Origin of the sequence: Streptomyces sp. ID05-39B, from assembly GCF_033794725.1 — a bacterium.
In the GTDB taxonomy this organism is placed as follows: Bacteria; Actinomycetota; Actinomycetes; order Streptomycetales; family Streptomycetaceae; genus Streptomyces; species Streptomyces bobili.
On the sequence record NZ_JARGEF010000044.1, the window covers coordinates 1 to 41,917 of the forward strand.

Sequence of the window (41,917 nt, forward strand, 5' to 3'; positions counted from 1 at the left end):
GCCCTCCGCCCCGCTTCCCGCCTTGCTCTCCTCCCCGTACGGCAGCATCCCCGCGATCCGGAAGCCGCCGTCCTCGGTGGGCCCGGTGTGCACCATGCCGCCGACCCGGCCGACCCGCTCGTGCAGCCCTTTCAGCCCTTGGCCGCCGCTGATCTCCGGCGGCACCTCGGGCGCTCCGCCCGGCACGGGCCCGTTGGTGACCTCCACGACCAGGCTGTCCGGTTCGTACCGCAGGGCAAGGCGTATCGGGGCACCCGGCGCGTGCTTGTGAGCGTTGGTCAGCCCCTCCTGGACGATGCGGTACACCTCGTGGTCAGCGGCGGGCGCCAACGGCCTCCGGACACCGCTCCGGTCCAGCGACACCGCCGTGCCCGCGCCCCTGGACGACTCGACCAGGCCGTCGATGGCGGCGGTGGTACGGGGCGCGTACGGCACCGAGGCGCCGTCGCCCACCGGCTGCCGCTGGCGCCCCTGGTGTTCCCGGTGCTCCCCGTACTCCCGGTAGGAAATCTCCCCCTGGTTCCCCTGGTGAGACTGATGCCCCTGGTACTGCTGCTCGTTCTGTTGCTCCCAATACTCCGCCTCGTCGTGGAGCACCCCCACCGCCGCCCGCAACTCCGCCATCGCGGTGACGGAGGCGCCCCGGAGGATCCGTACGGCCTCCCGCTGGCTCCCGGTGAGCTCCGGGTCGACCTGGAGGGCGCCCGCGTGCACGGAGATCAGGGCGAGCTGATGGCCGAGGCTGTCGTGCATGTCATGGGCGATGCGGTTGCGCTCCAGCAACCGCGCCTCACGGGCCACCATCGCCTGCTCGCGCCTGAGTTGCTGATTGTTCTGCCACAACGCGCTGAGCAGTCGCCGCCGTTGGTCCCGGTAGCGGCCGACGAGGGCCGGCACCACGGCCAGGGTCAGGAATGTCACGACGTTCCACCCGAGGGTGACGGGCAGCACGGGCGCGGCCCCCGAGGTGATGTCGTGGTACAGGCCCGGGACGGTGTGGAGCACACACGCGGCCCCGAAGGCGGCGGCCACCCGCCAGGGTTCCGTGATCCGCCGCCCCGCCGACCAGGCGGCGCAGACCAGCAGCACGGAGGCCATGACGCTCCACCCCCCGGCCAGCGGGGCGGAGAGGATGAGGACGGTCGCGGGCAGCGCGTGGCGCGCGGGCGCCAGCAGGGCCATCGCCCCGGCGAGGAGGACGGTCCGCGCGTCGAGCGTGTCCACCCACGCGCCGATGCCCGTGGCGAGCCCGGCGAGGGTGACGGCGAGCACCGCCTCCCCGACGATACGGGCGGGGCTCCAGAGCACACCGCCGCTCAACCGCCGCCGGAGGCCCCGAACGGCGAGCCCGGCGGAACGTACCCGTCGATCTCCCACATCCGTACCTGCCCTCACATCCACATCCACTTCCCTGTCCGCATACACCGGACCGACGGTAGGACCCCCGGAAGAACGCGTGCATCGGCCGAGCGTCGTGCCACCGTACGACGAAAGTTGACACCTTTCGTCGCCCAGGATCGCGACTTCCGGAGACTGCGCCGGGCCGGTCGTGCGGCCGACGATGGACGGACCGAATCGGGGCCACGCGGACAACGGGAGATGCCACATGGACAGCACGGGCACGGAGTCGAGTGCAGGAACGGGCGCGGAGAAGGACAGGGCCGCCGTCAGCCTCACCAAGGTCACCCCCGCCCCAGTCCCGGCCCCCACCACTGCGGAAGCACCGGACATCCAGTCCCACGACACCTTCGTCATCAAGAAGACACTGAGCCTCACGGCCGGCGAGTACGTGGTGAGCGTGGCCCGGCCGGACGGCTCCGAGGGCCAGCCCGTCGCATACGCACGCGAGAAGCAGCTGTCGCTCAGGGGACAGGTGACCGTCTATACGGACGCGTCCAGGAAATCCGTTCTCGCCGCCTTCAAGGGCCGCGACCACGAAGTGGGCTACATGTACGACGTGCGGGACGCTTCGGGCCAGTCCTTGGGGTCGTTCTACGAGGACGCGGGCGCGTCTTTCCTCCGCAGGACATGGCAGGTGCGCCAGCCGGGGACGATGAAACTGACCGGCCGCGAGCACAGCCGGGTGGTGGCCTTCGTCCGGTTCATCTGGGAGTTCGTGCCGTATCTCGAATACGTACCGTTCATCTGGCCGTACCGCTTCGAGTACACCGAGAGCGGCAAGCCGCTGATGACCGTCACCAAGAAGCTGGGGCTGCACACCCGGTACGTACTTGAGATCCTCGCGCCCGACATCGACCGCCGCCTCGCCATAGCCCACACGCTGGCTCTGGACGCCCTGGAAGTGGACTGACACGTACATCACTCCCGCTACGGCGATACAAGTCAGGTACGCCACGGACAGCCGTTGCGCGTCGTGTTGCCGACACGCCACAGGCTCGGCGGTCTTGTCGTAGCGGGTCGCGATGCCGCGCCACTGCTTGAGCCGGTTGAAGCACCGTTCCACGACGTCGCGCCGCTTGTAGAGCTGCTTGTCGAAGCTTGGCGGGCGTCCGCCCCGGCTGCCGCGCCGGAGCCGGTTGCGGACCTGGTCGGCCCGCTCGGGGATGGTATGGCCGATGCAGCGACGCCTGAGCCAGGTTCGTATCGCACGGGAGCTGTAGCCCTTGTCGCCCAGCACGTGAGCCGGCCGCACCCGGGGCCGCCCCGGCCCGGGGCGGGGCACCCGGATCGCTTCCATCACGGCGGTGAACTGCGTGCAGTCGTTGGTGTTCCCGCCCGTGAGAGCGAAGGCGAGCGGACGCCCGAAAGCGTCACAGGCCAGGTGAATCTTGCTGGTCAGGCCACCCCGCGAGCGTCCGAGGCATGGGCTGCGGCGTCCCCGACCGCGTCCACCCGGGCCTGCGCGGCCCGGAGCATCCGCTCGAAGGTGCCGTCCAGGGCCCACCGGCGAAACCGGGTGTGCAGCGTCTACCACGGCCCATACCGCTCAGGCACGTCCGGCCAGGCCGTGCCGGTGCGGAACTTGCACACGATCCCGTTGAGCACCCTTCGATCGTCCCACCGCTTCCGCCCCCGCAAGGACGCAGGCAGCAGCGGCCGGACGAACTCCTCTTCCTCATCGGACAGTTCATGGCGACGTATCACCCGCCCATGAACCACCACTCAAGCTCAATCGAAGACACGACTAGCGCCAAGGTCTCGGCGACTGCGCTCCGCCCGACGCCGAGTAGAGCCGAAAGGGCACCGTTAGCCGAGGGAGTCCCCTGGGACTTCCAGCCCCACCAACCAGCATGGGCGTGAAACAACTGAAAGACTATTTGCGCAGGTCAGCGATCGAGGACTTCTCATCGTGGCAGGTCACCGCTGGCTGGTCTCTTCCGGGACATCTGACCGGCGCGGTGTCGTGCCCCGTGAGGGCAAGGGCCACGACACCTCAACATGCCAGTTGACCTGTGCATACCTACCTTCACAGCCCTCCACTGATCACTGTTGTTTTCAGTACCTTGCGCAATGCATGTGCAAGATGCTCTCGACTAAATGACGGCACATCAGAGAAGCCTGAGTGCGCGTCCGTCTTTACGGAGGGTTGTCGCCGAAGCGGCCTCGCAGCGCCCGATGTCCTTCGTGTCACCTCGGGCCGACGAGCTGAACCGCGATCGGCATCGGCTGGTCGTGCTGAAGTTCCCGGTACGCGACTACCAGTTGGTGGCCGGGCCAGTACGAATCGACCGGCAGGTTCACCTGCCGTCCGGTGGCTCCGGGATCTCCCAGCAGCCAATCGAACCGATGCCCCTGCTGGCCGGTTCCTCCGAGAACCTCGTCACACATGTCGAGTACGTACGCCTCAAGTACGTACGCCTCGTCGCTGTCTTGTCTGCTCATGACTTCGGATGCTGCCACCCTTAGTGACAGCAGGCCCAGGGTCGCCCAGCAGCGACCCATCCCCGACGGGGAAGCAGCTCACGTTGCCCTCCTCCCGGGCGAACATCACCGCTACTGAGTTGCCCCGGTAAGCCCGAGGGCGGCGGGCCGACCCGCATGGAGGCCCTGGAAGGCGGAAACCTCAGACCTCCGGCACCTCTTGTGGACGATCGCGTGCGAGGTGGGTCAGGCGGGGTTGGACTCCTCCAGCGCCACCACGACCATCACCGGAAGGTCAGCGTCCTGCTGGATCACACCGGCGGTCAGGATCCGGCCGTCGAGGGTCCACTTCTTCACCTTGATGAACTCGTCCTTGTCCGCCGCCGTCTGCTCTGCCTCGACGAGGTGGCCGGCGAGAGGAGATTCCTCGATCTCGGGGAGGAAGCCGGCCAGTGCCTGCTCCCCTTGCTCGTAGACGGCTTCCACGTCGTCGAAGTAGCCCGACTCGTCGACGTCGCGGATCCAGACGGCGAACGAGACGCAGACCACCCCGCCGCCGAACGTCTGGATCCAGCCCCCGACGCCGTCCTTGTCCCACGACGTCTCCACGCCGTCACGGGGCTTGCCCCCGGGCGTCCACTCCTGGGCCGAGAACCGCGCCGCCGCACCCTCGGCGGTCAGCGGGGTGAGGCCCCTGAGCTCTTCCAGCATTGCGATCACTGCAGCCATGAACTCATTCCACTCATGCCGTTGCCGGGCACGTGATACGCCTTCAGCTGCCCGCTGGCATAGGCCTCGGGAAAGGCCTTGGACAGCACTTCGTTCACATGCGCGGCACCCCATTCATTGGACACCATATAGCGGACCCCTTTGCCTCCGAGATCCTCGTTGAGGGCGAGCAGCTTGTCGGTCTGTGCGGTAAGCCGGCCCTCGTTGTAATACTTGAAATCGGGATTATATGGGGACTTCTGCCATTCGCCGAGGTTGTCACCGCCGGTCCACTTCGCCTCCGTGATCCAGCCGTCCCGCGGGCCGCCGTCGACGTGGACCTCCCGGCCGTCCGGCAGGATCCACTGCTGCTCGTAGCTCTGGTCGGTGACGAGCCGCTGGTACCGGTACGACGGGCGTTCGAGCAGCTTGTCAGTCAGCCAGCCCAACCCTTTGAACTGCGAGTACGGCGACAGACCGAGGGGGTCGCAGACGGTGAACGGGTTGTGCACGTAGGCGACCGGATTCGGCGCGGGGCCGAGGCCGAGAGGGTCCGGGGAGGTATAGCGACCGGTCTCCGGGTCGTAGTGGCGGAAGAGGTTGTAGTGGAGGCCGGTTTCCGGGTCGTAGTACTGGCCGGGGAAACGCAGCGGGGTGTAAGCCGTGCTGGAGCGGGCCCAGGCAGTGGTACCCCAGAGGGTGCTCCTGGCGCGCCAGGCGATCTCGCCGGACTCGTCGACCAGTTCGGTGGGCGTTCCCACGAGGTCGGTGGCGATGGCGAAGAACCGGCGGTCGATTTCCTCCTGCCGGCTGTCCGGGGTGAGGAGGCGTTCCGTCTGGGACAGCGCCACCAGGCCGCGGTGGTCCCAGGTGAGGGCGACCACGTGTGGCAGGCCTGGGGTGTGGACCGTCTGTTCGCACAGGGTTGTGCCGTCCCAGGAGAAACGGACCTCCTCTGCGACGCTTTCTCCGTCGTCGGCAAGGCGCTGCTTTGCGGTGCGGCGGCCCAAAGGGTCGTAGAGATAGCGCCAGCGGGTGCCGTCGGGGGTGACCACGGCCGCGAGACGGTCCTCCGCGTCCCACTCGTAGCGCCAGGTGTCGGGCTTGCGCGACAGGCGGGTCTTCTGGCGCAGGGTCACGCGGCCGAGGGCGTCGTGTTCGAAGCGGACGTTGCCGGCCCTGGTGACGGAGGTTCCGGCGTACGAGCGGGGGCCGGTGGCGTCGTGGCCGGGGTGGGAGCCAGGCCAGGAGGCCACCGTCTGATTGCCGGCGGCGTCGTAGGCGTAGCGCTCGGTCCACCCCTCTGCATGGACCGCGTTGACCCGGCCGGCCGCGTCAAGATCGAAGGTGCGGGTGCCCGACAGATCGTCGGTCACGGAGGTGAGATGGCCGTCGGCGCGGTGCGCGTAGTGACGGTGGTTGAGGGAACGGCCCCCAATCGTCAGGTGCTGGTCGCGGATCCTTCCAGCCTCGTCCCAGGCGGAGGCCAGGGTGAGGGATCCGCCGAAGACGCGCTCGAGTTCCCGGCCGGCCGCATCGTGGGTGAAGGCGATCTCGCGGCCGCCGCTGGTTATCCGGTCGGCACGGCCGGCGGCGTCGTAGCCGTACTCGGTGATCGCTCCGGTGGGGGTGATGCGGCGGGCCCGGCGGCCCAGGGTGTCGTAGGCGTAGTTCATGGCGCGGCCGTCGACGAGTTCGGTCTTGGTCCGGCCACGCCGGTCGTACGCGTAGAGGATCTCGCTGTCCGGTCCGGCCGCGTGCAGCAGGCGTCCGGCCCGGTCGTACGCGTAGGTGGTCACCTTGCCCGCCACCTCCTTGCGGACGGCTTGGCCGAGCTGGTCGTAGGTGTAGGACACGGTCCGGCCGAGTGCGTCGGACCGGGCGGTGAGCTGCCCGGCGGCGTCGTACCGGTAGGTGAGGGTGCGGCCGTCGAAGTCCGTCTCGGAAGCGAGCCGGCCGGCGGCATCGTACGTGTAGGACCAGGTGCCGTGCGGGCCGGTGACCCGGATCAGCCGCAGGTCCGCGTCGTGCTCGAACGTGTGGCGGACGCCGTCGGGCCCGGTGCGGGTGGTGAGCAGGTCGAAGTGCGTGTACTCGAAGCGGGACATCCCGTCGGCCAGGCCGATATGGCTGAGGGGGTTCCCCTCTCCGTCGTACGTCCACGACTCGGTGGCCCCGTCCGGGGCGACACGGCGGGCGAGATTGCCGTCCTCGTCCAGACTGACCCGGGTGACGTTGCCCACCGGGTCGACGGTACGCACGACCCGGCCCAGGGCGTCGCGTTCCAGGCGGGTGGTGCCGCCGGCCGGGTCGGTCACTGCCACCGGCAGCCCCGCGGCGTCGCAGCGCACGATGGTGGTGGCGCCGAGGGCGTCGGTGACGGTGGCCAGCCTGCCTCGGCCGTCGTAGGCGTACCGGGTGGTTACGCCGGCCGGGTCGGTGACGGCGGTGCGGTTGCCGTACTCGTCGAATTCCTGGAGCCAGTGGGCTCCGTCCGGCCCACGGAATTCCGTGGACAACCCCGAGGGGTCGCGCACGGTGCGCAGTTCGCTCCCGTCGGGGCGGGTGACAGCGAGGAGGCGGCCGTTTTCGTCGTGGGTGAAGGCGGTGGTGCGGCCCAGCGGATCGGTGCGGGTCAGGGTGTTGCCGCGGGCGTCGTAGGTGAACCGGGTGGTGTGGCCGAGCGGGTCGGTGGTGGCCACCACCCGGCAGTGGCGATCGATCCGGTGCCGGGTCGTGTGTCCGCCGGCCGTGGTGAGGGTGGTGGTGCGGAGGCCGGTCTCCGGGTCGGGTTCGGTGTAGGTGAGGGTGATCTGGATGTGGCCTGCCTGACCACCCTCGGCGATGACACGGTCGCGGTCGTCGTAGGTGTAGTCGTAGCGGCTGTTGTTGGAGTCGATCCAGGCGGTGACACGTCGGCGGTCGTCGTGGACGAAGGCGGTGGTGGCACCGGACGGTTTGACGACGGCGCTGAGGTTGCCGTCCTCGTAGCCGTAGCGCATCAGCGGCAGGTCCGCCCCGTTCTCTCCAGCGCCCGCCAGGGACAGGGCCGTGATCCGGCCGTCGCTCACGGCGACGACCACCCGCCGACCCGCCGAACAGACCAGGGCGAGCGGGGTGCCGCTTTCGATACGTTCCACCGCCCACCAGTTGCCGTGGCGGTCTTCGACCCGGTCCAGCCAGGCGTCACCGTCGCCGCCGGGTTCGCAGTCGGCCGGGGCGGTGAAGTGCCGGACCAGGCCGGTGCCGGGATCGGTGACGGTGTAGTCGCCGCCCGTGTCACGGGCCAGCAGTGTGCGGGCGGTGCCGGACTCCGGACGGGTCGGGGTGCCTGGGACGGGGTGCGGATAGGGGATCAGGAGGCCGTCGGCGGTGACGTGGACGACGCCGACCACGTCGATCTCCAGGCGCTCGTCAACGGTGGAGGTCCAGGACGGGCCGAGGAATCGGCCTGCCACCAGGCCGGACTCGGTACGGCGGGTGAAGACCAGAGGCAGGGTGCCCGGCAGTACCAGATCGGTCTGGGGCAGGAACATCCGGCCCGAGGCGAGGTCGACCGGGTCGGTGCCGGAGACGACGCGGTGCCCGTCGGGGCGGTTGTGGGTGCCGTCCGGTGCGTCGTCGACCAGCCTGCGGGCCCGGGAGGCCTTGGCCATGTCCGCAGCGAGGCGGACACCCTTGACTGCGGCCCCGCCCCCGCCGGTGGCCACGGTCAGTGCGGCGTCGGGCAGCAGCCGACCGAACCCTTCCGCGGGGTCCTTCATGAAATCGCTGATCATCTGCTTGCCGGTGCCGACCGGGTCGTTGGCGGCAACCACCAGGCCGGCGGCAAGACTGTTGAGGCTGGTGGCGTACTCGGCGGGGTGGGTGATGTTGTACGGGTCCAGCGGGTTGACGCTGCGGACGAAGTTGAGCAGCCCCGCGGTGCCCTTGATGATGCCGCCGCCGACGTGGTCGCCCATGATCTGCAGTTCTTGCAGCCCGTCTCCGAGCTGATCGGCGTACGACGGCTTCTCCGGAGCCGCGTCGCGGGCGGCGCGGACCGCGCTACGGGCGGTCTCCGCGGCGGTGTTCCGCTGTTCGCGGGCCTGGGCAAGGAGTTCCTGTGCGTCCTGCATCAGCGATTTACCCGGGTCGTCGAACGTGGGCGCGGGGCAGGGCGGCAGAGTGCCGGGGTTGCGTTGCTCGGGGGCCTGCGCGTTGTAGCGGTCGACGGCTTTGTTGTAGTCGTCGACCCTCTTGCGGTGGGCGTCGGCCGCGTCCTGGGAGGCCTTGACGCCCGCCTTCCACACGTCGATCGCCGTCTGCGCCTGGTTCTGCGCCCAAGTAACGGTGCCGGCGAACGCCTCCAGCGCGCCGACGGCCTTGGTGCAGGCGTCGGCGGCGTTGTACCACTTGGGCGGCTGAGTGCTCACCGCGGTGCGCAGCGCCTCGGCCGTCTCACCCTTGAGCCGGGCCGGGTCCATGCCCTTGAGACCGTCGCCGGTGCTGTCGAAGGCCTTCTGGAAGGCCTTCAGTCTGGTGGCGGTCGCGGTGATCTCGCTGGGGCTGCCGTAGATCAGCTTGGTCTTGTCCTCGGTCTGCCCGAGGTCCATCTCGTCGACCTCGGCGCCCATCCGGTTGGCGACCGAACGGGACTGCTCGCGCACCCAGTCCGCGCCGGACTCCCAGCCGACGTCGTCCAGCCGGTCCGCGGTCCAGTTGCCCGCGTCCTCGACCCGGTTGCCGACCCACTCGGTGCCGTCCTCGACGAAGTCCTCGACCGAGTCCGGCGTGATGTCGCTGATGAAGTCGCCGATACCCACAGTCAGTTCCCCCCGGACTCACCCTGCTGCTGTTCCTGCTGTTCCTGCTGTGCGCGTTCCTCCGGCGACGGGCCGAAGGTGTCGTCCAGCGCCTGGTCCCACTGGTCGTCGGAGATGCCCAACGCGTCGTTGAGCATCTCCGACTGCCGGCCGCCCCGGCCCTCGGTCAGGACGGTACGGCCGGTGTCCTTCCACGTCTGTTCCATCTCCTCGCCGGCCTTGTCGAACGACTCGGCACTCCAAGAGGACTTCTGCGAACGCTGGGAGTGGGGTGTGCGGGCCCTGGTGCACGACGCCGGCGAGCTGGCGAACCGCCTCGGTCTCGCGGCGGGCACCCTGTGGGAGCACGACCAGTACGTCGCGGGCACCCTCAAGGTGGGCGCCAACTCCCTGTTCGGCGGAAACCCGCACGCCAGCGAGGAGGACATCGCCAAGCAGGGAAGTCGACCGAGAGACCGTGGTGCCCGGCCTCCATCCCGGTCATCGCCAGCTCCGAGAAGCCCTTGCCCATGACCGAGCCGGTCGCGCCGCCGAGTTCACCCAGCTCGTCGATCGTCGCGCCCACGCCCTGCGTGAACTTGGCGACGGACGCCTTGTCGAGATTGATGTCCGTACCGTCACCGCTCACGACCGCGTCCCCTCTCCCGCCTCACCGGCATCGACGGCGACCGCCTCCGCAACGATGCCGACGACCGGCGGGAAGAACATCGAACCGTCCTCCGTGGCGATGTCGACGGCCAGACCGGCCGGCTCGCCCAGCGCGGGCACGATCTCGTCCACGATGCGCGCCCCGAGCAACGCCGCGTACTCCATCGGCTGGTCACCGGGCCCGTGATGCAGGGCGAACCCGGCCAGCGCGGCCTCGTCGGTGAACCCGCAGACCCACCGCACCCCGCCCGAACGCACCGACCACAACCCCCCGTCGGCCACCGGCACCAGCAGCACCGAACGCCGCATCTCACCGACCAGGGCACGGGGATCATCGCCTCCCCATCTCCGCTCGGCGATGCGCTCGGCCAGCGCGGCCTTGGGCTGCTGCACGGTTCCTCCCTGGACGTGAGTCTGGTCGTCAGTCTTTCGTGAGTGACTGATGGCACCGTAGAACAGGACGCCCGGGAGGGTGGGGGCGGTTCTCGTGAGGGTCTGCTCGGGGCCGACTGGTCTCGCGGCGGGCTGACCACCAAGGTCATCTCGCTTGCGCCGGCCGGGGCCTGCCTCTGGCCTTCGTCGTCACGCCGGGGAACGTGCTTCGCCCGTCTCAGGCAGTTCAGGGCGATCGCGACCCGCTTCGACGAACTCGCCGCCCGCTACCGAGCCGGCCTCCACGTCGCCTCACTCGTCCTCTGGCTCCGCAAACCTCTCCTCGGCCGAGCGCGCCGCCGGTGTGGATGACGCCTCGGCCGCCGAGCGGATCGCCCGGGTGTCGGCGCGTTCGGCCCGGACGTGGCTGCGGGTGGCGCGTTCGAAGGAGCGAGCGGCGGCACCAAGTTCGGCGCGGGTGGCGGCCGGAGAGGTCTGGGCGACCGCGTCCAGGAGTTCGCCGACTCCGACGAGTTGGGCTGCGGCATCGTCGTCGTCGCTGTCCAGGTGGATCGCGGCGCGCTCGGCGATCCCGGTCGCATGATCGGCGAACGCCGCCGCACCCTTCCTGAACGGCTGTTCAGCTGGTCAGGAAGGAGGTCACACGGGTTCGCAGAGCCCGACGCCAGTCCCACCCCGCAGTGCGGTGAACGGGAGAACACAGCCACCCTCAAAGTCGAGGAGCCTACGGCTACACCGGTGCCGGAAGGTGTGTGCAGTGCCGCTACGGCGCAGGCAACGACAACCGGTGGCGTCACGTCGGCTGAAGAAGCGGCTGACACGAGACGCTGTCGACGTGGTCGGATAGCTTGTCACTGAACCAGTACGGCACATCTCGCCCGGCGGCCCGATCTAAGGAATGACGTGCAGGCTACGCCACTCAGCCCCGAAGATCCGGCACAGATCGGCGGTTTCGAACTGTTGGGCCGGATCGGGCAGGGTGGGATGGGGCAGGTGTACCTGGGCGAATCGCCCGGTGGCGAGCCCGCCGCGGTGAAGGTCATCAAGCCGTCGGTCGTTGATTCGACCTCCCGACTGCGCTTCTCGCAGGAGATCGAGATCCTGAAGACCGTCTGGGGGGCGCGGGTCGCACAGCTCCTCGACGCGGACGCGGACGCCGAGCAGCCGTGGCTGGCGACCGCGACACCCACCAGCGCATCTACAAGAACCAGGTGACACTCGGCAGCCTCGGCATCAGCATCCGCGGCCGGTCCGCGAAGCTCAGCCTCAGCTACCGGACGACACGGCAGATCCTCCGTTCCGCGCTGGAGGTGCTGGGCGAGGAGACCTACGACGACCTCGACGGCAGCTCGGAGACCCTTGCCGGGTACCGTTCCGTGCTCAGCGGCGGCGCGCCCGGAATGCACTCGTACCCCGACTGGCAGTCGGAGCGTGAGGCGATCGCCGCACACATCCTGGCCTGGGACGCCCATCCGGACGAGCGGATCGCGCACGAGCAGGTCGCCATCTGCGTCCCCACCAACCACATGGCGAGAGAACTGGGGATCACGCTCGGGGAACACGGCGTCCGGGCCTTGGAGATCGGCGCCGACGGCGCCCGGGGCGAGCCCGGCATCCACATCGGGACGATGTTCCGGTTCAAAGGGCTGGAGTACCAGCGGATGATCATCGCTGGGGTCAGCGACGGTCTGGTCCCCCGCGAACACGTGAACCAGCTGTTGCGGACTGACCCGGCCCGCTACCGCAGGGATGCTCAGCGGGCGCGATCCCTGCTGTTCGTGGCGGCGACGCGGGCGCGTGACAGCCTCGACATCTTCTGGCACGGTACGCCGAGCCCGTTCCTGCGCCGCCTTCTCTCCTGACGCGGGATGCGGGCCCCCTCCTGCTGGAGCCAACGCGTAGCTCGCCGGTCACCGGCCGACCTCGGAGTCGAAACAAGTCGGAACAGCGCCGCGCGATCTACCAGGTCGGAGCGGGCCGCCATGGGTGGGCGGTTCCCGTGACTCGGCGCGGGGCGACCCCGCTGTCACAGTTCGGCGCCGACCGTGATGGGGCAATCCTCGCCGGCCCGCTGGATCGCCGCCTCGACGGCCGCCCCGACCCGGTCGGCGAGCAGTCCGAGGGTGGTGACGGCGTCGGTGAGGGCCGCGAGGTGGGGGTCGGCGGACGAGGCGCCCAGAGGCTGGGTGCGGGCGTGTGCCGCCTTCACCTCGGTCCAGCGGGTGGTCTGTTCGGGGGTGAGGGTGCCTCGGAGTTCGGCCAGTTTCAGGAGGTTGGCCTCGGCGCCGGTGGTGAGGGTCTGGGCCTCGGCCGTGTAGTGGTCGTCGATGAGGGCGGCCAGTTCGGCGCCGTTCATGACGGGCTGGATGCGCTGGGCGATCTTGTTCATGTTGCGGTAGGAGCCCTGGAGCCGGAAGGGCGGCTCGGTGCGGGTGGCGTCGGACCGCGACGCGGAGGCGATGTACGCGGCGTTCACGGCCAGGACCGTGTCGCGTGCCGTGAGCAGGTGGCGCAGTACCGCCAGGGTCCGCTCCAGCTCGGCCGGGGCGTACGGGTGGGTCAGGTGGTCGGCGCGGGCCGCCGGGTCGCCCTCGGCGAGGCGGGTCAGCAGGTCGAGGTCGGTGCGGTCGCGGTCGGCGAGCGGGGCGAGGACCGGGTTCGACGTCAGCGCGTTCTCGATGAAACTGAGGGCGAAGGCGTTTTCCCTGCCGGTCAGGACGTCGCCGAGGTTCCAGACGTCGGCGCGGTTGGCGAGCATGTCGGGGACGTGGAAGCGGCCGCCGGACTCGGTGTAGGGGTTGCCCGCCATGCAGACGGCGAACCGCTTTCCGCGCAGGTCGTAGGAGTGCGGTTCGCCGTTCCGTACGCCTTCGATGCGCCGGGTGGCGTCGCACAGCGGGATGAACTTCTGGAGCAGCTCGGGCGAGGTGTGCTGGATGTCGTCCAGGTGGAGCAGGGTGTTGTTGCCGGTCGCCAGCGCGAAGTTGATCTTCTCGACCTCTTGGCGGGCGGTGGCGTCGGGGGCCTCGGCCGGGTCGAGGGAGGTGACGCCACGGCCGAGTGCCGGGCCGTCGACCTTGACGAGGATCAGGCCGAGGCGGTCGGCGACGTACTCCATGAGCGTCGTCTTGCCGTATCCCGGCGGGGAGATGAGCAGGAGCAGGCCGCCGGTGTCGGTGCGCTTGGTGTCGCCGGTGGTGCCCAGCTGCTTGGCGAGGCTGTCGCCGATCAGCGGCAGGTACACCTCGTCGATGAGCCTGCTGCGGACGAACGCCGACATCACGCGCGGCCGGTGGTCGTCCAGCCGGATCCGGGTGCGCTCGGCGGCCACGAGTGCGGTGCGGCGTCGCTGGTAGTCGCGGTGGGCGGGAACCTCCACTGCCCTGAACCGCCGTGTGCGGGCGAGGAGTTCGTCGACGCGGACGGTGAGTGTCCCTCCGCTGACGCGCGGGTGGGCGCCGAGCAGCCCTTCGACGGTCTCGGTCAGGGGCGCTTCCCACTCGTGGCGGGCCAGTTGCGGGCACAGCTCGGCGGCCACCGCCTCGGCCAGGTCGCCGGGGGTGACGTCCGCGCCGGTGGCGGAGGTGTACGCCGACAGCCACGCCTCGACGAGCTGCTCGCGGGCGGTCAGGTCGTCGAGGGCGGCGAGGTCGTCGTCGTAGGCGGACGTACCCACCGTGCGGCGGAACTTGTCGAGGAGGGTGCGGGTGCCGGAGCTGATGACGAAGCCGTCGGGGCCGCTGGTCAGTTCCTCCAAGAGGTATGTGGCGGCGGCATCGGCGAGCGGGCCGTCGATCGCCTCCGCCAACTCCCGCTCCAGGTCGGCCATCGCGGGGGCCAGACCGAAGGTGTCGCGGGCGCGGGCCAGGGACCTCGCACGGCGGGTCCACTGCTGGCGGGCTTCCGCGGTCGTGCCGTGGGCCCAGAACAGCTGGGCGACGGCGCGGGCGGCGGGTTCGTGGCGCAGTGGGCCGGCGCCTTCGTACAGGCGCAGGAGTGCGGCGAGGATCAGGGTGGCGTCGTGGTCGTGGACGCCGCGCTCGTGGCCTTCGTCGTACGCCTCCTGGGCCGCCCGGCGGACCAGGGCGGGGAGGTCGGCGGCTGCGAGGGCCGCCGGGCCGTGCTCGTCGAGCAGTCGCGCGGCGAGGTGTTCGGCGCGGTAGACCTCGGGTGATTCCGAGGGGAGCGGCCGGTTCCAGTACGGGCGGGTGGTGGCGAATTCGGGGTCGGTGACCGGTGAGCGGTAGTCGGTGCCTGTGAGGGTGAAGGCGAGGCTCTCGCCGTGCGGGACCAGGGTCAGGGCGAGCGGCTGGGTGTTGACGGCGAAACGGTGGGTGCCCAGGCGCAGGGTTCGGCCGTCGTCCGTGTACAGGTCGGTGCGGTCGCGCAGGGCCCGGAGGGCTTCCTGACGGGCGGACTTGAGGCGGCCGTCGAGTTCCTCCGCGCGTACCTGGTCGCCCAGTTCGCGCAGTTCGCCGCCGATGCGGCGGATCTTGGCCGGCATCGGGTCGGAGGTGAAGTACGTGGCGACGGCGTCCGCGTCGGGGAGGGCGGCGGCACGGCGGGTGACCGTCGTCAGGACGCGGAGCGCCGATTCGGCGAGGCGTTCTGTGCGGCGGGAGCGGGCGTCGGCGAGGGTCTGCTTGCGGGCGGTGAACACCTCGTGGACCTCGTCGCGTTTGTCCGCGAGGTCGCCGAGGAAGTCGTCGGACTCGGTGAACCGGGATTCCAGGTTCTCCACCTGCACCAGCAGGCGGGCGAGTTGCTCGTCGCATGCGTCGGGGCTGTCGGCGGCGGCGAGAGCGCCGGTGACGGCCTGTCCGAGCAGGGCGAACTCGGCGGCGAACTCGGCGCGTCCCTCGTGCTCCAGGAGTTCGCGACGGCGGCCGTCGAGGCGGGCGCGGGCGCGGTTGACGCCGCCGAGGACGTCGGCGACGCGCTCCAGGACGGCCGTACGGACGGTGGCGTCGCCGATGTCGAGGCCGGCGACGATCTCGGTCACCGTGCGCAGTCCGTCGGCGAGTTCGTCGAGTCGGGCGGTGAGGGGTGCGGCCTCGGCGACGGTCGTGATCGTCTCGGCGTCGGCGACGAGCCGTTCGACGTCGGCGTGGTGGCCGGCGAACGCGTCCTCGCGGGAGAGATGGGCCACCGCCCGCTGCCCGAAGGTGTCGAGGTCGGACTCCAGGTCGGTGGCGAGTTCGTCGATGCGGGCGGTGTCGGCGTACCGCAGATCCTTGAGGGTGAGCAGGTGGCCTTGTGCGTGCCGGAGTTCGGTGAGGCCGGTGACCCAGGCGGCTGCTTCGCGCGGGGCCTCGCCGCGCAGGCGTCGTACGATCGCGGCGGCGCGGCCCGTTGCCTCGGTGAGGGCGTCGGCGGCCCGGCGGGTGAGGGTCTGGACGGTCTCGAACTCGCCGAGGACCTGTTCGGCGGTGGCCCGGACCTGCTCCAACGGTTCGCGCAGGTCGCCGAGTTCGGGATCGCCCAGCCAGTGGTGGGAGTCCGCCGTGCGAACGCAGGCGGCGGTCAGCGCTCCGTAGACCTCGCTGGTCGGCGTGGTTTGCGCCACAGCGCCGGCGACGGACAGGCAGTCGGAGATGGCGCGTACGAGGTCGGCGTTGCCGACGCGGGCGAGCGGTCCTGCGCCGAGGGGACGGTCGGCGTCGTGGGTGTCGGAGACGTACGGGGAGTTCCACAGCTGGAGCGGGTGGACGCGCTGCGGCTCGTCGGCGTCGGCGCGCAGGACCATGAGCGTGCCGTCGTCGAAGAGGGCCCAGCCGTGGCAGGTCAGCGGGGTGGCGACCTCTTTGCGGATCACGTTGTACGGCAGCAGCAGGCTGCGGCCCTCCACGCCTGCGTGGTAGGCGAAGAGGACGTCCTCGCCGTTGGGTGAGCGCAGCTCGCCCTCGAACTCCAGGCCCGCGGTGTCGAAGTCGTACGTCTTGTGGGTGCCGGTGGCCAGGCAGTAGCCGCCGGGGAACACGATGCCCTGGTCCTCGGGCAGGCGGCGGCAGGCCCGGCCGATGCCGTCGAGGCGGACGACGGTCCTGGTGAGGGTGTTGAAGACGAGGTAGCGGTGGCTGTCCTCCTTGTAGGGGAGGATGTCCAGCAGGATCAGGGCGCCCACGCGCGCGTACGCGATGTCCGCGTCGGCGAGGGACTGCAGGGGTTCGGCGACCGGCTCGGAGTGGATGCCCTCGCCGGTCTCGGTGTCGTCCTCGATCTTGACGGTCAGGGTCCCCGCGAGGGTCTCGACGAACACCTCGCCCTCGATGGAGACGTGCGGGTGGCGGCCGAGGACGTGGTCCTCGCGGGTGGTCCGGGTCCACGAGAAGTCGTGCGAGGGCGGGAAGACGTGGTCGCGGTCGCCGCGCGCGTCCAGGAACGTCACGGGAGCGTCGTCGGGAAGTGCCCAGCGCAGCACACGGATGTCGCCGGCCTTCTCCCCCGTCCGGAACACGGCCAGCAACCTGCCGTCCAGGCGGCGCAGTCGGAGAAGGCGGGCCTGCCGGTAGTAGCGGTGGAGCGCCGTGAACTCGCGGACGAAGCCGGGGTCGTCGAGGAGGCCGGGCACGGCGTCGTCGGGCAGCCGGTTCAGGTCACGGTCGTGCAGCGCGAAGACGTCGCCGACGGTCGTCCCGGGGCCCCGGCCGGGGACGGCGTTGTGGCCGAAGAGCAGGGCGTCACCGACGGCGACGAGGTCGCGGGGCACGCAGGAGTGCTCGGTGCGCAGCCGCCCGGTGCCGGCGAGTTCGAGCCGGGAGGAGCCGAACTCCGCGGTGCGGCGGGCGTTGAGCGCCTCGGCGCGGCGGGTGAGTTCGGCGGCCTGCGCGGTGAGCCGGTCGCGCAGCACCTCGTACGTGCCGGTGTCCAGGCCGGTGGTCATGGGGTCCCTCTCGAAGGTCGGAGAAATGACGTGGTCCGGAGCTGCCCTCCCCTGTGCGGCAGCTCCGGACCACGGTCCGGGTCGGGCCGTGGGCGGGCCAGGCCCCCACGACGCCGGTCAGGATGCGGTTGCCGAATCCCGTTCCAGGCCGGCGATCGGCAGATTCGGGACAGCGACACGCCGTGGAACCTGCGGATCGCGGGCCCGAATCTGCCGATCGGCTCCGGCTGTGCGCGTCCGGCTGTGCGCGTCTGGCTGTGCGCGGTCGTCGGTCCGCGTCCGCGTCCGGCTGTGCGCGGTCGTCGGTCCGCGTCCGCGTCCGGCTGTCCGTGGTCGTCGATCCGCGTCCGCGTCCGGCTGTCCGCCGTCCGTGGTCGTCGGCCCGCGTCCGCGCCTCCGCGGTCGTCTGTCCGCGTCCGGCTGTCCGCCTCCGCGTTCGTCCGGCCGCGTCCGCCGAGCGGATTCGTCGATGGCGTCCGCCGGTCAGGGCCGGGGGCTGCCGTTGACCGCGGCGAGCGGGGTGTCCGCGAGGCCCAGCTCGCCGGCCCTGTCCAGGAGTTGGCGCAGCGGGCCGGCGTCGGCTCCGCCGTGGTCCATGAGCTTCATGAGCAGGGCGGACACGGTCAGGTTCTGCACGTCGGCCGTGGAGACGGAGCCGAGGATCCGGCTCAGGTCGTCGGTGAAACTCGACGTGCCGTCCAGCCAGGGCTTCGCCAGCGCCTGCGCGGTCTCGGAGTGCTGCATGAAACCGTCGACGCCCTTGCCGAGCGCGATGGAGGACATCAGCCGGTCGAAGAAGACGGACTCCCCGCCGACGATGTTGATGTCGGCGTTCTCCAGCCCGGTGGCGAGGACCGTGGCCTGCGCCTCGGCGACCTGCCGCTGCACGTCGAGGCCCGCGAGGCGGATCTCCTTCTCGGCCTCCAGGCGCAGCCGGTACTCCTCGTGACCGCGGGACGCGTCGTCGAGGGCGGCCATCGCCGCGGCCTTCTCGGTGAGGCCGGCGGCCTCCGCCTTGAGCTTCTCGCCGATGCCCTCGGCGTCGGCGAGCGCCTTGGCCCTGGCACCCTCCGCCTCGGCCCGCATGCGTGCGGCGGTCGCCTCGGCCTCCGCGCGGCCCGCCTTCTCGATGACCTCGGCCTCCTTGTCGCGGACCTGCACGACCGCGAGACCTTCGGCCGCGTTCTCGGCCTGGACGCCCTCGGCGAGCCGCAGCTTGGCCCGCGCGTCGAGGTCGGCGCTCTTCAAACGGGCTTCGGCCAGGGTGAGTTCCTCGGCGGCGCGGTGCACGGCGGCCTGTTCCGCAGCCTCCGCGGCCTTGATGTCCTTGACGAGCAGTTCCTGCGCCTTCGCCTCGGCGCCGATGATCACGGTCTGCCGCTGCCGCTCCGCCTCCTCCACCGCCCGCAGCTTCTTGATGGACTCCTCCTGCTCGGCGACCGTACGGTCCACTGCGACGCGCTCCCGGACGACCTCGGCGATGTTGCGCTTCTCCGCCTCGACCTCCTTCTCCGCGGCGATCCGCGTCAGCTGCGTCTCCCGGTCACGGGCGATGACTTCGAGGAGCCGGTCCTTCTCGATGCGCTCGTTCTCCACGGCGATGACCCGCTCGCGGTTCTTCTGCGCGACCACGACCTCGCGGGCCTGGTTCTCGCGCTGGACACCGAGGTGTTCCTCGGTCTTCAGGAACGCAGACTGTGCCCGCAGCCGCTCCTCCTCCACGACCCGCGCGGTCTCGGCCTCCTCCCTGGCCCGTACGGTCTCGATCTCCCGCCGCTGCTTGATCTCGGCATCGGCCTGCCGGCGCTCCAGCTCCAGGATGGCCTCGCGGGCGTCGACGTTCTGCCGGGTGATCTCCTTCTCCTCGTGGCGCTGGAACTCGTTGGTGCGGACGTGCTCCACGGCGGTCAGCTCGGTGATCTTCCGGATGCCCTGGGCGTCTAGGACGTTGGCCGGGTCGAGCTGGGTGAGCGGCGTCTGCTCCAGGTAGTCGATCGCCGCGTCCTCCAGGTGGTAGCCGTTGAGGTCGACGCCGATGACCTCGATGATCCGGTACCGCAGTTCCTCACGCTTGGTGTACAGGTCGGTGAAGTCGAGCTGCTTTCCGACGGTCTTGAGGGCCTCGGAGAACTTCGCGTGGAACAGTTCCTGGAGCGTTTTCTGGTCGCTGGCCCGCGCGGTGCCGACGGCCTGGGCGACCTTGATGACGTCCTCGACGGTCTTGTTGACCTTCACGAAGAACGAGATCCGGATGTCGGCGCGGATGTTGTCCTGGCAGATCAGCCCGTCCTTGCCGGCCCGGGTGATCTCGATGGCCTTCACCGAGATGTCCATCACCTCGGCCTTGTGCAGCACCGGCAGGACGACCTGCCCGGTGAAGGTCACGTCGACCTTGCGCAGCTTGGAGACGATCAGCGCCTTGCCCTGCTCCACCTTGCGGAACAGTCGTGAGAGGGCGAGCAGGGCGAGGCAGACGGCGACGAGCACGCCGACGCCCACGATCATGGCAGTCATGGCATACGTCCTTGAGGCGTAAGGGAGTTGAGCATGAGGAGGAGAGAGGCCGCAGGTGGGCCGGATCCGGCGGCGGAACGACTCGAACGGCTTGGCTCAGGCGGCTGACCCGGGCAGCGACTCGGGCGGCTGACTCGGACGGCGTGGCTCAGAGGGCGCGGCTCAGGCTGCGCGACTCGGACGGCGTGACTCGGACGGCGTGACTCGGACGGCGTGACTCGGACGGGCGTGACTTCGCGGCCGGGGCGCGGCGTCACGCTGTCGCGGCCCGTCCCGCCGGGAATCGCCCCGCCGGGAATCGCCACGCCGGGGATCTCGGTCGTCGGCGGCGCACGGCCATGGCCCAAAACCGTCGCCCGCCCGAGCCCCGCCCGGCACAGCCGGCTCAGGCGGCACGGCCGGCTCAGGTCGCACGGACCCGCGCGGCCCGGACACGGACGGCACAGACGGGTCAGACGGGTCAGGCGGCCGGGACACGGACGGCACGGACGGCACGCCCCGCTCAGGCGGCGCGGACACGGGCGGCACAGGTTCGTCGGGGAAGAGGGGGTGCAGCGGCCGTACGAGCACGCGGGTCGTGGCCCAGGCGGCCAGGACGGCTCCCCCGGTCACGACCGGGCGCAGCAGCAGTCCGGTGACCGGTCCCAGGGGCGCGAACTCGGCCACCAGGACCGTCGTGCCGACAGCCGACGACCAGGCGAGCACCGTCAGGAGGGAGAAGGCGACGGTCACGGGCACCCCGCTCAGGTGCCATGCCCGCAGGTCCACGTCCGTGTCGAAGCTGCCAACGGCGGCGAGGCCCAGGGCTGCCAGGAGCCAGAAGCAGGCGACCACGACGAGGGCCGCGGTGAGCAGGATCGTGGGCAGGCCTGTGGCCGCTGCCAAAAACGTGCGCATCTCCCCCGGTCCCCTCTCCGTCCGCGGCATGGATCACTCGTCGTTCCGCCGGGCAGGGCCCGTACGGGCTCCGATGCCGGACCGGCCCCTGCCGGTGCCCGGCATCGGATTCACCCGCCGTGCTCCCCACGAGCCATGGTGCACGGCGAGGCCCTACAAACGCATTGCCGGTTTCCGGCAGTGTTGACTAGGGTCTTCATGCCGGTGACCGCCAGGAAAGCGTCAACGGCACACCGAGAGGCCGGGGGCGATATGACGGAGCGGCAAGTTCCGGAGCGGTATCTGAGCGGTTACGCCGAGATCCTGGCCGAGGTGTCGGCCACCGGGCGCCGCCTCACCCGGGACGAACTGGCCTCCCGCCGCGCCCTGGGCGAGCTGGCCGCCGAGGCGGGCCACGGGCTGCGCGCCCTCGTCAGCGCGCACCTGACCGCCGCCCGCGCGGCCTGGCCGAGGACGCCCGGCCCCGCCGACGACGCGCTCGCCGCCGTGCACCAGGCCGTCGACGCCTTCGCCGAGGGCTACGAACGTGCCCAACTCCTCGCCGTCCGCCAGGAGGAGGCCGCCCGCCGGGAGTTCATCGACGACCTCCTCTACGGCCGCAGCGACCTCGGCCGCCTCGCCGAGCGCGCGGAACGCTTCGGGCTGCGCCTCTCGCACGCGCACGCCGTCGCCGTCGCGCAGGGTCCCGACGCCTACGACGAGGGCGCCCCGGTGCCCCGGCAGGTGGAGCGCGCGCTCATCGCCCGGTTCGGCGACCGCAGCGTGCTGCTCACCACCAAGGACGGCCGGCTGCTGTGCATCGCGCCGGGCAACCAGGACGAGGTCCTCACCTACTTCGCCAAGCAGGCGCACGCCGCCACCGACGGCGGCCGGGTCGCCATCGGCCGCCCCCAGCCGGGTCCCGGCGGTGTCGTCCAGTCCTACGAGGAGGCACTGAACGCCCTCGAACTGGCCGAGCGGCTCGACCTGGACGAGCCGGTGCTGCACGCCGCCGACCTCCTCGTCTATCCGGTCCTCACGCGCGACCGGCAGGCCATGGCGGACCTCGTCGTCGTCACGCTGGGGCCGCTCACCACGGCCCGCGGCGGCGCCCAGCCCCTCCTCGACACGCTCACCGCGTACTTCGACTCCGGCTGTGTCGCCGCCGAGGCCGCCCGCCGCCTCACCCTCAGCGTGCGTGCCCTGACCTACCGTCTGGAACGCATCCACAAACTCACCGGCGCCAACCCGGCCGACCCGGCGCACCGTTACATGCTCCAGACGGCCGTGATCGGGGCCCGGCTGCTGGACTGGCCGGCCCAGGAGATCTGACGGGGCCGCCGCACCCCGGCCGGGACGGACGGGGTGCGGCGGCCTGATGGCGCGTCAGGCGGCAGTACTCCTGTTAGGGCGTCTTCTTGATGGCGTCGACGATCGCCCGCTCCATGACGGCGCTGGTGTGGGTGACCGTGCCGGGCCTGATCAGCGCCTCGTCTCCGGTCCTCTTCTCCACCTGGACCCTGCGCTCGCCGAGGAAGCGGTAGGTCTTCCTGTCGAAGATCCACTCCTCCCGCTGCCCGCTGGTCTCGTCCAGCCGGGCGACCGCCACGCCGGTCCGGCCGACCGCGTCCACGGCGTCCTGGACGACGACGACTCCGGGGATCTTCGCGGCGGTCCGGAAGAGGGCGGAGTACAGCTCCGCGGGCGGGTAGCTCTCGCCGAGGAGGTCGCCGATGGTGGTGAAGGCCTCCTGGTCCGGGGAGTTCCCGTGTCCCTCGGTCTCCTTGTAGATCTTGGCGAGGAGCGCGTCGGGGTCGGTGGTCAGGCGCGTCAGGTAGTCGTACGAGGGACTGTTGAGGTAGGCCTCGGGGGTGTTGCCCTGCTCGTCGGGCAGGCTCAGGGTCTCGCCCTCGGGGCTGTCGTTGACGGCCGGGTCGATCAGCCAGCCCTGGGTGCCGTCCGGGGACCTCCACACCTGGCGGCGGTGCAGTGCGTGGGAGGCCAGGGTGGTCTTGTCGTCGACGGTCTTCAGGTAGGTGTCGGCGGTCTTGGACTCGACGTAGACGAACTGGCCGGGCTTGACCTCCGGGTGGGAGGCGTCTGCCGCCGCCAGCGAGATCCGGTCGAGGAGCTGCGGTACGCCCTTGGTGCTCGCGGCGCCGACCGTGGTGGTCAGGACCGGTCCGTCGGCGAGACCCGGGCCCCCGGCCTCGCGGCCGGAGGTGAGCACGGCGGCCACGACCGACGCGGCCACGACGGCCGCCGTCGCGGGCAGGGTGATCGCCGGGCGCGGCAGCCGCAGCCACCACGCCCTGGCCGGAACCGGGGCAGGGGCCGCTGCCGGGGCCGTCGTGCGCTCTTCCTGGTGGATCTGGGCCATCAGACGCTCCTTGTGGAACTGGTGACGGCCCGGCGGCAGGTCACGCGCCGTCCGGGAGAGGAGCGTGCTGTCCTCTTCCCGCTCGGCCGGACTCTGCCGGGGCGTGTTCGCGTTCATCGGTTTCCTCCCTGCGCGGGCCGGACCACGGGTGCGTGGTCATCTCTTGTCTGTCGGCCGGGGCGGTCGCCTTCCCGTTTTCCGCGGGGAATCTTCCGCGCCGTACCTGCCCCGGCGCCTGCCGCTGGAGCCGTCGCGGGACCCGTCGGGGCGTCGTCGGTGAGTGCGCGCAGCTTTCCGCGTGCGCGGGACAGGCGGGAGGCGACGGTGCCGACCGGGATCCCGAGGGCCTGCGCGGCTGCCTCGTAGTCCAGCCCCTCCCCCAGGCACAGCGCGACGACCTCGCGCTCCGGACGGCGCAGTCCGGCCAGTGCGGTCAGGGCCCGCGCGAGGAGCCGGCGGTCGTCGACCCGGCCGGCCACCTCCTCGGCGTGGTCGGGCACCGACAGCTCGGCCGCCGCGGCCGCGTTCGCCGCCGCCCGGTACCGGCGGTTGCTGCGGTAGTGGTTGCGGGCGGTGTTCGTGGCGATCCCCAGCAGCCACGGCCGTAGGGAACCGCCCTCGGGGTCGACCCTGTCGCGCAGCCGCCACGCCTCCATGAACGTCGCTGCCATGACGTCCTCGGCCGTCGACCAGTCGGCGGTCAGCCGGAAGGCATGGTTGTAGACCGCCTTCGCGTAGCTGTCGAACAGCTCCGCGAAGGCGGTGGGATCCCCGGCCCGGACCCGGGTACGCAGATGAGTGCTCACCTCCATGAGCTGTCCGGCACCGCCCACCTCCTTCCCGTGACCTGCGTCACAGCAACTGTGGTCATCGGCGGCGTTCCTGGAGGACGACGGCCAGGGGTGTCGCCGTGAACATGGAGGAGTACGTTCCCACGGCGAGGCCGATGAGCAGGGCCAGGGCGAAGTCGGTGAGGGAGTCGCCGCCGAACCCGGCCAGCGCGGTGAGGATGAGCGCGGCGCCCGTCCCGGTGTTGACCGTGCGGGGCAGGGTCTGCTGCAGTGCCCGGCCGGCGATGTCGCGGAAACGGGTTTCGCGCGCCTTGTCCGCGTGCCGGGTCGGTTTGGTCAGTTCCCTGAGGCGGTCGAAGACGACCACGGAGTCGTTGACGGAGTAGCCGATGACGGTCAGGAGCGCGGCCAGGAAGACACCGTCGACGGGTTTGCCGAGCCAGGCGAAGACGCCGACGAGGATCACGATGTCGTGGGCGAGGGCGGCGACGGCGGCCGTGCCGAGCAGCAGGCGGAACCGGGCCGCGAGATAGACGAGTTGGGCGCCGAGGGCGACGGCGAGGGCGATGAGCGCGCCCCGGCGCAGTTCCTTGCCGAGGCTGGGGCCGATGGTCTCGTCGCGGAGTCTGTCCGCGCGGCTGGTGAGATCGCCGACGGCCGCGCCGACCGCGTTCGCCTGCGCGGTGGTCAACTGGCCCGTCCGGACGGTGAGTCTGTTCTCCCCGGAGGTCTGCACGACGGCGTGCGGGAAGCCCGCGTCGGCGAGGGCGGCGCGGGCCCGGTCGGGGTCGACGGGGGTGGCGGTGGCGTACTCGACCTGACGGCCGCCGGTGAACTCGATGCCGAAGTCGAGGCCGCGCAGGGCGATTCCGGCGCCGGCGAGGACGAGTGCGGCGGCGGAGGCGGCCAGCCATCGGCGGGGGTGCCGCATCAACCGCGGGTTCCTGCGCGCGAGCCGGTCGCGGACGGCGCCGGTGTGCGCGATGCCCGTGAGGTGGGGACGGCGCCGCAGGCCGGGGCGGGCTACGGCGAGGTCGGCGAGTGCGCGGGTGATGACCAGGGCGCTGACCATGGAGGCGAGGACGCCGATGCCGAGGGTGACGCCGAAGCCGCGGACGGGTCCTGAGGCGAGCAGGAACAGCAGTGCGGCGGCGATCAGGGTGGTGATGTTGGAGTCGGCGATCGCGCTGAGGGCGTTACGGAATCCGGCGGCCAGCGCCGAGCGCGGGGTGGGCCGGTGGTGGGCCGCGTACTCCTCCCGGGCGCGCTCGAACACGAGCACGTTGGCGTCCACCGCCATGCCGATGGCCAGGACGAATCCGGCGAGGCCGGGGAGGGTGAGGGTGGCCCCGAGGGCGGCCAGGGCGGCGTAGGAGATGAGGCCGTAGCAGACGAGTGCGACGGCGGCGAGGACGCCGAGGATCCGGTAGACGGCGATGACGAAGAGGGCGGTCAGCGTGCTGCCGACGGCGGCGGCCCAGACGCTGGCCGTGATGGCCTGCGCGCCCAGGGTGGGGCCGACGGTGCGCTGCTCCACGGTCTCCACCGGTACGGGCAGGGCGCCGCCGTTGACGAGCAGGGCGAGCTCGCGGGCCTCGCCGTCGTCGAAGGCGCCGTTGATCTGCGTGGAGCCGCCGCCGATGCCCGTGCCGCAGCTCACCGAGGGGTCGACCTGGGGTGAGGAGATGATCCTGTCGTCCAGGACGATGGCCACCCGGCGGGCCGGGTCGCCCGCCGGCCGGCAGGCCGCCTCACCGGTCAGGCCGGCCCAGCGGTCGCGGCCGGCGTCCTTGAATTCGACGGTGACGTGCCAGCCCGCGCCGCTCTGCGGGTCGAACCGGGCTGCGGCCTCCTCGACGTCCTTGCCGGTCAGCATGGCCGCGTCGAGGCGCAGGAGCTGTCCGGACTCGTCGGGCAGGACGGGTGGACCGGAGGGATCGGGCCGCGGTCCGGCCGCGGCATCGGCGGCGGTGGCGTCGGCAGCGGTGGCGGTGGCGTCGGTGGCGGTGCCGAGGACGTGGTGGAAGCTGAGCCGGGCCGTGCGGCCCAGCACCTCGGCAGCTTCCGCCGGGTCCTGCACGCCGGGCAGTTCGACGACGATCCGGTCACTGCCGGAGCGGACGATGGTGGGTTCGGCGACACCGAGCGCGTCGACGCGGCCGCGCAGCACCTCCACGGTGCGGTCGACGGTGTCCGGGCCGGCGTCGTCGCCGGCGGTGGGGCGGGTCTCGAGCACGATCTGGGTGCCGCCGCGCAGATCGAGCCCGAGATGGACGGGCACGCTCATGGCGACGTACAGGGACAGGGCGACGATGGCGAGAGCGAGCAGCCCTCGGATGCGCTGGGCGCGGGTCAAGCGGGCCTCCGGCAGGCATGCCGCGTCCACGGGGGACCGCGGCAGAGGAATGGGAACGTCAGATGCCTGGCGGAAGCGGCGGGGCGCGCAGCGGGTGCCCGTCCGCCGGTCGCGGGCGGACGGACAAGGGTACGGCCGTCGGCGGCGCCGGGATTCCCGGCGGCAGGAGTTCGGCCGGATGCCGGGGTACGAGCGTGGCGGGGGCGGGCGGTGCGGGGAGGTCGCCGTGGACGCGGACCGCGGCCGTGCGGACGGCGGGCTGCGCGTCGTCGGCGGCGGGAGCACCGCTCGCCCGCGCGGACACGGAGACGGACCCGGTGACGGTGTCCGGGGTGTGGAAGCCGTCGTACGCGGGCGGTGCGAGGAGGCTCGTCAAGGCGACGAGGAGGGCGACGAGCAGAGCTGCCGCCGTCGCCCCAGGACGGGGGCCGGGACGCGTGGCGCGTGTCAAGTCCCGTCCCCCTCTCCTGCGTTCAGTCGTCGTCTGCGTGCGGGCGGTCGCCGTGCGGGCGTCTTCGGGCGGGTCGTTCCCGGGCGGGGGTTTTCGGGCGGGCCGGTTCAGGGTTCGATGAGGCCCGCGCGGATGGCGTACCGGGTGAGTTCCAGCCGGTCGCGCATGCCGAGTTTGTGCAGGAGGTTCGCCCGGTGCCGGTGGACGGTCTTGATACTGATGAAGAGCGTATCGGCGATCTCCTTCGAGGAGTTGCCCTCCGCGACAAGTTTCAGGACTTCCTCCTCACGCGCGGTCAGCAGCCGGTCCGGGGGTTCCTCGCCGTGGCGGACGCGGTCGAGATAGTTGCGTACGAGGGCGGTGACCGCGCCGGGATAGAGGAAGGGTTCGTCGCGCACGGCGGCCCGGCAGGCGGCGACCAGGTCACGGTCCGCCACGGACTTGAGCACGTATCCGCCTGCCCCGGCCTTCAACGCCTGGAAGAAGTACTGCTCGTTGTCGTGCATCGTCAGCATCAGGATGCGCAGTCCCGGTTTCAGCGCGGCGAGTTCACGCGCCGCCTGGAGGCCGGTCATCCGGGGCATCGCGATGTCCAGCACGGCCAGGTCGATGTCGTGGGTCCGGGCCAGGGCGATGGCCTCGGCGCCGTCCCCGGCCTCGGCGACGACCTCCAGGTCGGGTTCGCGGTCGAGGATGAGCCGCACCCCGCGCCGTACCAGGGCGTGGTCGTCGGCGAGGAGGATGCGGATCGGGGACGGGTCGCTCGGGTTCATGGCACCTTCTTCTGGGCGGGCACGGTCAACCGGACCTGTGTACCGGTCCCCGGCTCGGAGACGATGTCCAGGGTGGCTCCCACCAGCAGCGCCCGTTCCCGCATCCCCCGGATGCCCGCACCCTCGTGCCCGATGCCGGTGCCGTCGCCGTCGTCGGTGACCGCCAGCAGCAGCGCGCCGTCCCTGTGACGCAGGCTGACCTCGACCCGGCCGGCTCCGGCATGGCGGGCCGCGTTGGTCAGGCTCTCCTGCGCGACCCGGTACAGCACCAGCTCCGTCTGCGTGTCCAGGGCGGGCAGGTCGGCGTCGAAACGGCGAAGGACGCGCAGCCCGGCGTGCGTGGTGAACTCGGTGGTGAGCGAGGTCAGGGCGCTGACCAGGCCCAGGTCGTCGAGTACGCCGGGCCGCAGTCGGCGTACCAGGCGGCGTACCTCGTCCAGGCTGCCGCGGGTGATCTCCTGCGCCTGCTGGAGTTCCCCGCGCAGGGGCTCGTCCGCCTCGTCCGCCGCCCGCTTCAGTGACAGCAGGATCGCGGTCATGGTCTGCCCCACCTCGTCGTGCAGCTCCTGCGCGATGCGGCGCCGTTCGGCCTCCTGCGCCAGCAGGACGCGGCCGCTGCTCGCCGCCCGCTCGCTCTCCAGCCGGTCGAGCATGGCGTTGAAGGTGCGGATGAGGTCGGCGACCTCGCGCAGGCCGTGCGCGGGCAGCCGCTGGCCGGGGCGCAGCAGGTCGACCGTGGTCATCAGGCGGGTGAGCCGGTCGAGCGGGGCCAGCCCGAACCGCAGGAGGGCCGCATTGGCGACCAGCATCACCAGCAGGCCGCCGACCAGGATCACCGCCTCGGTCAGCAGGACCGGCACGGAGACGGTCACCGGGGCCCACAGCAGCAGCGCGGTGGCCGTGCCCAGCACCACCGCGTTCAGCCCGAAGATCCGCCAGAACAGGGACACCGGGAATCGCGCCTTTCGTCGTGACGTGGTGCGCACACACCTCGTACACCGTCTCGTCTCGTCTCGTCTCGTCGCCGGGGCCGGTCACCGCCCCCGCGCGCGTGCCACGGGAGCAGGGCGAACCGGCCCTCCCGGACAGCGTGCGGGCCGGCTGGCGCCGCGTCGATGGGCTCTGATGCCCATTTCTGGTCGTACGCCGCGGCCGGGTCGGCGGGCCCGATGGGCATCGGGTGCCGCGAGAGATGGGTACTGCGCCCGATAGGCGCGGCGCGTTCCGTCGGCGACGGTGGAGGCACAGCGGCCCGCGACCGGCAGGCCGCTCCCCCACCGGAGGAGAGGACCGCCATGTCGTCGCTCGACACGCCCCCGACCGAAGGCCGTCCCGGACGTCTGACGGCACACGAGGCCCGTCAGCGTCTGGAGCACGAGCGCGACGCGCGGCTGACCCAGCTGCGGGCCATCGACGATGCCGGGCGGGATGTGACGGACCAGGTGATGTCCGTGCAGAAGGAGGCCGTCCGGCGTGTGCTGGCCGAGATCGAGGCGGCCTTCGCGCGGGTCGGGGACGGCAGTTACGGCACCTGCCTGGGCTGTTCGCGGCCCGTCCCCGCCGAACGCCTGGAGATCCTGCCGTACACGCGCTTCTGCGTCGCCTGCCAGCGCCACAGCGACTGACGTCCCGTACTTCCTTGTCCTCCTTGTCCTCCTTGTCCTGTCACGTCCTGACCGAGGGGTGAAGCCGTGCACCACCGGACCGTCGTCCAACCGGCCCCGGCCCTGTCCGCGGAGGACCTCGCCGTGCTGCGCGCGAACCTGCGCGAGCAACTGTCGTTCCGCCGGGAGCAGATTCAGCAGCTGACGGCCGCCGCCCCGGCCCGCGGGGACGCGCTGCGTGAGCGGCGGGCGCCCTCGCAGGTGGAGGTGGGGGTTCAGCTCGCGGCCTCCGCCCGGATGGTCCTCGCCGATGTGGAGGCGGCGCTGCGCCGCATGGACGAGGGCCGCTACGGCACGTGCGGCCTGTGCCGGCGGCCCATCTCGCGCGAGTTGCTGGAGATAGTGCCGCAGGCCCGTCACTGTGCCCGGTGCCGCCAGGTCCGAGAGGCGGACCGGTGATCCCCGCAGCCCGTCGCGGCTCCGGCCGGCACCGGCCGTGGCCGCTGTGCCGGCAGTGCTACGGCCTCGCTCTCGACCTGGGCGGCGCCCGTACCCGCGCCTGGACGTCCGACCGGGGCACGATCCTCGACGTCCCCACGGTGACCGGCGCCGGGCGCGGGGAACCGGTCCCCGAGCCGGGGGGCGCCGGCACCGCCGGTACGGCGCGGATGCTCGACCGGCTGTTCGGCGACCGCCCGCCGGCCGCCCGCCGGCCGCTCGTCATCGTGACCGCGCCGGTCCTGGGCGGCGTCGCCCACCGGGAACGGGCCCGCGCCGCCGTCGAAATCCTGGGGCCGCACACCGTGCTCACCGTCCCCACCGCGCGTGCCGTCGCCGTGGCCGCGCGGGCGGACCTGTCCCGGCCGCTGCTCGTCGTGGATCTCGGCGCCCGCCGCACGGAGGCCGTCCTGCTCGCCGACGGCGCGGTGGCCGACGCCCGCGGCGCCGCGCTCGGCACGGGTGACGGCGACGGCACCGGGCGGCCGGGCGCCCTTCTCGTCGACGCGGTCACCGCCATGGTGACCGCGATGCTGGAGGAGGACCGCACGTCGCGGACGCTGGACGCCCTCCGGCGGGGCGCCCTGCTCGCCGGCGGGGGCGCGCTGCGGCCCGAGATCCCCTACCGGCTGACCGGCCGGCTGCACGCCCCGGTCAGCCCGGTGCCCGCCCCGCACACCGCGGCCGTACGCGGCGCCGCGGAACTCCTGCGGGCCGCGCACACGCACCCCTCCGCCACCGGCGCGGTGGGGGCGGGCTGACAGCCGTCCGGCTACCGGCCCCCGGCGACCGCCCTCTTCACCGGGGCGGCGAGGAGGACCAGCCCCAGTCCGAGGACGGCGAGCCCGCACCAGGAGACGTACGGCAGGCGCTCGCCGAGGACGGTGACGCCGAGGACTGCGGCGACGGCGGGCTCGGCCAGGGTCAGGGACGTGGCCGCCGACGCCGACGTACGGCGCAGTCCGTGGCCGAAGAGGCGGTAGGAGAGGTGGACGGTGAACAGGGCGAGGTAGCCGGCCACCGCCGCGCCCCTGACGGAGCCGAGCCAGGTGACGTCGACGAACGGCGCGAGCGGCAGGACGAGCAGCCCGGCCGCGCCGAACAGCGCGCCCATCACCGTGCCGGACTCGTGCCCGTGGGCGATGAGCCCGCCGCCGATCGACGCGTAGACCGCGTACGAGAGTCCGGCGCAGGTGGCGAGCAGGACACCCGTGAGGTCCACCGGGGTGCCGCTTCCGGTGAGCCGGGGGCCGAGCACGAGGAGGACGCAGCCGAGGACGGCGGTCGAGGTGGCGCCGGTCCAGCGGGCGGTCGGCCGGGCCCGGCCGGTGAGCCAGGCCAGGAGGCCGGCGAAGACCGGCGCGCTGCCGAGGGCGATCACCGTGGCCACCGCGACTCCGGTGCGGGCCACCGCCGGGTAGAAGGTGGCCGGGTATCCGGCGACGGCGAGGGCCCCCAGGAGGAGCAGCCACCGCTCGGCGCGGGTGCAGCGGGCCGGAAGCGAGCGGGCGCCGCGGGAGGTGAGGAGGAACAGGATGCCGCCGAGGGCGAGTCCGGCGCAGCCGATGGCCGCGGCGGGTGCGCCGGCCGGGGCGAAGGAGGCGGCGGTCCCGGTGGTTCCCCACAGCAGGCACGCGGTGAGTATCGGGGCGGGGCCGCCGAGGAGCGGGTGGTGGGCGCGCGGGGCGGCCGGGCGCGCGGAGGTCGGGCGTGAAGTGCGGTTCGGCACAGTCGTGGTCTTCCGTCGTCGGATGCGTCTGGGACTCGATCCGGAACGGGCGCACGACACGGCCACCGGCCGGCGCGGGAGGCGGCCGGCCGGGGCGGGGGGTCACTGCTTCGGTGCTGCGCCCGTCAGACGGCGAGCGGCGGAAGCACGACGTGCCAGTACGTATTCACCCGGCGATCCTAACGCGCCCGGACGGGGCCCCGGCGGCCCGCCCGCCGGGACCACGCACCGGCGCCGTCAGTGCCGGCGGCGTCGGTTCACGCGCTCAGCTCGCCGTGAGCGTCACGTCCTGCTCGGCCGCCGCGTGGAAGTACGGCAGCGGAAGGCCGCCCGCAGGGCGCAGTTCCATCACCGTGGCCTCGACACGGGCCGCGCCGGGCTCGACCGGGTCGGGTGCGGGCTTGCCCGTGTTCACCCAGCGGTGCTCGGCGCCGTCGCACACGGCACGGGTGCCGCCGATGCCGTGCCGGCTGGTCGAGGAATTGTTGCCGACGGAGGAACTGACGAAGACGGGACCGGAGTTGCCGGTGCAGCGGTAGGTGCCGGAGAGGGTGACGGTACCGTCCGCGGCGACCCGGCCGACCGGGTCGACGGTCACGGACTCGGACGGACCGGCGGTCGCGGTCACCGCGGGCGCGGCCAGCAGGAGCAGGGCGGCGGCCGCGGCCGCGGTCAGGGCGGGGCGCAGGGCGGGGCGCGGGACTGGGCGGAAGGACATGGGGGGACCTCCTGGTAGGGGGGTTCCACTGGTACCGGCAGGGCGGGCCCGCGACCGTGATCGTCACTCCTTCGGTGGCGAGTCCGCACCGTGCGTCGACGAACGGTCCGCGAGTTGTCCTGGTGCTGTCACACTCCCCGGCGGGCTCTGGCGGCGGCCCCCGCGCGGGCGCATGGTCGGTTCAACGGGGTCCACCGCCCGGTGACCCCACCGACGTGGAGGTGCGCCATGTGTACCCACCGGACTCCGAGCCCCACGGCCGACCCCGCGCACGTCGTCGCCGCCCACCCCGAGCAGGGCTGGACCCTCCTCTGTGACGGCACGATCGTCTTCGACGACTCCGGCGAGCTGCTGCCCGACGGCCGTGTCGTCGCCCCGCACCGCGTCCCGGCCGAACGCCGCCCCGCGGCCGTCGCCGTCGCGGCCTGATCAGTCCCCCAGGACGGCGAACCCGTCCAGCTCGACGAGAGCCTCCTCGTCCCACAGCCGTACGATCCCGACGACCGCCATCGCCGGGTAGTCCCGGCCCGCCAACTCCCGCCACGTTCTGCCCAGTTCGGGGGCGGACGCCCGATAGGCGGCGACGTCCGTGACGTAGACGGTGACGCGTGCCAGGTCCGCGGGGGTGCCGCCGGCCGCCGTGAGGGCGGTCAGCAGGTTGGCCAGGGCGCGGGCGAACTGGTCGGGCAGCGAGTCGCCGACCACCTTGCCGTCGGCGTCCAGCGCGGTCTGGCCGGCCAGGAACACCAGGCGGGAGCCGGTCGCGACGACCGCGTGCGAGAAGCCGGCCGGCGGGGACAGGCCGGGCGGGTTGACGCGCTCGGCGGTCACCGGACGCCCTCCGGTCCCGTCCGGGACGGCACAGCCGCACCGGCCGCGCGATCCCTTGTCGCTGCATCCGCCTCCCCGCGATCCCCCGTCGCTGCATCCGCCTCCCCACGGCCCGCCTCCGCACGGCCCGTCGCGCGATCCCGCACCGCCCGGTCCTCCGCCGCCCGGTCCTGCGCCGCGTACAACTCCTTCGCGATGATGCCGCGTTGCACCTCGCTCGCCCCCTCGTAGATCCGTGGCGCCCGCACCTCGCGGTACAGGTGTTCCAGCAGGTGTCCCCGGCGCAGGGCACGGGCGCCGTGGAGCTGGACGGCGGCGTCGACGACGTACTGCGCGGTCTCGGTGGCGAGGAGTTTCGCCATGGCGGCGCGGCGTGGCACGTCCGGGGCGCCGGTGTCGTACGCCGTGGCGGCGGCGTAGACCATCAGGCGGGCCGCCTCGGTGCGCAGGGACATCTCGGCGACCTGGTGGGCGACCGTCTGGAGGTCTCTCAGTTTGCCGCCGAAGGCGTCGCGTCGGGCGGTGTGGGTGAGGGTGGCGTCGAGGGCGGCCTGGGCCATGCCGACGGCGAAGGCGCCGACGCTGGGCCGGAAGAGGTTGAGGGTGGTCATGGCCACGCGGAAGCCGCGGTCGGGTTCGCCGAGTACGTCGGCCGCGGTGACGGGGACGGCGTCGAGGGCGAGGGTGCCGATCGGGTGCGGGGAGAGCATGTCCAGGGCGGTGCCGGTGAGGCCGGGGCGGTCGGCCGGGACCAGGAACGCGGTGACTCCGCGGGCGCCGGCGCCGGGCGTCGTACGGGCGAAGACGGTGGCGAAGTCGGCTTCGGGGGCGTTGGAGATCCAGCACTTCTCGCCGGTCAGGCGCCAGCCGCCGGGGCCGTCGGGTTCCGCGGCGAGGGAGAGGGCGGCGGCGTCCGAGCCCGCCCCCGGCTCGCTGAGCGCGAACGCGGCCACGGCGCTGCCGTCGGTGACGCGGGGCAGCCAGCGCTCGCGCTGCTCGCGGGTGCCGTGCGCGTGGACGGGGTGGGCGCCGAGACCCTGGAGGGCGAGGGCCGTCTCGGCCTCGGTGCAGGCATGGGCGAGGGACTCGCGCATCAGGCAGAGGTCGAGGGCGCCGGCGGTGAAGAGGCGCGGCAGCAGGCCCAGTCGGCCGAGTTCGGCGAGGAGCGGGCGGTTGATCCGGCCGGGTTCGCCCTTCTCGGCGAGCGGGCGCAGCCGGTCGGCGGCCAGGGTGCGCAGTTCGGCACACCAGGCGCTCTGTTCCGGTTCGAGCGAGAATGCGGGCATCGCCGCCCCTCTCCACCGATGGCCTCTTCTCTGGCGCTCCCACGGTATCGCGAACCGTTGACTGTCGTCACCAACGCGATACGCTCGGTGCGCGAGCCCACCACCACGGCGCTCCCGGGCGCCCACCCAGGCAAGGGGGCGACCCGCCATGCACGCCTCGGCCCACGTCGACACCTTCGCGCGTGACCACCTCCCGCCACCCGGCCAGTGGCCCCGGCTGCGGTTCGGTCTGCCGGAGCTGCGCTACCCCGAACGGCTGAACGCCGCCGCCGAACTGCTCGACGGCGGCGCCCCCGACCGGCCGGTGTTCCACACCCCCACGGGCCCGCCCTGGACCTACGGGGAGCTGCGCGCCCGCGTCGACCGGCTCGCGCACGTCCTCACCGGCGAGCTGGGCGTCGTACCGGGAAACCGGGTGCTGCTGCGCGGGCCGACCACGCCGTGGCTGGCGGCCTGCTGGCTCGCGGTGCTCAAGGCGGGCGCGATCGCGGTCACCGTGCTGGCCCAGCAGCGCTCGCACGAACTGCGCACGATGTGCGAGATCGCCCGGGTGCGGCACGCCCTGTGCGACATCCGGTCCGTGGACGAACTCGCCAAGGCGGAGATACCGGGGCTGCGGATCGCGGTCTACGGCGGTGACGCCCCCGACGACCTGCTGAACCGGCCGGCGCCCGGCGCCCCCTTCACCGCCGTGGACACCGCCGCCGACGACGTGGCGCTGATCGCCTTCACCTCGGGCACCACCGGCCGGCCCAAGGGTTGTCTGCACTTCCACCGGGACGTGCTGGCGATCGCCGACACCTTCTCCCGGCAGGTGCTCGCGCCGCACGCCGACGACGTGTTCGCGGGCAGTCCCCCGCTCGGTTTCACCTTCGGTCTCGGCGGGCTGCTCGTCTTCCCGATGCGGGCCGGCGCGAGCGCCCTGCTGCTCGAACAGGCGGGTCCCCAGCAGCTGTTGCCGGCGATCGCCGAGCACCGGGTGTCCGTGCTGTTCACCGCGCCCACCGCCTACCGGGCGATGCTCGGCGCCCTCGACGGGCACGACGTGTCGTCGCTGCGCCGCTGTGTCTCCGCCGGCGAGAACCTGCCCGCGGCCACCTGGCGGGCCTGGCACGAGCGGACCGGTCAGCGCCTGATCAACGGGATCGGGGCCACCGAACTGCTGCACATCTTCATCTCCGCGGCCGACGAGCGGATCCGGCCGGGCACCACGGGCGTCCCCGTGCCCGGCTGGCAGGCGCGCGTGCAGGACGAGAACGGCGAACCCGTCCCCGACGGCCGGCCCGGACTGCTCGCCGTGCGCGGCCCGGTGGGCTGCCGCTACCTCGCCGACCCCCGCCAGGGCGAGTACGTGCGTGACGGATGGAACGTCACCGGCGACACCTATGTCCGCGAGGACGACGGCTACTTCCGGTACGTGGCCCGCGCCGACGACATGATCGTGTCGGCCGGGTACAACATCGCGGGCCCCGAGGTGGAGGACGCGCTGCTGCGGCATCCTGATGTCGTCGAGACGGCGGTCGTCGGACGGGCGGACGAGGCGCGCGGGCAGGTGGTGGTGGCGTTCGCCGTGCTGCGGGCCGGGGCGCGGCCGGACGCCGAGGCGCTGCGGGAGTTCGTCAAGGCCGAGCTGGCGCCGTACAAGTGTCCGCGGGAGATCGTCTTTCTGGACGCGCTGCCGCGGACCGCGACCGGCAAACTCCAGCGCTTCCGGTTGCGCACCACGAGTGATACCGATGGTGACCAGCAGTGATGCCGACGACCTAAGATGATCAACGTGTCCGACCAGCCCGCACCTAGGTCCCTCATCGTCACGCTCTACGGCGCGTACGGCCGCTTCGCGCCGGGCCCGGTGCCCGTCGCCGAACTGATCCGGCTGCTCGCCGCGGTCGGCGTCGACGCGCCCTCCGTGCGCTCCTCGGTGTCGCGGCTGAAGCGACGCGGTCTGCTGCTGCCCGCCCGCACCGCGCACGGCGCCGCCGGTTACGAACTGTCCGCGGAGGCCCGGCAGTTGCTGGAGGACGGAGACCGGCGCATCTACGCCACCACACCGCCCGTGGACGAGGGCTGGGTACTGGCGGTGTTCTCGGTGCCGGAGTCGGAGCGGCAGAAGCGGCACGTTCTGCGCTCCCGGCTGGCCGGTCTCGGCTTCGGCACGGCCGCCCCCGGCGTGTGGATCGCCCCCGCCCGGCTGCACGAGGAGACCCGGCACACCCTGGAACGGCTGCGCCTGGACGCCTACGTCGACCTCTTCCGCGGCGAGCACCTCGGCTTCGCGCCGACCGCGCGGGCCGTCGCCCGCTGGTGGGACCTGGCGGCCATCGCCAAGGAGCACGAGGCGTTCCTCGACCGCCACGAGCGCGTGCTGCAGGGCTGGGAGCGGCGCGCGGACACCCCGGCGCAGGAGGCGTACCGCGACTACCTCCTCGCCCTGGACGCCTGGCGGCACCTGCCGTACACCGACCCCGGGCTGCCCGCCGGGCTGCTCCCCGAGGACTGGCCGGGGGTGCGCTCCGCGGCCGTGTTCCAGGGGCTGCACGAACGGCTTCGGGACGCGGGCGCCGAGTTCGCCGGCCTCCTCCCCGAAGCCTGACCTCGCCTCAACTCCCCAGCGTCAGCCGGGGCTTGGGGGCGTCGGTGCGGCCGGTCACGGGCGGTCTGCTGCCCGCCCGGTAGGGCGCCGGCCAGACGGCGCCGGGTCCGTCGTAGCCCTGTTCGGCGGCGGCGTGCAGCGTCCAGTGCGGGTCGTACAGGTGCGGGCGGGCCAGCGCGCAGAGGTCGGCGCGGCCGGCCAGGAGCAGCGAGTTGACGTCGTCCCATGAGGAGATCGCGCCGACCGCGATCACCGGTACCCGTGCCTCGTGCCGGATCCGGTCCGCGAACGGCGTCTGGTAGGACCGCCCGTACTCCGGGGCCTCCTCGGCGACGACCTGCCCGGTGGAGACGTCGATCGCGTCGGCGCCGTGCGCGGCGAAGGCGCGGGCGATCTCGACGGCGTCCTCCGCGGTGGTCCCGCCGTCGGCCCAGTCGGTCGCGGAGATCCGCACGGTCATGGGCCGTTCCTCCGGCCACACCGCCCGTACGGCGTCGAAGACCTCCAGCGGGAACCGCAGCCGCCGCGCCGGCGAGCCGCCGTAGGCGTCGGTGCGCCTGTTGGTCAGCGGGGAGAGGAACCCTGACAGCAGGTAGCCGTGCGCGCAGTGCAGTTCGAGAAGGTCGAACCCGGCCCGCGCGGCCCGCCCGGCGGCGGCGACGAACTGCTGGCGCAGATCGGTGAGTTGTGCCCTTCCCAGCTCCCTCGGCAGCTGGCTCCCCGGCTTGTACGGCAGTGGAGAGGCGGCCACGAGTGGCCAGTTGCCGTCCCTGAGGGGTTCGTCCATGCCCTCCCACATCAGCCGGGTCGAGCCCTTGCGCCCGGAGTGGCCGAGCTGCACGCCGATCGCGGTGCCCGGCGCCCGCTCGTGCACGAAGTCGGTGATCCGCCGCCAGGCCTCGCCGTGCCGGCCGGTGTAGAGGCCGGCGCAGCCGGGTGTGATGCGCCCCTCGGGGGACACGCACACCATCTCGGTCATCACCAGTGCGGCCCCGCCGAGGGCGCGGGCGCCGAGGTGGACGAGGTGGAGGTCGCCGGGGATGCCGTCGGCCGCCGAGTACATGTCCATCGGGGAGACGACGACCCGGTTGCGCAGGGTCAGTCCGCGCAGCCGGAACGGCGTGAACATCGGGGGCGTGCCGGGCGGGCAGCCGAACTCCCGCTCCACCGCGGCCGTGAAGTCCGGGTCGCGCAGCCGCAGGTTGTCGTGGGTGACGCGGCGGCTGCGGGTGAGCAGGTTGAAGGCGAAGCGCCGCGGGGGCTGATCGACGTACAGGGCGAGGTTCTCGAACCATTCGAGGCTGGCGCGGGCGGCACGCTGGGTGGAGGCGACGACCGGCTTGCGCTCCTCCTCGTAGGCTGTCAACGCCGAGCGGGAATCGGGGTGTTCCTCCAGGCATGCCGTCAGCGCCAGGGCGTCCTCGACGGCGAGCTTGGTGCCGGAGCCGATGGAGAAGTGGGCGGTATGGGCGGCGTCGCCCAGCAGCACCACATTGCCGTGCGACCAGCGCTCGTTGACCACGGTACGGAACGCCGTCCACGCCGAGTTGTTCGACCTGAGCGGCCGTCCGCCGAGCGCGTCCGCGAAGATCTTGGCGCAGCGTTCGACCGACTCCTGCGGGGTGGCTTCGTCGAATCCGGCGGCGTGCCAGACCTCCTCGCGCATCTCGACGATGACGGTGGAGGCGTGGGCCGCATACGGGTAGCCGTGCAGTTGCATGACGCCGTGTTCGGTCTCGGCGATCTCGAAGCGGAAGGCGTCGAAGGCGAAGTCGGCGGCGAGCCAGATGTAGCGGCAGCGGTGGGTGGTGACGCGGGGGCGGAAGACGTCCGCGTAGGCCTCGCGGGTGGTGCTGTGCACGCCGTCGGCGGCGACGACCAGGTCGTGGGTCTCGGCGAGGCGCCGCACCGGGGGTGCCTCGGTGTGCGGACGCAGGTCCACGCCGAGGTCGTGGCAGCGGGTGTGCAGGATCTCCAGGAGGCGTCTCCTGCCCAGGGCTGCGAAGCCGTGGCCTCCGGAGGTCCGGCGGATGTTTCTGTGGACGATCTCTATGTCGTCCCAGCGGGTGAAGTTTTGCTGGAGGGCCTCGTGGACGACGGGGTCGGCGTGTTCGATGCCGCCGAGGGTCTCGTCGGAGAGGACGACTCCGAAGCCGAAGGTGCGGTCGGGGGTGGTGCGTTCCCAGAGGGTGACCTGGCGGTCGGGGTCGCGGCGTTTGAGGAGGGTCGCGGTGTAGAGGCCTCCCGGGCCTCCGCCGATGATCGCGATGCGCCCGCCCGGGGCAGCCATCCTCAGCGTCCCTTCCACTTCGGGGGGCGCTTCTCCAGGAAGGACCTGTGGAACTCCGCGTAGTCCTCGCCGTTCATCAGGAGGGCCTGGGTCGCCGCGTCCAGCTCCACCGCCGCCGCGAGGGGCATGTCGAGTTCCGCCGTCAGGAGGGCCTTGGTCTGCGCGTGGGCCAGGGCCGGGCCGTCGGCGAGGCGGCGGGCGAGACGGTGGGCGGCCTCGTCGGCGTGGGCCTCCTCGGTCAGCTCGCTGATCAGGCCGATCCGCTCCGCCTCGGGCGCGCGCACCGCTTCGCCGAGCATGAGGAGGCGGGTGGCGTGGCCGAGGCCGACGACGCGGGGCAGGAGGTAGGCGGCACCCATGTCGCCGCCGGAGAGGCCGACGCGGGTGAAGAGGAACGCGAAGCGGGCGCTGGGGTCGGCGACGCGGAAGTCCGCGGCCAGGGCCAGCACGGCTCCCGCCCCGGCGGCCACCCCGTGCACGGCCGCGATCACGGGGAACGGGCACTCCCGTATCGCCCGGACGACCTGGCCGGTCATCCGGTTGAAGTCGAGGAGCTGGGCGGTGTCCAGGGCGAGGGTGGCGCCGATGATCTCCTCGACGTCTCCGCCGGAGCAGAAGCCGCGTCCCTCGCCGGCCAGCACCAGGGCGCGCACGGAGCGTTCCCGGGACAGTTCGGCGAGGAGGTCGCGCAGGTCGGCGTAGGCACCGAAGGTGAGCGCGTTGAGCTTCTCGGGACGGGCGAGGGTGACGGTGGCGACGCCGTCGGCGTGGGTGACGCGCAGGTGGCGCCAGTCGGAGGTACGGGCGGCGGAGCCGGTGAAGGGACTCATGAGGGCGGCCTCCTCGACGAGCGGTCACCCTCGAAGTTATCACCTGTATGTGACTGTCGTCAGGAGTACGCGATAGATGGGGCGGGTATGCGACGGACGTGTCACCGCGTGACCTGTCCGCGTCACACGCGTCACCGGTCGTCGATAACGCGGTAACAACGGGATCAGCGGTGGGCGCGCGACCGTTGTGCCGGGTAAGCCGACCCCTGACGGGGCGGACGGTCCCGTACGGCGACCGGCCTGGGCCTCTGGCGGAGGTCGCCGTACCATTCCTCAAGTTGAAAGCAGGACCGCCTGATGTCGCACACAGGAACCTGCGCCATGAACGGACTCGCCTTGCACGAACGCCCCTCCGCAGCCGCCTCCTGGCGCATCGCGCTGCCGCACTCCGCCGCGGCCGTGCCGGTGGCCCGCGCCCTGGTCCGCACGGCGCTGGCGGAGCTGGAGCACGGGGCGGACAGCGACACGGCGGAACTGCTGACGGCCGAGCTGGTGGCGAACGCCGTGGAGCACACCGCCGGAGACGATCCGATAGAGCTGGTGGTACAGCTGCTGCCGACCGGCTGCCAGGTCGAGGTGCACGACCCCGATCCGGTGCCGCCCGGCGACCTGACCCGCCCGGCCGCGGGCCGCGAGCCCGACCCGTGGCAGGAGCACGGGCGCGGGCTGCTGCTGATCCGGGCGCTCAGCTCGTCCTGCGGTCACCGGCCCACGGAGAACGGCAAGGCGGTGTGGTTCCGGCTGGCCGCGGTGCCGCCCCAGGGGCGCCCGCGTCCCGCGTAGGACCGAGCCCTACCGGGCGACCGGGCGAGCATCACGAACAGAGCCCTACCGGGCGAGCATCACGCGAACCGGACCCACCGCGGGCGAGCGTCACGAGCCCGGCCCTACCGGGCGAGCATCACGAGCCGGACCCTACGAGGCCAGCATCACAAACCGGCCCCCCACCGAGCCGGCATCGCGAACCGGGCCCTACCGGGCGAGCGTCGCGACCAGGACGGCCTTGATGGTGTGCAGCCGGTTCTCGGCCTCGTCGAAGACGACGGAGCAGGCGGACTCGAAGACCTCGTCGGTGACCTCGAGCGAGTCCAGGCCGTGCCGGTCGTGGATCTCGCGGCCGACCTTGGTGCCGAGGTCGTGGAAGGCGGGCAGGCAGTGCAGGAACCGGACGTCCGGGTTGCCGGTGGCGCGCAGGACGTCCATGGTCACGGCGTACGGCGACAGAGCCTCGATCCGCTCGTCCCAGATCTCCTTGGGCTCCCCCATGGAGACCCACACGTCGGTGGCGACGAAGTCGGCGCCCGCCACGCCCTCGGCCAGTGACTCGGTGAGGGTGACGCGCGCGCCGCTCGTCTCGGCCAGCTCGCGCGCCCGGTCGACGATCTCCTGGGCGGGCCAGTAGGACTTGGGGGCGACGATCCGCACGTCCATGCCGAGCAGGGCGCCGGTGACCAGGTAGGAGTTGCCCATGTTGAAGCGGGCGTCGCCGAGGTAGGCGAAGGCGACCTCGGGCAGCGGCTTGGCGGTGTGTTCGGTCATGGTGAGCACGTCGGCCAGCATCTGGGTGGGGTGCCAGTCGTCGGTGAGGCCGTTGTAGACGGGCACACCGGCGTACGCGGCCAGTTCCTCGACCTTGTCCTGGCTGTCGCCGCGGTACTGGATGCCGTCGTACATCCGGCCCAGCACGCGCGCGGTGTCCTTCACGGACTCCTTGTGGCCGATCTGCGAGCCGCTCGGGTCGAGGTAGGTCGTCGAGGCGCCCTGGTCGGCGGCGGCGACCTCGAAGGCGCAGCGGGTGCGCGTGGAGGTCTTCTCGAAGATCAGCGCGATGTTCCTGCCGGTGAGGTACCGCGTCTCGGCCCCGGCCTTCTTGGCGGCCTTCAGCTCGGCGGCCAACTCGATCAGACCGCGGAACTCCTCCTGGGTGAGATCCAGCTCCTTGAGGAAGTGGCGGCCGGCGAGGGCGGTCGGGACTGTCGCCATGGGGGCGCTCCAGAGGTGCGGTAACAGGTGCCTCGAACAGGTACGAGGGCAGGTCAACGGCAGGGGACTCTGGAAGTCTATACGACATCAAGTATTTGTATACATGCCTGCCGTTGACCTGCCCTCGTACCTGTTCGAGGCACCTGTTACCGCAC

General features: G+C 72.1%; 30 protein-coding genes and 6 pseudogenes. 12 read left to right on the forward strand and 24 right to left on the reverse strand.

Annotated features, from left to right (window positions below; translation table 11 throughout):
- Window positions 1–1,308 (reverse strand): histidine kinase (locus P1P75_RS12740; RefSeq protein ID WP_319254695.1); only part of this gene is annotated, 1,308 nt, incomplete at its 3' end.
- Window positions 1,309–1,606: 298 nt separating this feature from the next.
- Between P1P75_RS12740 and P1P75_RS12745 the strand changes: the two genes are divergently transcribed.
- On the forward strand, window positions 1,607–2,311 hold the full coding sequence (locus P1P75_RS12745; protein ID WP_319254696.1) for a hypothetical protein: 705 nt from the start codon (window positions 1,607–1,609) through the stop codon (window positions 2,309–2,311).
- 87 nt (window positions 2,312–2,398) lie between these two features.
- Here the strand turns inward: P1P75_RS12745 and P1P75_RS12750 are convergent.
- The 5 genes and pseudogenes from P1P75_RS12750 to P1P75_RS12770 form a co-directional block, all read right to left on the reverse strand.
- Window positions 2,399–3,102: pseudogene (locus P1P75_RS12750) on the reverse strand (IS5 family transposase); the annotation flags it as partial.
- A gap of 486 nt (window positions 3,103–3,588) precedes the next feature.
- Window positions 3,589–3,843 carry a hypothetical protein gene (locus P1P75_RS12755; protein ID WP_319254698.1) on the reverse strand — a complete coding sequence of 85 codons (255 nt, stop codon included), beginning with the start codon at window positions 3,841–3,843 and terminating at the stop codon, window positions 3,589–3,591.
- Window positions 3,844–4,068: 225 nt separating this feature from the next.
- On the reverse strand, window positions 4,069–4,551 hold the full coding sequence (locus tag P1P75_RS12760) for a hypothetical protein (protein ID WP_319254700.1): 483 nt from the start codon (window positions 4,549–4,551) through the stop codon (window positions 4,069–4,071).
- Window positions 4,539–9,335, reverse strand: a complete 4,797-nt coding sequence (locus tag P1P75_RS12765) for a putative T7SS-secreted protein (RefSeq protein ID WP_319254702.1) — start codon at window positions 9,333–9,335, stop codon at window positions 4,539–4,541. The genes P1P75_RS12760 and P1P75_RS12765 overlap by 13 nt, the downstream gene beginning before the upstream one ends.
- 2 nt (window positions 9,336–9,337) lie before the next feature.
- Window positions 9,338–9,577, reverse strand: a pseudogene (locus tag P1P75_RS12770) (hypothetical protein); the annotation flags it as partial.
- 1 nt (window position 9,578) lies between these two features.
- Between P1P75_RS12770 and P1P75_RS12775 the strand changes: the two are divergent.
- Window positions 9,579–9,776 (forward strand): annotated as a pseudogene (locus tag P1P75_RS12775) (hypothetical protein); the annotation flags it as partial.
- Here P1P75_RS12775 and P1P75_RS12780 read toward each other — a convergent pair.
- The 3 genes and pseudogenes from P1P75_RS12780 to P1P75_RS12790 form a co-directional block, all read right to left on the reverse strand.
- Window positions 9,775–9,963, reverse strand: a pseudogene (locus P1P75_RS12780) (hypothetical protein); the annotation flags it as partial. The pseudogenes P1P75_RS12775 and P1P75_RS12780 sit on opposite strands and share 2 nt — an antisense overlap.
- Window positions 9,960–10,376: a hypothetical protein gene (locus P1P75_RS12785; protein WP_319254704.1), complete on the reverse strand. Its 417-nt coding sequence runs from the start codon at window positions 10,374–10,376 to the stop codon at window positions 9,960–9,962. The pseudogene P1P75_RS12780 and the gene P1P75_RS12785, both read right to left, overlap by 4 nt.
- Window positions 10,377–10,692: 316 nt before the next feature.
- Window positions 10,693–10,943, reverse strand: a pseudogene (locus P1P75_RS12790) (mobilization protein); the annotation flags it as partial.
- 336 nt (window positions 10,944–11,279) lie between these two features.
- Between P1P75_RS12790 and P1P75_RS12795 the strand changes: the two are divergent.
- Together P1P75_RS12795 and P1P75_RS12800 are read left to right on the forward strand one after the other, a co-directional pair.
- A complete protein-coding gene (locus P1P75_RS12795; protein ID WP_319254706.1) occupies window positions 11,280–11,591 on the forward strand; it encodes a hypothetical protein in 312 nt (103 codons plus the stop codon).
- Window positions 11,558–12,238, forward strand: a pseudogene (locus P1P75_RS12800) (3'-5' exonuclease); the annotation flags it as partial. The gene P1P75_RS12795 and the pseudogene P1P75_RS12800, both read left to right, overlap by 34 nt.
- Window positions 12,239–12,402: 164 nt before the next feature.
- Here P1P75_RS12800 and P1P75_RS12805 read toward each other — a convergent pair.
- Both P1P75_RS12805 and P1P75_RS12810 read right to left on the reverse strand, forming a co-directional pair.
- Window positions 12,403–17,259 carry a DNA repair ATPase gene (locus P1P75_RS12805; protein ID WP_319254710.1) on the reverse strand — a complete coding sequence of 1,619 codons (4,857 nt, stop codon included), beginning with the start codon at window positions 17,257–17,259 and terminating at the stop codon, window positions 12,403–12,405.
- 483 nt (window positions 17,260–17,742) lie between these two features.
- Complete coding sequence (locus P1P75_RS12810; RefSeq protein WP_319254713.1) at window positions 17,743–19,773, reverse strand: flotillin family protein; 2,031 nt, start codon at window positions 19,771–19,773, stop codon at window positions 17,743–17,745.
- Between the two features lie 1,149 nt (window positions 19,774–20,922).
- Here P1P75_RS12810 and P1P75_RS12815 point away from each other — a divergent pair.
- Entirely contained in the window at window positions 20,923–21,981 is a 1,059-nt protein-coding gene (locus P1P75_RS12815; protein ID WP_319254715.1) for a helix-turn-helix domain-containing protein, read from the forward strand.
- Between the two features lie 73 nt (window positions 21,982–22,054).
- Here P1P75_RS12815 and P1P75_RS12820 read toward each other — a convergent pair whose 3' ends face one another.
- The 6 genes from P1P75_RS12820 to P1P75_RS12845 form a co-directional block, all read right to left on the reverse strand.
- Window positions 22,055–23,146, reverse strand: a complete 1,092-nt coding sequence (locus tag P1P75_RS12820) for a CU044_5270 family protein (protein WP_319254716.1) — start codon at window positions 23,144–23,146, stop codon at window positions 22,055–22,057.
- Window positions 23,143–23,835, reverse strand: coding sequence for an RNA polymerase sigma factor (locus P1P75_RS12825; protein ID WP_319254718.1), 693 nt, complete (start codon window positions 23,833–23,835; stop codon window positions 23,143–23,145). Before P1P75_RS12825 ends, P1P75_RS12820 begins: the two co-directional genes overlap by 4 nt.
- Before the next feature lie 61 nt (window positions 23,836–23,896).
- Window positions 23,897–26,176 (reverse strand): protein translocase subunit SecD, encoded by a 2,280-nt coding sequence (gene secD, locus P1P75_RS12830; RefSeq protein ID WP_319254720.1) that lies wholly within the window; start codon window positions 26,174–26,176, stop codon window positions 23,897–23,899.
- 58 nt (window positions 26,177–26,234) lie between these two features.
- Complete coding sequence (locus P1P75_RS12835) at window positions 26,235–26,627, reverse strand: hypothetical protein (protein WP_319254722.1); 393 nt, start codon at window positions 26,625–26,627, stop codon at window positions 26,235–26,237.
- A gap of 107 nt (window positions 26,628–26,734) precedes the next feature.
- On the reverse strand, window positions 26,735–27,400 hold the full coding sequence (locus P1P75_RS12840) for a response regulator transcription factor (protein WP_319254724.1): 666 nt from the start codon (window positions 27,398–27,400) through the stop codon (window positions 26,735–26,737).
- Window positions 27,397–28,350 carry a sensor histidine kinase gene (locus tag P1P75_RS12845; protein WP_319254726.1) on the reverse strand — a complete coding sequence of 318 codons (954 nt, stop codon included), beginning with the start codon at window positions 28,348–28,350 and terminating at the stop codon, window positions 27,397–27,399. The genes P1P75_RS12840 and P1P75_RS12845 overlap by 4 nt, the downstream gene beginning before the upstream one ends.
- Before the next feature lie 345 nt (window positions 28,351–28,695).
- On the opposite strand from P1P75_RS12845, the gene P1P75_RS12850 reads away from it, so the two are divergent.
- From P1P75_RS12850 to P1P75_RS12860, 3 genes are all read left to right on the forward strand, one after another.
- Window positions 28,696–29,025, forward strand: coding sequence for a TraR/DksA C4-type zinc finger protein (locus P1P75_RS12850; protein WP_319254728.1), 330 nt, complete (start codon window positions 28,696–28,698; stop codon window positions 29,023–29,025).
- A gap of 66 nt (window positions 29,026–29,091) precedes the next feature.
- Complete coding sequence (locus P1P75_RS12855) at window positions 29,092–29,463, forward strand: TraR/DksA C4-type zinc finger protein (RefSeq protein ID WP_319254730.1); 372 nt, start codon at window positions 29,092–29,094, stop codon at window positions 29,461–29,463.
- A complete protein-coding gene (locus P1P75_RS12860) occupies window positions 29,460–30,263 on the forward strand; it encodes a hypothetical protein (protein WP_319254732.1) in 804 nt (267 codons plus the stop codon). Before P1P75_RS12855 ends, P1P75_RS12860 begins: the two co-directional genes overlap by 4 nt.
- An 11-nt stretch (window positions 30,264–30,274) precedes the next feature.
- Here the strand turns inward: P1P75_RS12860 and P1P75_RS12865 are convergent, their stop codons facing one another.
- The gene (locus P1P75_RS12865) at window positions 30,275–31,231 is read right to left on the reverse strand and encodes an EamA family transporter (RefSeq protein WP_319254734.1); all 957 of its coding nucleotides are present in this window, start codon (window positions 31,229–31,231) and stop codon (window positions 30,275–30,277) included.
- A gap of 265 nt (window positions 31,232–31,496) precedes the next feature.
- On the reverse strand, window positions 31,497–31,949 hold the full coding sequence (locus tag P1P75_RS12870; protein ID WP_319254736.1) for a DUF6299 family protein: 453 nt from the start codon (window positions 31,947–31,949) through the stop codon (window positions 31,497–31,499).
- Between the two features lie 228 nt (window positions 31,950–32,177).
- Here P1P75_RS12870 and P1P75_RS12875 point away from each other — a divergent pair, with 228 nt between their 5' ends.
- Window positions 32,178–32,378, forward strand: a complete 201-nt coding sequence (locus tag P1P75_RS12875) for a DUF5999 family protein (protein ID WP_319254739.1) — start codon at window positions 32,178–32,180, stop codon at window positions 32,376–32,378.
- Here the strand turns inward: P1P75_RS12875 and P1P75_RS12880 are convergent, their stop codons facing one another.
- Both P1P75_RS12880 and P1P75_RS12885 read right to left on the reverse strand, forming a co-directional pair.
- Window positions 32,379–32,780, reverse strand: a complete 402-nt coding sequence (locus P1P75_RS12880) for a RidA family protein (RefSeq protein ID WP_319254741.1) — start codon at window positions 32,778–32,780, stop codon at window positions 32,379–32,381. It lies immediately after the preceding gene.
- On the reverse strand, window positions 32,777–34,066 hold the full coding sequence (locus P1P75_RS12885) for an acyl-CoA dehydrogenase family protein (protein WP_319254743.1): 1,290 nt from the start codon (window positions 34,064–34,066) through the stop codon (window positions 32,777–32,779). The genes P1P75_RS12880 and P1P75_RS12885 overlap by 4 nt, the downstream gene beginning before the upstream one ends.
- Window positions 34,067–34,214: 148 nt before the next feature.
- On the opposite strand from P1P75_RS12885, the gene P1P75_RS12890 reads away from it, so the two are divergent.
- Both P1P75_RS12890 and P1P75_RS12895 read left to right on the forward strand, forming a co-directional pair.
- Window positions 34,215–35,819, forward strand: coding sequence for an AMP-binding protein (locus P1P75_RS12890; protein ID WP_319254744.1), 1,605 nt, complete (start codon window positions 34,215–34,217; stop codon window positions 35,817–35,819).
- Between the two features lie 15 nt (window positions 35,820–35,834).
- A complete protein-coding gene (locus P1P75_RS12895; RefSeq protein WP_319254746.1) occupies window positions 35,835–36,659 on the forward strand; it encodes a PaaX family transcriptional regulator C-terminal domain-containing protein in 825 nt (274 codons plus the stop codon).
- 7 nt (window positions 36,660–36,666) lie between these two features.
- Here P1P75_RS12895 and P1P75_RS12900 read toward each other — a convergent pair whose 3' ends face one another.
- Both P1P75_RS12900 and P1P75_RS12905 read right to left on the reverse strand, forming a co-directional pair.
- Window positions 36,667–38,949, reverse strand: a complete 2,283-nt coding sequence (locus tag P1P75_RS12900) for a bifunctional salicylyl-CoA 5-hydroxylase/oxidoreductase (protein WP_319254748.1) — start codon at window positions 38,947–38,949, stop codon at window positions 36,667–36,669.
- A 2-nt stretch (window positions 38,950–38,951) separates the two neighbouring features.
- Window positions 38,952–39,779 (reverse strand): enoyl-CoA hydratase family protein, encoded by an 828-nt coding sequence (locus tag P1P75_RS12905; RefSeq protein WP_319254750.1) that lies wholly within the window; start codon window positions 39,777–39,779, stop codon window positions 38,952–38,954.
- A gap of 321 nt (window positions 39,780–40,100) precedes the next feature.
- On the opposite strand from P1P75_RS12905, the gene P1P75_RS12910 reads away from it, so the two are divergent.
- Window positions 40,101–40,562 (forward strand): ATP-binding protein, encoded by a 462-nt coding sequence (locus P1P75_RS12910; RefSeq protein ID WP_319254752.1) that lies wholly within the window; start codon window positions 40,101–40,103, stop codon window positions 40,560–40,562.
- 189 nt (window positions 40,563–40,751) lie between these two features.
- Here P1P75_RS12910 and argF read toward each other — a convergent pair whose 3' ends face one another.
- The gene (gene argF, locus P1P75_RS12915; protein WP_319254754.1) at window positions 40,752–41,762 is read right to left on the reverse strand and encodes an ornithine carbamoyltransferase; all 1,011 of its coding nucleotides are present in this window, start codon (window positions 41,760–41,762) and stop codon (window positions 40,752–40,754) included.
- Between the last annotated feature and the right edge of the window lie 155 nt (window positions 41,763–41,917).

Bases quoted from the DNA above. Each gene is read 5' to 3' on its own strand.
- P1P75_RS12805 (WP_319254710.1), bottom strand. From the start codon at position 17,259: ATGACCACCGGCCTGGACACCGGCACGTACGAGGTGCTGCGCGACCGG.
- P1P75_RS12905 (WP_319254750.1), bottom strand. From the start codon at position 39,779: ATGAGTCCCTTCACCGGCTCCGCCGCCCGTACCTCCGACTGGCGCCAC.
- P1P75_RS12810 (WP_319254713.1), bottom strand. From the start codon at position 19,773: ATGACTGCCATGATCGTGGGCGTCGGCGTGCTCGTCGCCGTCTGCCTC.
- P1P75_RS12745 (WP_319254696.1), top strand. From the start codon at position 1,607: ATGGACAGCACGGGCACGGAGTCGAGTGCAGGAACGGGCGCGGAGAAG.
- P1P75_RS12890 (WP_319254744.1), top strand. From the start codon at position 34,215: ATGCACGCCTCGGCCCACGTCGACACCTTCGCGCGTGACCACCTCCCG.
- P1P75_RS12760 (WP_319254700.1), bottom strand. From the start codon at position 4,551: ATGGCTGCAGTGATCGCAATGCTGGAAGAGCTCAGGGGCCTCACCCCG.
- P1P75_RS12820 (WP_319254716.1), bottom strand. From the start codon at position 23,146: ATGAACGCGAACACGCCCCGGCAGAGTCCGGCCGAGCGGGAAGAGGAC.
- P1P75_RS12850 (WP_319254728.1), top strand. From the start codon at position 28,696: ATGTCGTCGCTCGACACGCCCCCGACCGAAGGCCGTCCCGGACGTCTG.
- argF (WP_319254754.1), bottom strand. From the start codon at position 41,762: ATGGCGACAGTCCCGACCGCCCTCGCCGGCCGCCACTTCCTCAAGGAG.
- P1P75_RS12895 (WP_319254746.1), top strand. From the start codon at position 35,835: ATGATCAACGTGTCCGACCAGCCCGCACCTAGGTCCCTCATCGTCACG.
- P1P75_RS12815 (WP_319254715.1), top strand. From the start codon at position 20,923: ATGACGGAGCGGCAAGTTCCGGAGCGGTATCTGAGCGGTTACGCCGAG.
- P1P75_RS12885 (WP_319254743.1), bottom strand. From the start codon at position 34,066: ATGCCCGCATTCTCGCTCGAACCGGAACAGAGCGCCTGGTGTGCCGAA.
- P1P75_RS12870 (WP_319254736.1), bottom strand. From the start codon at position 31,949: ATGTCCTTCCGCCCAGTCCCGCGCCCCGCCCTGCGCCCCGCCCTGACC.
- P1P75_RS12840 (WP_319254724.1), bottom strand. From the start codon at position 27,400: ATGAACCCGAGCGACCCGTCCCCGATCCGCATCCTCCTCGCCGACGAC.
- P1P75_RS12875 (WP_319254739.1), top strand. From the start codon at position 32,178: ATGTGTACCCACCGGACTCCGAGCCCCACGGCCGACCCCGCGCACGTC.
- P1P75_RS12910 (WP_319254752.1), top strand. From the start codon at position 40,101: ATGAACGGACTCGCCTTGCACGAACGCCCCTCCGCAGCCGCCTCCTGG.
- P1P75_RS12755 (WP_319254698.1), bottom strand. From the start codon at position 3,843: ATGAGCAGACAAGACAGCGACGAGGCGTACGTACTTGAGGCGTACGTA.
- P1P75_RS12900 (WP_319254748.1), bottom strand. From the start codon at position 38,949: ATGGCTGCCCCGGGCGGGCGCATCGCGATCATCGGCGGAGGCCCGGGA.